Source organism: Bacillus sp. FJAT-22090 (assembly GCF_007676755.1).
GTDB lineage: Bacteria > Bacillota > Bacilli > Bacillales_A > Planococcaceae > Psychrobacillus.
The window spans coordinates 1-57,671 of the sequence record NZ_VEBK01000007.1 but is presented as its reverse complement, the minus strand read 5'-3'; the positions used below and the strand labels follow the sequence as shown (position 1 = coordinate 57,671).

Here is a 57,671-nt window from a genome sequence, read left to right as displayed (position 1 = left end):
ATATTTCAATGAAAAGTGGACATTTTCATTGAAATCATCGAAAAACCCATTCATCTTTTAGATGAATGGGTTTTGTTTTGTGACATCACACTTTCCTATTCTTGAATCTCTATCTCTTCTCCATTTAAGATTAAACGATAGGATATGTCAGCTTTCAAAGAGGCAGAGACAGCACAATACTTTTCTTCTCCAAGTTTAATGGCACGGATAACTTTTTTCGCATCTATATTTCCTTTTACGTCAAACAATAAATCTGCTGCCGTAAACGCGGTTGGTAATTCTTCGCGACGTGATCCAACTACTGTTATTTCTATCGATTCTATATTATCTAGATGCGGTTTTAAAATCATTGTAACATCGATACCGATACATCCAGCAAGCGAACTTAATAACATTTCAGTCGGTGTTGGTGCTTGTCCCTCTCCCCCGTAATTTGGTGTTGCGTCCATAGACATTGGATAACCCGAAGGACCTTTCGCTTCAAAAGCTCGTCCACCTTGCCATATTGCTTTTACTTCCATTTTTCTCTTCCTTTCATTTAAAATTCATTTACTTTTGCTAAAAACCTTTGTGCACGTTCTGTCGAAGGGTGTGTGAAAAAAGTTTTAGGTTGCGCATCTTCCACTATTTTGCCATCTGCCATAAATAAAATACGGTCTGCAACATCTTGGGCAAACCTCATCTCATGAGTCACAATGACCATTGTCATGCCCTCATCTGCTAATTCCTTCATAACCTTTAAGACTTCTCCTACGAGTTCTGGATCTAAAGCGGATGTAGGTTCATCAAATAGCATAATTTTCGGTTCCATTGCAAGTGCTCTTGCAATTGCAACTCGTTGTTGCTGCCCTCCGGATAATCTAGAAGGATATTCATTTTCTTTTTCTTGTAAACCAACACGCTTCAATAATTGACTAGCAATCGATTTAGCTTTTTCCTTCGAAAGCTTTTTAACAATAATTATCGCTTCCATTACGTTTTCGACAACCGTTTTATGCGGGTAAAGGTTAAACTGTTGGAAAACCATTCCCGTATCCTGACGTATTGCATGAATTGTTTTTTGACGTACTTTCTTTGAGTCTGTCGCTTTTAATAAATGATTATTAACAGAGATTTCTCCACCTGTAATCGTCTCTAATCCATTTAAACAACGTAAGAAAGTACTTTTTCCAGAACCACTTGGGCCAATAACTGCTACTACTTGATGAGCTGGAATCGTCAATGAAATTTGTTTTAATACTTCATGCTGATCAAAGCTTTTAGATAATTCATTTGCCTGAATCATTGGGCTCCCCCTTAATAGATAGATAATCGTTTCTCTAATTTATTCAAAACAAATGTAAATACAGTGCTCATAATCCAATACATGACCGCTATGGACAAGTAAAACGGCATATATACATAATATTGGGCTACTAATAACTGGGCAGAACGCATTAATTCGGTAACTGCAATAACAGAAACCAAGGAAGTTTCTTTAAGCATTCCAACAAACGTATTTCCTAGCGGTGGTATAGCAATACGAATCGCCTGGGGAATAACGATTCGTTTTATAGCCTGAGATTCTGTCATACCAGTTGCAAGAGCAGCTTCTGTTTGCCCAACCGGCACAGCTTGAATGGCCCCGCGGAAAGCTTCCGAAACATATGCCCCAATGTTAATACTTAGCGCAATATAGGCAGCTGTTAATGCTCCTAGTTCAATACCATAATCTACAAGACCAAAGTATACGATGACAATTTGAACAAGTGGCGGTGTTCCTCGAATGATAGATACATACACTCTCGCTATAGCACGAAAGAAACGATTGCCCTTTAACCGAGCAATCGCTGTAATTAATCCAATAATCAAGCCGAAAAACATAGATACCACTGTAATTAATAAAGTATAGTATGCCCCTTTTAATAAAAAAGGCAGATTATCAATTACTATATCCATGTATTCTCCCTACTTTCTTTACTCAGCATCTGGCTCTTCATCAAACCATTTTACGAAGATTTCATTATACCTACCATCTTGTTTCATTTCTTCCAAGGCTTTGTTCAACGCATCGAGTAGTTCTGTATTGCCTTTTTTCACAGCTACAGCAGCTTTATCCGATTTTATAGGGCCACCAACAGCTTTCACTTTAAATCCGTTTTCTTCTATAATTGGTTTCAATGCATATACATTATTAATTGTTGCGTCTACACGTCCTGCGTCTAAATCTTTTAATGTGGTAATCACATCATCGTACGTATTTATTTGAAAGTCTCCAACTTTTGGCATTAAATCATTTCGTAAGAAAGCTTCATCATTTGTTCCTAATCCTACACCGATTTTTTTCCCTTTAAAATCATCTACTGTTTGAATCGTTGTATTATCATCTTTTACAATAACTTTTACCTCATTTGTGATATAAGGTTCTGTAAAATCAATTTGTTTTTGACGTTCCTCTGTAATGGTTACTTGGCTAACTAAAATATCAAATTTTCCTTTTTGCAGACTAGGGATTAAACCAGAAAATTCTTGTGCGACAAAGCTTGCTTTTACATCCAGACGTTTTGCTAATTCTTTCGCTATATCTACGTCAAAGCCATCATATTCTTTGTCTTTATTCATAAAATTATAAGGTGCATATGTCCCCATGATCCCAACTACTATTTCCCCTTTATCTTGGATTGCTTTTAAAGGATCCTCATTGCTCTCTTTTTTCGTTTTATTTCCACACGCTGCCAAAACTAAAGCTGCAGCAATAATCAGAGCAAATAACAACTTACCTTTTTTCATTACTTTTCCTCCTTCTTTTTAACACTAAACAATAAATAACCATTTAATATTTTTGTGTCTCTAACATCCTTTTCCTCTACATTAAAACGTTAACCAATTAAATCCTATTAGTTTACTATCCATTAGTCAACTATCCTTACTTATTCAGATTTTTTCATCAAATATGATCTTTTAGTGAGTATAGTTACTATTCCACAAATTAAGCAAAATCAAACGCTCCAATGTTTTTAAAATGAATCTTCTATACAAGATTTCCCACAGAAATTTATATGTTATTATTTTCATTTAATAGTTTGAACCAAAATTAAAAAGACTTATCGAGTTAAGATAAGTCTTTACCATTTATTATTTTTGATTCTGTTCTAGTTGCGTAATGCGCTTTTCAAGTTCTTCCATTTTCTGTGCAAGTGGCAAGGCAACTGCCCATGAGTAAAATTGATTTACACTTTTAAATGGATCATTTCCATCCGTGATTTTTAACCGCATTGCTTCTTGTCGAATTATTTCCTGTCCTGGAGTTAATTTCTGTTCGGCCACACTAGATTCCTCCTTTTTTAATAACACAGCATGATTCAGTGCTGCTAAAGTATTTTCTCCAACTATTCCGTCTGCCGTTAAACTATGAGCCTGTTGAAATGCTTTAATCACTGTTTCCGTTTCAGTTCCTGCAATACCATCTACCACGATATGATAACCAAGAGTTCCTAAAAGCTGCTGAATGATGACAACTTCAGGATCGTATATATAATGCAAAGGATCCACCGCATATGGTTGACCTGGTGCATATTCTGGTATATGCATTTCAAAATGTAAATGGATGCCAGTACTATTTCCGGTTGTTCCTTTTATACCAATTTGTTGGCCTTGTTTAACGACTTGTCCGGATTTTATAGTGATTGTATGAAGATGGGCGTACAATGTCTCATATCTTTTACCATTCAGTACATGTGCAATAGTTACTGCATTTCCATATCCTCCTATTACAGTTGCTCTTGTAACTATCCCATTTTCTGATGCTTTTACTATAGAACTTCCATCGTTTCCAAAGTCAACTCCAGTATGGGCTTTCCACTCTCCTGTTACGGGATTCTTACGCATAGGACTGAATCTTGATGTTATTCTCCCTTCACACGGTCTAACAAACATTTTGTTTCCCCCTCTCTTTCTTTTTTAAGATTAGCAAGTACCTCTATTAATGCTTCTCTCTTTATTAATAAATGCAGATCTGAAATAATTACATAGTCGGTTGTCATAAAGTTTAAGAATGTTTTGATAACAAGTCTATTAAAAAACGCCAAAAAAGCCCCACTCGATTATGAGTGGGGCTTACATCTGACGCTATCAGTCAGACATATAGGAGAAAAACGAAGGGAGACCTCTCCAGACTATAAATCTGTTTCTCTCTATATATTTACCCCACATTATCGGTTGAAAACTAGAAAGTTTAACCACCTATTTTTATTAGAAATATTTGTTCGATTATACACTTTCTAATTTGTTATCTATCCTTTACTCATAAATAGAACATTAGCGAATAATAGGATACATTTCTGAACAACTTTATAGAGTTTATTAATTATGCATCATTACAAAAAGTATTTAGTTTTAAAAAAATAAATGAGGGAATCTCATTTATATATAAAAACGGAAGGTTCATTTGCAATATCGGAGGAGGTAAAATCAGTGCAATGCTTAAGTTGGATTGTAAAGAAGGTAAAATGCGTGCATCAGCCAATCAATTATAATCCCATTATCTAAAGAAACTCATTACTCCCCTCCATCTTTGGACAATCCCAATTGATTATACCTTTAAAATTTTTTATTAATTTTCAACAAACTATTTCTTTTAAACTACAAAGATTCTATATTATAATTAATTAAAAAGAACTACTAGAAGGGATAATAGGCCTATGAAACTTATTATGGTAGAGCTAAATAAATTATGTGATGATTATTATAAATGCCATAATTCCTTGCTACAAGAACAAATTCTTTTAGATATCAATCTGTTAAAAGAAGCGTTAAATTTGTTGTCTCAAGAAAATAATACATCATTGAATCAATAAACCGCACCTTATACTCATTCTAATGGAGTATTTTTATTTGGAAGAAGAATAATAATGAGCCAATAGGGTATAGAACAGTTAATCAGCTCATTTCATTTAGTATCTAACATTAAGGTTTCTTTGTTTTAGAAAAATAAAGAAACCTTGATGGGAGGTGATTAAATGAGAAAGGTCTATGGTATAAAAAGTTTACTAGCTTACCTTGACTCTGTAGACTACCCTATATCAGAAGAGAGAATTCACGAGCTGATATCAAATAAAGAAATACCTCACCTTAGGCCTATCAGCAATATGTTTGCATTTAATTTAGAGCATATTGATTGGTGGGTAAGTGAACAACGCTTAAAATCATAGAGTAAAAGCCCTATTCAACGTAGGGCTTTTACTACGTTTTGTCACGGAATCAGGATAATAATAATGAAATATAAAGACCCAATAAAAAGTTCCACGGTGCCCCTTTCATAACTGTTTTTGTGTCCACTGCCTCACTTCTTAGTACCATGAGTATAAAGAAAATCTCTATAACTCCTGCGACAATAAAAAATGGAGTATGAATGAATTCACTTGTAAAGTAACCAATATGCAATAAAACCAGGACATACCTTGAAAGATGGAATATTTTTAAATCTTTTATTGTTTCTTTTGATTCTATCAGCTTAGACAAATCATAAGTTCCTCGTATGCTTTTTCTAAAATAATCGTGCGTTGCTAGCCTATTTAGTCTTGTTTTATTAACTAACAACTTCATTATCACAGCTTTTTCTATTCGGTGGTTGATCCTTCCATGTAATAGCACTTCCTACACTCTTTCGTATAATTTGAATAATATTTGAGTCATCCTTCCAGTTTAAAAACCAGCGGAAATGCGTAAACTTTATACCCGCGAGCTAATTCTGCCAGGAAAGTTTGATTTAGTTCTAGTTTTTGTTAATTATTTCTTTCCAAATTGAGGTGGAGAACATGAGAATATTCCTTTTAGTAGCCACAGTTATTCTTTTAAACAGCGCCTTAATTTATTTTATTTTTATAAAAGAATACCGTAAGAAAGCTTGAATTCCAATTACACACCATAATGAGCAATTGTTAACCAAAATGATCAAATAAATAACTTAATCTATGCAGTAAAATAAATTAGCTGTCTCAAAACGAATTCTTACTTTTTTAGAATTCGTTTTTTACTTTTGTTTATTAAAAAAACACCGAACAAGTCAACTCACGACTGAACGATGTTTTCAAATAATTTTTTTATTTTTTTGGGGGCGATTTGGGGGCGCATATGATTTTCTATAATTAAATTAAAGATCTGCCCCCACCATAAAACCTCATTACCTCAATGTTTACAAGCTTAGTACATCTTCAAGTATTGTTCACGTTCCCAAGGGTGTACAGTCGTACGGAACATATCCCATTCAATCTCTTTCGCTTCGACAAAGTTTGCGTAGATATGCTCACCAAGTGCTCCGCGGATAATGGTGTTTTTGCCTAATTCCTTCACCGCAGCATCCAAAGTTGGAGGAAGATTATGAATACCGTTTTCGATACGTTCTTCTTCTGTCATTACATAAATGTTACGATCTACTGCTGGTGGTGGTGTTAATTTTTCTTTAATTCCATCAAGACCTGCTTGTAGGATTACAGCCATCGCTAAATATGGGTTGGCTGCTGGATCTACAGAACGCACTTCAATTCGTGTGCTTAAACCTCTTGAGGAAGGAATACGAACTAATGGGCTTCTGTTTTGACCTGACCATGCAACGTAGCAAGGAGCTTCATAACCAGGAACTAAACGTTTATATGAATTTACAGTTGGATTCGTAATAGCCGTAAAACTTTGAACATGTTTTAATACGCCTGCCATAAATTGCATAGATGTTTCGCTCATCTTAGTTTCTGTTGACTCGTCAAAAAATGCATTTTCTTTCCCTTTGAATAACGAAACGTTAAAGTGCATTCCAGATCCATTTACACCGAAAAGTGGCTTTGGCATGAATGTTGCATGAAGCCCATGCTTACGTGCAATTGTTTTAACAACTAATTTAAACGTTTGAATGTTATCACATGCTGTGACAGCATCTGCATATTTAAAGTCAATTTCGTGTTGCCCTGGAGCTACTTCATGGTGAGATGCCTCTACCTCGAAGCCCATTTCTTCTAGCTCAAGTACGATATCTCGACGGCAGTTCTCCCCAAGATCTACAGGTGCCAAATCAAAATAGCCACCATGGTCATTCAATTCTAATGTTGGTTCACCTTGTGCATCTAGTTTAAATAAGAAAAATTCTGGCTCTGGCCCTAAGTTAAAGCTTGTGAAGCCTAGCTCTTCCATTTCCTTTAAAATACGTTTTAAATTGTTACGTGGATCTCCTTCAAATGGAGTTCCGTCTGCTTTATTCACGTCGCAGATTAAACGAGCAACTTTCCCTTTACCAGTAATCCATGGGAATACAACCCAAGTGTTCAAATCTGGAACTAAATACATATCTGATTCTTCAATTCGTACAAAACCTTCGATGGAAGATCCGTCGAACATCATTTTATTGTCGAGAGCTTTATCGAGCTGACTCACTGGAATTTCTACGTTTTTAATTGTACCCAGTATGTCTGTAAACTGAAGACGAATAAAATTCACCTCGTGTTCTTGAACGAACTTTCTAATATCTTCTTTTGTGTACTTGCTCATTTTTTCACTCTCCTAAATACTTTTTATAATTAAATCCCGTTCTATTGAAAGAAACGGGATAAATCTCCTTGCCTTAAAGATGCCCTTTGATGCCTTTGGGCTAATTGCATTTCTTCTTTTACAATAGCACGTAACTGTGCATCTGAAATAACTTGTTTTTTATCGTTATTTACAGCTGGATTGTTTTTCATTTCAAATATTTGTTTAATACCGGCAATATTGACCCCAGTTGATAGCATATCCTTTATCTCCAATAATATGTCAATATCATCTAGAGAGAACATGCGTTGTTTTCCTTCCGTACGTGCAGGCTGAACCAATTCATGCTCTTCATAATAACGAATTTGTCTCGCTGTCAAACCGGTTAACTGCATGACAATATTCATCGATAATAGTGGCATGGAACGTCTCCATTCCTTTTCCATCACTGCACCTCCTAGTTGGATATAAAAATAGTATATGTCACGTTAGCTAACATGTCAACTTCATGTAAGAAAAAGTGACATGAATTTTTGAAATAAATTTATTACGCCATTATATAGGGATAGTGCGTCTTAACAGGTAACCACTATGATTTTCTCTGCTTACGGATGCTTTCCGCCGGGGGAGCGTTGAGCCCATTCCCATCCGCTTGCGCATTCGTTGGAATGGCTCATTTGCCCTCTCATCCGGCAGGAGTCGCCGCCAGCAGAGAAAATCAATGGGAAACGGCTTGCTTCCTCAACACTTATTATCAAAAAAATGCAGTTAAGTAATGTCGGTTATCAGAAAATCGCTAATGGTAACCAAATCGCAGTGGAAAGCAAATAATTCTTAACATAGCAAGTTTTTTTGGGAGAAAACCGCTTATTATCTTCCGTCACGATAGGGACTATGTGTCGCAAATTTGTTGCTATCCAAGCGTAAAAGTTTCATCCCATCAAAATATGGCGAATCTGGTCTAGAAAGTTACGAGTAACGTCTGATATGGTACGCAAATTTTAATGGACGATCTAATCCATGTAAATTAAGCAGATTCTTCATGGAAAGTGCATGGGAATCAGTGTCCGCTAGCATGTCTGCGGAGAAATGGTTGCGCTCGTTGCCAATTTGGTTGCTTTCAAGCTCAAACTGGTTGCGTTGCCTATTAAATTGGTTGCTTTCACGTGACAATTGGTCTCGCTTAGCCATTTCCTAACTTTTAATGGCTAATAAATACAGATAAAAGCGTCAATTTGGATGGATTGGAGCGAAAAGGGCGGCGACTCCAGTGGGATTAAGTGAGTAAGAGGAGACTTCACATCGACCGCCAAAGCGGACGGTGAAGGCTCATCACTCACCCCACGGAAAGCGTCCGTCCTGTAGCGGAAATCCAAGCGGTTACCTGTTACGATGTATTATCCCTATAAAGTGACACCGCACACTTTGATTAGAAATAAAAATAGCGTAGAAAGTGACAGGTCACTTCCCACGCGCTTTCAAATTTTTATATTAACGTAACGTTTGCAATGCTCCCAAAATGGCATATTTAACATGCTCATATGTTAAACCACCTTGTATAAACGCTGTATAGGGAGGACGAATAGGACCATCTGCTGTCAATTCCATACTGGATCCTTGGATGAATGTTCCTGCCGCCATAATAACATCATCTTCATACCCCGGCATATACGCAGGTTCAGGGGCAAATTGTGCGTTTACTGGGGAATGCATTTGGATCGCTTTGCAGAACTGAATCATCTGCTCAGCAGTTGGAAAGGATACCGATTGAATGAGATCTGTTCTCTTTTCCGTATAATGTGGCTCCGTGACCATTCCAGCTTCCTCTAAAACAGCAGAAGTAAATATAGCACCTTTCACAGCTTGTGAGACAATATGTGGCGCTAAGAAGAAACCTTGGTACATATCCATTAAAGTGTTTAAGGAAGCACCTGCCTCTGCTCCAATTCCAGGTGAGGTCATTCGATATGCACACTTAGTAACAAACTCACTTTTGCCTGCAATATATCCTCCTGTTTTCGCTAGGCCACCTCCTGGATTTTTAATAAGCGAACCCGCCATTAGATCTACCCCTACATTCGTCGGCTCTAACTTTTCTACAAATTCACCGTAACAGTTATCAACAAATATAATAGCATCTTCTTTGATTTCTCTAATTTTTTTAACCATTTCTTTTATTTGTTCCACAGTAAAGGAAGGTCGAACAGCATATCCCTTAGACCTTTGGATAGCAATTACTTTAGTATTGCTTTGTACTTTTTCTTCCACGGTTGTCCAGTCTATAGCGCCGTTCTCTAACAAATCAACATGTTGATAGGAGATACCAAAATCAGCAAGTGAGCCAGTGTCTTCCTCTCCACCGCTCACAATCGATTGAAGTGTATCATACGGTTTTCCAGTTATGTATAAGAGCTCATCGTTCGGTCGTAATACACCAAACAAACTAATGGAAATCGCATGTGTTCCCGAAATAATTTGAGGGCGTACGAGTGCTGCTTCTGCACCAAATGTTGTTGCATATACTTTTTCAAGTGTATCTCGGCCTTCGTCGTCATATCCATAACCTGTTGATGGGTTGAAATGGTGGTCGCTTACCTGATGTGTTTTAAATGCATGTATTACTTTTTGTTGGTTTAAAAATGCAATTTGCTCTACTTCCTTATGAAATTCAGCTATCTTCACCTCAGCTTGTGCTGAAAGGGCTAACATTTGTTCTGTCAATGTTGTTTCAAAATTCATGGTATTTTACTCCTCTTTCAAAATAGAAAAGACTAATTTCAACAAATGAAATTAGCCTTTAATGCTGCTTCAAGTTAAAACTGTAATTCGCCTTCCCAATCCATCATACCACCTACTACATTTGTTACATTATAGCCGTGTTCCTCAAGAATTTCACAAGCCATTGCACTACGGCCGCCTGCTTTACAAATAATATAATGTGGAACTGATTTATCAATTTGGGCGATACTTGTTTCTACTTGACCAAGTGCAATATGTTGTGCACCTGGAATAATACCGGTAGCCACTTCGTCACTTTCACGCACATCTATGACACTTACTGATTCACCAGCATCTATTTTTTGTAAAAGTTCTTCTGTTGTAATTACATTCATTTTTTACTCTCCACTTCCATATATATTCCTTCAAATCATAATAGGAACATGTTTGCATGTCAATTTACCTGACTTATTCTTCATTAATATTTACTGGTTTAGATGGAGCAAATGTTGAAATCGCATGCTTGTATATTAACTGTTGCTTCCCATCAGATTCAAATAGAACTGTAAAATTATCGTATGATTTAACTAAACCTTTCAATTGAAAGCCGTTCAATAAAAACACAGTTACAAAAATATTATTTTTTCTTAACTGATTCAAATAATTGTCTTGAATATTCATAGGTTTCATCCTAATACCTCCATTATGCAATTTACATAAAAAAACTCTCCATACGTAATATTCGCCTTAATTATTTATTTTCCTGCAAGAATTCAGTAATTTCTTTTATGATCTTTTCGCTATCTATAAATGGATTATACCAATGGATGTCCATCTTATTGCGGAAGTATGTCAGTTGACGTTTCGCATATCTTCTTGAATTTTGTTTCAAATGTTCAAGTGCCTCCTCTAGCGACATTAGACCATCCAAATAAGCATAGATTTCCTTATAGCCAATTGCTTGTATCGATTGAACACCGCGAATACCTTTTTCATGCAGTTGTTTAACTTCATTCAATAATCCTTTTTCAATCATCGTATCTACTCGTTTATTAATGCGCTCATAAAGTAGTTCACGGTCAATGGATAATCCAATAATATAATGCGGGTATACATTTTCTCGTCCATGGTTCTGTTCAATTTCGTTTTTCTGTTTGCCACTAAGCTCCACTCGTTCTATGGCGCGAATAATTCGCTGTATATTGTTTGGATGGATCTCTTCTGCTGCTTGAGGATCCTCTTTTTGTAAACGTTTATACAATTCGTCTGAAGAAAGTTTTTCTAATTGTCGTTGTATAGAATTATCTATTTTTGGTTGTTCTGTAAAGCGGAAATCATATAACACGGATTGAATATAAAGACCGGTTCCCCCAACAATAATTGGAAGCTTACCTCTAGAAGCTATTTCATCTATTTTGTCTCTAACTATCTTTTGGTATTCTGCAACAGAAAAACTATCAGTAGGATCTTTAATATCCAACAAATGATGAGGAATTCCTTCCATTTCATCATCTGTGATTTTAGCAGTTCCAATTGAGAGCTCCCGATATATCTGCATGGAATCCCCATTAATAATTTCTCCATTAAATGCTTTTGCAAGTTCTATACTTAAAGCGGTTTTTCCAACTGCTGTTGGCCCTACAACAGCTAATACAATAGGCTTATCAGTCATTTTTTATCATCCAATTTACGATATATTGATACGTCTGCATCTTATTTACTTCGTTTAAAATTTCATGTCGTGCATTTTCTATTAATTGTACTGTCACATTATTCATCCCTGCATCGCTAAAACTTTTCGCTACTTTAAATATATCCTTGCCATCTTTTCCAACGGGATCTTGTAGTCCACTTATGATTAGTACCGGCAAATCTTTTCTGACTTTATTTATTTCCTCTTCTTTATGAATGAGTTTTAATCCACTAAAAAGGTCGATATAAAACTGATTGGAAGGAATGAATCCACAGAGTGGATCTTCTATATACTTTTTGACTTCGTCCTCATCTGAACTTAGCCAATCAAAGTCTGTTTGTGCATCTTTAATTTTCTTATTGAACCCACCAAACGAAAGCTTATTTAAGAGATTGCTTTCTGTTTTAGGTGTTTGCAAATTGGATGCAATCTTTCCAATAATTGTGCCAATATTCCCCATTACACCAGGACTGAATGTTGTTCCACAAATAACAACTTTGCTTAGTGATTCACTATATTTTTGCATATATCTTCGAGCTATAAACGAGCCCATACTATGGCCGAATAAGATTAGTGGTATTTCTTCCATATCTTCTCTGACTTGCACTAACACTTCCCGGACATCCTCAGTAACACGTTCAAAGCCATCATTTTCACTCCAAAACCCTAAAAGTCCATTTTTCTCAGCTGTTTTACCATGACCACGATGATCATGTCCACTGACGATAAATCCATGATCCACTAGAAATTGTGCAAATTCCTCATAACGATCTATATGTTCAGCCATCCCGTGCAATAGGTGGACATGTGCAATCGGGGTTTGTTCTGGAATATACTTCACAATATGAACAAGGTGATTATCAGACATTTGACCTTCTAAAATAGTTTTCAGAGTGCAACCCTGCTTTCGTTTAAAGTAGATTCCATTAATAGTTTATCTAATTGATTTCGGAAAGACGTTACTTCTTGTTCGGTATAATGTAATAATTGCCCCATTATCTTCAATATATCCCCTTTATATTTTTTAAATTGATCAACTTGGAAATATAGCATTCCTGTTCTTCTAACTAAAAAATCTACTGGAGAATAGGCCATTTCTTCGTGAACAGCATAATACACTTGTGCTAGTAGGCTTAGTGGGATATCTAGAGCAGTCGTCGATAAAATATGTGCATATTGAAATATTTTATCAACATTAGTCCCGTAAATCTTTGCCAATCTCATCCCTTCTTTTTCAGTGAGTCCATAAGATGGGGCTATCTGTGCTTTTTTTGCTATAAAAGCTTCAAATTGGTCCGACCCACCTACATCACCGCCCGATAAAACTAAATGTTTTGTGACACATGGACCGTACTTCTCATCACCTAGTTGCTTGGAAATTGCATTCACAATGGTTTCCGCCATTTTACGATAACCTGTCAATTTACCACCAGCTATGGTGAACAACCCGGCTTCTGACTGCCAAACTTCATCTTTCCGAGATATCTCGGATGGGTCTTTTCCATCTTCATATATAAGTGGTCGTACGCCTGCCCAAGAGGATTCTACTTGATTTTTCGAAACGTTTACTAACGGAAACATATGGTGAATTGCGTTTAGCAAATAATCTACATCTTCTTCTGTAGCAACAGGATGTTCGATATTTCCTTCAAAAAAGGTGTCGGTCGTCCCAACATATGTTTTTCCATCGCGTGGGATGGCAAATATCATCCGTTTATCTGGAGAGTCGAAGTAAATAGCTTGCCTTAAAGGAAAAATAGACTGATCCATCACAATATGAACACCTTTTGTTAACTTTAGCTTTTTCTTATTATCGATAGAATCCAATGCTCGCACGGCATCTACCCACGGCCCAGTTGCATTTACAATTTTTTTCGCGTGAATATTTATTCTTTTATTTTTTACAACATCTACGATTTCTGCGCCTATCACCTTATTTTGCTCATTATAGATAAATGATTTAGCTTTTGCGTAGTTTAAACAAACTGCACCTTTTTCAATTGCTTTCTTAATTACTTCTATAGTAAGTCTCGCATCATCTGTTCGATATTCTACATAATACCCCCCACCAAGAAGGTCTTTACTTTTTACAAGTGGTTCCTTTTCGATTGTTTCTTCAGGAGTTAACATATAACGACGTTCCTCTTTTTTTACACCCGCTAGAAAGTCATATACTTTTAGACCTGCTGATGTACTCAGTGGACCAAATGTTCCTTTTTTATGAAAAGGAAGTAACATCCATTCAGGTTCCGTTACATGCACAGCATTTTCATATACAATTTCTCTTTCTTTTCCGACTTCTGCTACCATCTTTACTTCGAATTGCTTTAAATAGCGCAGACCTCCATGTACAAGTTTTGTTGACCTGCTAGAAGTTCCAGCAGCAAAATCTTGCATTTCCACTAATGCCACAGACATGCCACGAGTTACTGCATCCAATGCTATACCTGCTCCAGTAATACCTCCGCCAATCACTAATACATCAAACTCATAAAAGTCCAGCGTTTGCAAAATTTGTTCACGTTCCACTGAAGATTTCAATTATTCCACCTCGTTGTCTGAAAGTTTGAACACTCTTGTTGCTTCCACAGCTTTTTTCCACCCTTTATACAACTGCTTCCGATACTTTTCATCCATTTTCGGTTTGTATAGTCTTTGACTTACACGCATATTGGCAAGTTCCTGTTCATCTTTCCAATAACCAGTTGCAAGGCCCGCTAAAAAAGCAGCTCCAAGTGCAGTTGTTTCATTTAACTTAGCCAGTTCGATTGGTAAATCTAACAAGTCGCTTTGAAATTGCATAAGAAACTCATTACTCACAGCACCGCCGTCCACACGAAGAATTTCTACATCTACATTTGAGTCGTGTTCCATTGTAAGGAGTACATCTTTTGTTTGATAAGCCAATGATTCAAGTGTGGCTCGTATGAAATGTTCTTTAGTCGTGCCTCGCGACAAACCGAAAATTGCACCTCTTGCATCCGAATCCCAATATGGAGTGCCAAGCCCAACAAATGCTGGAACAATATAAACTCCATCCGTTGAATCTACTCGATTTGCATAGTTTTCTGACTCTGAAGCTTTTTTTACCATACGTAATCCATCTCGCAGCCATTGAATAGCAGATCCCGCGACAAATACGCTTCCTTCTAACGCATATGTTACTTTACCGTTTAACCCCCATGCTATCGTAGTTAATAAACCAGAGGACGATGTTACTGCTTCTTCCCCCGTATTAAGTAACATAAAACAACCTGTGCCATACGTGTTTTTGGCCATCCCTTTTTCAAAGCAACATTGACCAAATAGAGCAGCTTGCTGATCACCCGCTGCTCCGGCAATATCAATTGCTTTCCCAAAAAATACGGAAGGATCCGTTTTTGCATATACTTCAGATGAAGATGCAACTTTTGGTAGCATAGTGAGCGGGATATTTAGCTTTTCACAAATTTCCGCATCCCATTGTTGTTCATAAATGTTATAGAGCATAGTTCTAGAAGCATTGGAGTAATCTGTTACATGGACACTGCCATTAGATAATTTCCATATTAACCAAGTATCTATTGTTCCAAAAAGTAATTCCCCGGCCTCGGCTTGTTCTTTAGCACCCTCTATATTATCTAATATCCACTTTACTTTTGTTGCAGAGAAGTAAGGGTCAAGCATGAGACCAGTTTTTTCTTTAAAGAATGTATCAAGCTGTTCTTTTTTGAGTTCGTCAATAATATCTTGTGTCTGTCTTGATTGCCAAACGATGGCATGATAGATAGGCTTTCCCGTTTTTTTATTCCACACGACGGTTGTTTCGCGCTGGTTTGTTATTCCAATTGCGTGAACATCTTCAGGTTGGTTGCCACTTTCTGTTAGAACAGTTGCAATGACAGATAAAACAGAACCCCAAATTTCTTGTGCATCATGCTCTACCCATCCGGCTTTTGGAAAAAATTGCGTAAATTCCTTTTGAGCGACATGAACAATATTGCCTTGTTTATCGAATAAAATAGCTCGTGAGCTTGTAGTACCTTGATCAATTGATAAAATATACTTTCCCATTTAGACCCTCCTACATTACTCGTTTAAACATTTTTTCTATTTCATACGTAGAAAAGTGAACAATAACTGGTCGACCATGTGGACATGTAAGTGGATGCTGTGCGTTCTTCAAACTTTCAAGAAGTTGTTGCATATCATTTACCGTTAAATAATGATTGGCTTTAATAGATAATTTACAACTCATCATAATCGCTGCTTCTTCCCGCAGCTTTTTAATATCTACTTTTCGGTTCGTTAATACTTGTTCAATTAAGCTTTCTATAATTTTGGTTTCATGGCCTTTCGGAAACCAGGCTGGATGTTCCCTTACTACAAAGCTAGTAGAACCGAACTCCTCTAAAAATATTCCAACCTCTTTTAACTCTTCTAAAGACTCTTTGATCCTATATGCTTCATCTAATGAATAGTGAAAGGTTAGGGGAAGAAGCAACGCTTGTCTTTCGCTTGCATTTACTTCTCCAACCTTTTCTTTGTAAAATTCGTATTTAATCCGTTCTTGTGCTGCGTGCTGATCAATAAGGTAAAAACCATCATCGCTTTGCGCAACAATATACGTTCCATGAATTTGTCCTACAACATGTAAGTCTGGAAAAGGCTTTTTTTCTTCCACATATTCACACTCTTCTACAATTGTTTCCTCTTGTAAAGGTTCTATTTCCTCGTAAATTACGGAAGGCTGCTCTACTTCTTTCATAGGGGGAGCCATAGTCTTATCTGGTTCAGAGTATGATGGTTTGAACAAATCAAACTGCACGCTTGGCTGTTTTTTTACTTCTTGTTTTTCTACTATTTTCGGTGGCTGTTGCACGCGGTGAATGACAGAACGTATAGTTTGTCTTACTAGTTCCATTAATTCTTTTTCTTTGCTGAGTCTGATTTGATGCTTGGCAGGATGTACATTTACATCTGTAAGCATTGGATCCGTGTCAATATTTAACACTACGATTGGATATCTGCCAATTGGTAGAAGTGTATGATAAGCATCGACTATTGCATTATTTAATCCATAATGCTTAACCCAACGGCCATTTACTAAAATTGTAATATAATTTTTTGATGCACGTGTAATTTCTGGCAACGTTGCAAATCCAGAAATTTGAAAATCAGAGGACTCTTGTTGAAAAGAAACCATTTTTTTTACGTTCGAAACACCGTATATAGAAGCGAGAACCTGTCTCAAATCCCCTCTACCACTTGTTTGAATAATCGTTTGTCCATTATTGGATAGTTTAAATGCAATCGAAGGATAACTAAGTGCCAAACGATTGATCAAATCGATGGAATGTCCAAGCTCTGTTTGGATTGTTTTTAAATATTTTAATCTGGCTGGTGTATTAAAAAACAATTGCTTCACTTCAATATCTGTGCCTCTCCGGATTGGTGCAGGTGTACAAGAAATTACTCGACCACCTTCCAGCTCTACTTTTGTTCCAATATTATTTCCATCGGAAGTCCATAGACTAATTTTTGAAACTGAGGCTATACTCGCAAGTGCTTCCCCCCGAAAACCTAAAGAACGGATTCTAAACAAATCATGTTCTGTTGTGATTTTCGAGGTCGCATGCCTTGAAAAAGATTGTACTGCGTCCTCCTCGTCCATCCCTTTTCCATTATCGGTCACTTGTATTTTCGCTAATCCTGCTTCTTCTAACACTATTTCAATCGATGTACTTTCTGCATCAATTGCATTTTCGACTAATTCTTTTACGACTGAGGCGGGACGTTCCACTACTTCACCTGCAGCTATTTTATTGGAAAGCAGCTCTTCCATTACGATAATCTGTCCCACTTAGTTCACCTTCTTTTTATTCTATTTCATTTTGAAGCTCATATAATATTTGCAATGCTTCTAACGGTGTTGTTCCTGATATATTGATTTTTTTCAGTTTTTTAATTATTTTTTCTGCATATTTGTTTCCATTCACATCGCGAAGGACTGGTTTAGTCAATTGTTCGTCAAAAAAGGATAATTGTTGTTCTTCTCTGACGGTTTCCGTTGTTGGCTTTTTCTCTTGATGCTCAAAAGTTTGCAGTATTTCCTGTGCTCTTTCAATAATCTCTTCAGGTAATTGGGCTAGCTCTGCTACATGGATCCCATAGCTCTTATCGGCCGGTCCATCTTTTAGTTTGTGTAAGAATACAACTTTCCCATCTTTTTCTGTTGCTGCAACATGAACATTACGTAGTTTTGTTAATGTTTTTTCTAAATCCGTTAACTCATGATAATGTGTGGAGAAAAGTGTATTTGCCCCTATATTATTATGAATATATTCCATCATCGCTTGTGCTAAGCTCATACCGTCATAAGTGGAAGTTCCACGTCCGATCTCATCGAAAAGAAGGAGGCTTTTACTCGTTGCATTCATAATGGCATGTTGGGATTCCATCATTTCAATCATAAATGTACTTTGGCCGCCCGCTAAGTCATCCGCTGCTCCAATTCGTGTAAATATTTTATCGACAATTGGAAGTTCAGCCATTTCTGCTGGAACATAACAGCCAATTTGAGCCATGATAATCGTAATGGCAATTTGTCGCATAAATGTACTTTTACCAGACATATTTGGTCCAGTTATTAAAAGCATGTTTTCATCCTCTGTCAACAAACAATCGTTAGGTACGTATAACTGATTATTCATCATTTTTTCAACTACTGGATGTCTTCCTTCTTTAATAATCATTGCATTTGTGTCATGAAATGCTGGCTTTGTTAGTCGATGTTTTTCGGATACTTGAGCAAATGAAATAAAAACGTCTAACTCACTAATTTGCTTAGCTAGCTGTTGAACCCTAGGAATATACGCTTTAATTTCCTCTCTCAATTGAGTAAATAATTCATATTCAAGTAGTAGGCTTTCGTCTTCCGCGGAGAGTATGAGTGATTCCTTTTCTTTTAATTCATCAGTAATATAGCGTTCTGCATTAGCAAGTGTTTGCTTACGAACATATCGGTCCTCATCTGCGAAATGTATATTCGACTTCGTCAATTCTATATAATAGCCAAAAATTCGGTTGTATCCTATTTTCAAGCTTTTAGCTCCCGTAAGTTCCCGCTCCCTTTGCTCTAGCTCGGCAATCCATTTTTTCCCGTTAATTGAAGCATCACGTAGCCGGTCTAATCGTTCATTGAAACCATCTTTAATCACACCGCCATCTTTCACCGATATGGGTGGATTTTCATTTAACGCTACATCTAACTTTCTCCAAATATCTTGGCAATCCTCTATTTTTTGTCCCAAAATTATTAATGCTTCATTATTGGAGTCCAATAATTGTTGCTTAATAAAGGGGATTTTAGATAATGACTGCCTTAGCTGAGCAAGATCCCTTCCCCCTGCACTTCCAAATCCAATCCTACCTACAAGTCGTTCTAAATCATATACTTCTTTAAATGCTTCTTTTATTTCTTCCTTTAGCATAAAATCTTCTAAGAAACTTGTAACAATTTCTAAACGGGCCTCTATTGCATTTTTGTCTGCAAGTGGCTGATGAATCCATTGTTTGAGTTTTCTTCCTCCCATGGCAGTAACAGTTTCATCCAGTAACCATAGTAAAGTACCTTTTTGCTCTGTATTACGAATGGAGGAGATGAGCTCTAAGTTTCTTTTTGAATGATAATCAATGGCTAAAAAAGAATCTCGCAGTTGAAACGTAAAAGGTTGTATATGTAAAAGCGAACGCATTTGTGTTTTTTCAATGTATTGCAATAAGCGTTTTACTGTTCGATGTGTTTCGACCGGATGATTTTGCACATATTTTTCTATCTCTTGTTCTATCGATTCATCGGGTTCAATTGACAACGTAAAATCATGTACAGCCGATAGGTCATTGATCAATACATACATTTGTTCACTTACGATTAATTCTTTAGCCTGGATGGCTAGTAATTCTTGCACGACCTCTTTCTCATCACCACGTATAATGGTCGTAAAGCCATCACCTGTCGAAACGTCTAAATAAGCGAAAGCAACTTCGTTTGTAGGCAGTAAATCAGCCGATGCAATAAAATAATTGGTTTTATTTTGCATTCCTTTACCTTCTATAATCGTCCCTGGTGTGATTAAACGAACGACTTCTCTTTTTACTACCCCTTTTGCCTGTTTAGGATCTTCTACTTGTTCGCAAATTGCGACCTTATATCCTTTACTAATAAGTGTTTCAATATAACTTTGTGCAGAATGATGCGGCACACCACACATTGGTATGCCATCTTTTCTACTCGTTAATGTAATTTCTAATAGCGCAGAAGCTTTAATCGCATCATCATTAAATAATTCGTAAAAATCGCCTAATCTAAAAAATAAAAATGCATCTATATAATTTTCCTTAATCTTTATATACTGTTGCATCATAGGAGTTTGTGTAGTCATGTACTGTCCTTCTCTCTTCTTTAACTTCAATTATTATATTATAACAAAAAAAAGCCGGAAAGACTGACCGGCTTGTTAAAGTGAGGAAGATGGATTTTGTTCGCTAGAGGAGCTGGATGAACTTGAAGAGCTGGATGAGCTTTCTTCGCTAAATGCCCATTCTTCCTCAAATTCCTGATCTTGCACTTGTATGCAAATAGTGGTTTCCCCTACCACTTCCGCAAGAAGTTCACGTTCTACTGTCACTTGGAATTTCGTTCCTTTTTCGATGATGATTGCTTCTGTACAATTTGGTTGTTGAAGCACACGCACATGTACTTCCTCACCTGTTGAATCTTTGTCTCGATAATGCAGTTTAATTCTGTCTTTATAATGAATCGTTTCTGTAAAAACAGAGGTTTTAGAATGATCGTGATGTGCATACCAAACGTTTATATCAAATTTCCCTGTAATTTCTACATATTTCCCTTGTTTTTTGGATTGGCAAGTATGATTGATAACCCAGCAACCTAAAATGCTAGATGGTGTATTTGGCGGACAAAGAACTTCGCAAGATTCCGTTCTCTTTTTCCCTTTAGCAACTACAGCTTTCGTAACGATTTGTCGCAAGTGTTTCATGTTTTTCCTCCTTGTATTCAAGTCATAACATCATATGCGCTATATGCCCAATGGGTTCGTATGTCGGGATAATTCGTTGACCTTTTCGTTGATAGCACATACAATTAAAGGATATATTATGAAGAGTGAGGTTTTGAAATGGCGTTTTTTGAAGTAATCCAAGTAGCCAATCAACAAGAGGCTGCTGCTGTCGTGCAAGAAAAGCTGGACAATGAATTAAAAGCAAATTCTTTAAACGTATTAGGTTTAGCAACTGGGAGCACAATGATCCCTATTTATAACAATCTTATAGAATCATCATTGGACTTCTCAGAGGTTATTGCTTTTAACTTGGATGAATATATTGGTTTAGAAGCAACAAATATAAATAGCTATGCTTATTTTATGCATCAGCAATTATTTTCTAGTAAACAATTTAAAGAAACACATATTCCAAATGGAATGGCAAATAATTTAGAAGAAGAATGTGAAAGATATGAAAATCTTTTAAATGAGCATCCTCTAGATATTCAATTTTTAGGGGTTGGGGAAAATGGACATATTGCATTTAATGAGCCAGGTACTTCATTTGACTCAGTAACGCATGTAGCACAATTGACGGATTCTACACTCGGTGTTAATAGTCAGTATTTTAATGACAACGAGAAAATTCCTCAGACTGCTTTCACAATGGGAATTGCTTCTATCATGAAGGCGAAAAAAATCATATTATTAGCCTTTGGAGAAAAGAAACGTCCTGCAATCGAAGCATTGCGTGGGGATGACATAACGGAACAATGGCCAATTACAATATTAAAAAAACATCCACATGTGACCGTTATTACGGATATTAACTAAATGAAAGGACTTCCTATTAAGCAGGAAGTCCTTTTAGTTATTACTAATTACTGAAATTTACTTTTCAAAATATATACGACATCATATGCCTTAATCTCGTCTAAGTGACTCTCCACATCGTTATAAAAGTCTGTAGAAAGGGAGCTCATTCCATTCCCATTTGCATAAGCAATACTCGCTAAAGCCATATTTTCCGAAAGGGGTATACTTTTTTGTGAATTGCTGCCCCATGTACTTTGATCCATTTTTGGCATTACCTGATCTGTACTCACACCACTTGTAGAACTATCTGTTCCTACACTTATATTAAAAGTTGAATTTATTTGACTACCAATTAATTTGGATGCCGTGAAAACAATCGTTCCACTTTCTTCAATTTCAGTTGTTAAATGATTTATTTTCTCCTCAGTTAGCTTTCCAAACTCATATTTGTCTACCCATAAAGCTATTTGTTTATACTTTTTATTGTCATTTTGAAAATCAAAAACAAATGAATAATCACTAGTTGATGATAATAAAAACTTCTCTCTATCTGTTAGCTTAACTTCAGAAACATACTCTAATTCCGTTTCTTTACTACAAGCAAACAATGTAAATATTAGTACAACAAATACAATTGTCAGCCTCATACTCCTCATTTATTCACCCCTTCCCTCTCTTTTCACTTCTATTGATAATAAATCTTAAGCTTATTCCAAATAGATGCCCAATCTTTTTTTCGGACCCTTTCCATATACACATCTTTTAACTCCTTAGTTGTCAAAAAAAGAGGGGTAGGTCTAACTTTTAATTGAAGAACATCTTTTACGCCATATGGTGCTGTTAAGATCACCTTGTCTTTATCGTCTAATTTCACACCCAAAGCTGTTACTGTCTCCGGAAACTTTGCTATCCCATCCACCGCTGATGAATATGCGGGCAAGTTATTTACATGATGCATTCTTGCTTGGTTTTTCACAGACCATGGTATATTTGGTGCAATATCTTTTAGCCGTTCTTCTAGTTTTTTTTCTTGGCACTCCTCCACATTAGAAGAATCAAAATAAATCACATCAATGTCTGCGACTGAAGTTCTTTCTTCAAGGGAATGGAGGGCATCCCAAATCTTCGAACGGACAAAACCAGCACAAATCCACCAATCCGGAAGATTTAACCCTTTTGCAACTCTTAATATGTCCATCATCCAATGGTCTGCTTCGATAAGTCTAGTAATATCTTTTGTATTTTCGAGTTTCACTTGATAGCCTCTCTTGTCAATTTTCTTGGAAAAGTTCGTTTCCATCCAATCAATATACCGATTATTAAAATGAGCATATACACATACAGCCCATACGAAATTTTAGAAAAAAATAAATGAACAATTACGAAGAAACCTATGACTAGCATACTTCCGAAAACTTTAATACTACTAGCATCTTGTGTATGCTCAGGAGAATTCGAGAAAGGATATACTTCACCATTCAATATTCGATAGGATACAAGCGTCATTGTAATCGCAACTAGTAGTACAACTAATAAATCTGGTAATATACGAAACGAAAAAATCCATAGAAACACTGTACTTAGAATTAGAAAAATAGGTAAAAGATAATTAATAATACACGCTTTTAATGTTCCACTATACATAGAAGTTTCGTGCTGAATCGGTGCCGCTCTATAGATCCATTGTCCTTTGTAAGTACCTGAAAATTTAAGCATATAAACAACTGATGGGATCATGATTAAACTAAAATAAATCATCATAAACTTATTTCCTAGGCCTATTTCCGCGAACGAGCTGTTTCTTAAATCAGTAAATAGGAAAATGAACGGAAAAATAAATGCCACACCTAGCTGTGGATAAATCTTTAACTTCAGATCTCGTTCTTGCGTCATCATTAGCGAGGAAAACATGTAAAATGTACGTTCTTCTTTCGTTTTGCATAATATTTTCGCCCAGAATTTTGCTAACGTCCGAGATTTCTTTTTCTTCCTATTTGAATCGCTTGCAAGTTTTGCTAGGTTTCGCTCAAATGCAGGCATTAGACGAATATATAAAATAATAGATAAGATAGGTACAAATAAAGCAAATGTCGTCAACATAATCATATGTGGCGATAAATCATTATGTAAAAATACCTCAAATGGAGCACCAAACCAAATCGGCGGTAACAACAAATGCCACCAAGCAAAAGAATAGGTAATATCTAAATTTATAATTTCAAACGACCTTGCTACTAGCTGATAGCTGATCATAATAGCTACCGATAATATAATTTGAACATAATTGATAATATCTTTAAGCTTTTCCCCACTAAAAAAACGCAATACAAATAAGTAAACAAAAGCAGTTAGCACAACTACTAAACAACTTATCAGTATTATTTCTATCGCAAAAATAAGCGTGAACCCTGGCCCATGTTTTATTATACTGAGAACTAATGGAATAATGACGAACGAGCCTGTTAATAAGAACATATAAATAAGTATATGTACAATTTTTGCTGCGTTAAGCGTCCGCTTGCTTATCGGTTTCGTATGGAGAATATTTTTGCCTCGGATATCTAATAGAACAGCTGAAAAGTCAGAGACCATCGACGTCATTAATATGAACATTAACATGCTAAACATAATACTAGTGAAGAAGATATATTGATTTCCAAAAAAGAGGAATGGAGTCAATAATAGAAGACCATATAGTCCATACAACCATAGTGATTTTGTAAACTGATTTCCTTCTTTTTTCACCTTTGTACCATTAAAGACTGGCGGCATCCTTCTACTATCCATCGTTAACTTCAGTTGCAAAATTTTACGCATTACTTCATATTCTATATCTAGCTTAAGGAATATACCCTTGAAACGATCTAACACTCGGAGAGATGTAAAGTCATCCATCAGCTCTTCCCTCACTAACTATTCCTACAAATTTCTCTGCAATCTCCTGATGTTCAGAAAATCCAGTTATTTGATTAAAAATTTCTTCTAACGTTCCTTCTTCGCTTTGTGCTTGTAGTTCTTTAAAAGTCCCATCTGCGACAACACGACCTTCTACGAGTAGAATAATGCGGTTACTTATTTTCTCAACAACATCCATAATATGTGAGGAGTAAAAGATTGTTTTTCCTCGTTTCGCTAGCTGATCGAGTATTTCTTTGATAATCATGACACTATTTGCATCTAAACCACTTAACGGTTCGTCAAAAAACAATAAATCTGGATCATGCAATAGACTAGAAATGATAAGTACCTTTTGCCTCATTCCTTTTGAATAGGAGGATAGCCGCTGATAAAACACAGATTCAAGATTAAATTCTTTCATTAATTTCAACGCTTTACTTTCCGCTTCTTCCGCACTTAACCCATATAACTCCCCTGTGAAAGTTAAATACTCACACGCAGTAAGATTATCATATAGCTCTGCTGTTTCTGGTACATAGCCAATCTTTCGTTTATACGAAAAATCGCCATTTGCAATATCTTCGCCGAAAATTTCAATTTTGCCTTTATATCCCTCTATCAATCCAAGCATCAACTTAACAGTTGTACTTTTACCAGCCCCATTCGGTCCGATATAACCAATAATTTGCCCTTGATACACATCTAAATTCACACCATTTAACACTTGCTTGTTGCCGAAACTCATCCTAACATCTGTTAAAGACAAAATCTTTTCTGTATGCATCAAAAAACTCCCTTCTTTTAAAAATACTTTATGCACATTCCATTTTTCCTATATACTATTAAATTTGTTGAAGTGAGCTATAAATATTCAAACTATTATTATTTATTCTATTGAATTTAGCTTTAGAAAAGTGTTAGTCTTGCTATAGTAAAAATTATGAAGGAGACAAAACTTTTGCAGAATACGGAAGAAAAAAATAACCGAAATAGGATCTTGTTGATTATTGGTATTATTTTTATTGCTGCTACGCTTAGGTCCCCTCTTACATCAGTAGGACCTATTATTTCTCATATTAGAGATTCTCTTACTATTTCCAACATCTTGGCAGGGTTTATAACTACTATTCCCCTTATTGCATTTGCAGTTATCTCACCGTTCGTACCTAAAATTGCGAGACGTTTCGGAATAGAATTGACATTATTCTTCTCTATTATTTTATTGGCAGCCGGAATAATTAGCCGATCATTAGGAAGCACTACCTTATTACTTATCGGAACTTCCTTGATTGGTATTGCAATTTCATTTGGCAATGTTTTATTGCCCAGTTTGATAAAACTAAAATTTCCATTACAAGTAGGTCTATTAACTGCCATTTTCACCTTATCCATGAATTTCTCTGCAAGCATAGGTGCTGGGATCAGTTATCCCATTGCAGAAAATACTTCACTTGGATGGCAAGGAGCACTTGGATGTTGGTCCATTTTAACAATTATCGCTATCATCGTCTGGTTGCCGCAAATCACGAAAAGGAAAGTAATAACAAAGGTGGAACAATCGACCTCTAGAGTTAAAACGAAATCGCTTTTGTCGTCCCCCATAACTTGGACTGTCACGTTATGTATGGGGCTACAGTCACTCATTTTTTACACGACTGCGGCTTGGCTACCTGAAATCTTGCAATCACAAGGAATGAGTGCCGACAAATCAGGATGGATGTTATCCTTACTGCAATTTGCCCAACTTCCGGTAACATTTTTAACTCCGATTCTAGCTGGACGTATGAAAGATCAACGAATATTAGTTGGTATATTTTCATTATTTTATTTAATAGGTTTTGCTGGACTATTGTCAGGACCAACTTCTTTGACTGTTCTTTGGATGATTTTTCTCGGTTTAGCAGGAGGGGCTTCTTTTAGTTTAGTTATGATGTTTTTTAATCTACGCACTCGAACACCAATAGAAGCAGCAGAATTGTCAGGTACGGCTCAGTCATTTGGTTATCTTCTTGCAGCGCTTGGTCCAGTATTTTTTGGATTCCTTCATGACGCGACTGCAAGCTGGTCGGTACCCCTTGTATTATTTATGGTGTCGGCGATATTATTATTCTTTTTTGGCATGCATGCTGGTAGGAATACAGTCGTTTCTTCTGTAGAACAATGAAAAGGAATTTGCATTAAGAAAAAGCTCAGTCGACTTTATTTCGAACTGAGCTTTTTTATACTTCGTGCATCCTACACAAATAATTGTTTATTTTTAAACGCAATTAAACTAACCATAGCTAATAAAAATCCTGAAATTAAAAATACAACTCTTATTCCAAACAAATCTGCTAATATTCCTATGAGTAAAGAAGAAATACCAAAAACTCCAGTCGCTACTGTACCTAGTGAGGTATAGACTGTTGCTAGCTTATCGGTTGAAACACTTCTTTGAATTGCCGTTTGCTGTGGTATATTCTTAAGTTGTGAAAATAAACCGATTCCAGCAGACAAAATGAGCGCTATTACCGGTTGGCTTGTTATGCCGAACAATACAGTTAAGACACCACCGAGCAAAGACCCGCCAAATATAAAATAATATTTACAATGTTCAACGACCCGTTGAAATTTTACGCAAAAAATACTTCCTATTAGTAAACCTATAAAAAAGCTTCCATTGATAAGGCCCCACCATTGTTCTCCTGCATGTAATGCTTGCTCGACAAATATATAAACAATCGCTGCAATCCATACTGCTCCTGCTATTGTTTCCAAAATGTCCATTTGAATTACTTTTCTCAGCAATGGAGTGGCAACGATGCTTTTCCATCCTTTTGTCAGCAGATCCCAAAGTTTTTCCTCTTTTTCCTCTGCATGGTGAACATGTGAAATGAAGCATAAAAATAAGCAAGACAGCAGAAATAATCCACTTACTAACCACACCAATTGGATAGCACTTATTACAAGTAGCAATAGAGCCCCAAAAAGCCAAGCCCCTATTTGAATGATTTGCCCGATTGACTCTACGATACTATTCGCCCGTACTAGCTGGTCATCCACCACATAATAAGGGAGGAAAGTTCTTAAAATCGGATTCGCACAACCATCTAAAAATGCGATCCCCGCAAGAATGAAGAAGATGAAAAAATAATTCGTTTTCTGCAAAAAGAAAAGAACAAAAATACCTAGCCCTATTAACAAAATTGTTTTCCCAATTTGAGTTCCTACCAACAATGTTTTTAAACGCCACTTTCCGATTGCTAAAGGAGTTAAAATACTTGATACAAACATAGCGGTTGTAATCGTAAATGGTACAAAAGCCGTTACAGTTGCGGATTGTGTCATCTGATACAAAATACTAATGACACTAACGACATAAAATATATCACCAAGATTAGCCAGTGATTGGCCGATTGTTAAAAACCAAAAATTTTTATTTACTTTCATTTAGAATCCCCCACTTCACTTTACTTGCTTGTGTGATTTAGGGGGTTCAGATTGGACTATTCATATAAAAACTCCTTTACTATGAAGCAAGCGGAAGAAACCTTGGGGGTAAATGTTTCTTCCTGACCTGACTTCGTTTATTATTACTTTTTATGTTCCATCAACCTATCATTCTATTTAACATCAATCCACCATACGTTTTTTATACACGACTACTGTTAGCACAAAGACAACAACTACCCACGCGCCGATAATGCCCAAGTTTGAAAGCACATTTACAAATCGGGCTCCCTTTTCCACTTTTTCAGCCAAATCAATCAGTTGTACATTTGGCATATATTCTAAGGCCTTTAATACAGGATACTTTTGAGCCCATACTGTGGCAAACGAACCAACTGTGAAAACCCCAATGACTGGAAGTACGATAACAGAAGACTCCATCACCGATTTTGCGATTAACCCTAACAATGTGCCCATTCCAATATAAAATAGGCTAGACAAAATAATAGCGACTGCCACCATTGTTATACTTGCAGGTTTATATTCTGATAAAAATGCGCTAAAAAATATAATAGTAATCGTTAATACAAACGATAACAAACTTTTTCCACCTAGAATTTCAAAAGTATTAGCTGGAGATAACATAAGTCCGCGCAATGTATTTTTCTCTTTTTCCTCTGCTATTAAACAGCATTGAACATATGTTCCCACCATAGCGAAAGTCATATTAATAGTCATAAAATGGACTTGAATCGAATCTACTCCCATGCGACCGTATACGGCAGCCATAATAAGCGGTAAAAAAATTACGATTGAAACAGCTATATTCCTTGAAAAATCTTTGAAATCCTTTTGAAAAATTGCATTTACCCGTTTCCATGAAAAAGTCATACTAATTTACCTCCTGTCGCCATTACGAATATATCTCCTAACGTCGGTTCGTTTGAATGCACTGTCACTACCCGATTTTCTTTCATCAATTGGTACATCTCTTCCGCACCTGCTGAATCTTTTGGAAGAACTTTTTTTTCTTCATTTGTTAGTTCTACTGTAATAGTCGTATCTGCAAACTTCTTTTTTAACTCACTTGGTTTATCTAACAATTGAATTTTCCCTTTATTTAGAAATGCAACTCGATTACACAATATGTCTGCCTCTTGCATATCATGCGTCGTTAAAAAGATCGTTGTTCCTTTGTTGTTTAATGCACGTAAACCATTATATATATGGAGTGTATTTACAGGATCTAGAGCTGATGTGGGCTCATCTAAAAATAATAGCTCCGGCTCATGAATGATTGCTCTTGCTAAAATTACACGCTGTGTCATCCCTTTTGATAATGTAGAGACTCGCTTTTTACTTTCTTCTTTTAAATTAACAAATTCAAGTGCTTCCTCTATTTTAGATAAAGGTAACTCATATAAGTCACAATATAGCTTTAGATTCTCATAGATGGACAATCTTCCATACAAGCCACTGTTATCCGTTAAGACTCCAAATAATTTTCTTGCTTTTGAACTTTTTAAATTGCTTACGTCCATTCCAAAAACTTGAGCTTTTCCTTCCGTCGGGTTTAATTGACCTGTCAGAATTTTTATCGTTGTTGTTTTTCCGGATCCACTCGGACCGAGAAATCCAAAAATCTCTCCTTTTTTTACTTGAAAATCGATGCCTTCAATCGCTTTAAAATTCGTAAAATATTTTGTTAACCCTTTTACTTCGATTGCATTTTCCATAATCATCCTCCTAATTTTTTAGTTGAACATTTGTTATGTACACCATCAGATTAAGAGATTTTCATAAAAGAAACATCATATTTCAGGTGAATGGAGTGATTTTGGGGGTGAACGGAGCTTATTTTAGGCCTAACATTCCTTTTAAATCCGCCATTTTTGTTTTGGACAAGGGTACAGACGACTTTTTTGTATCCTCTAATACTAGACTATAGCTATTTCTAGTCCATGTGATGACTTCTCGAACTTTTTGCAAATTTACAATATACGAACGGTGACACCTAAAAAATCCAAACGGCAACAATCGCTCTTCTAAATCATTCAATGTAAAAACACAAGGAAATGATTCACCCTTAATATTTAAAAAAGTCTGTCCATCCATGCTTTCTATATAATCGATTTCTGTCGGTTCAAATAAGACGATTTTTTCATTTACTTTCGTAGGAATTTTTTCAAATCGAATCGGTTGAATGACTTTTTCTACTTTCTCGTTATCTATTTCTAAACTATTTTCCTCTTCTTTATTCTCTATTTCCGTTTGGATTTGGTGAAGTCCTTTATTATCTAATCGATATATTTTATCGGCAATCGTTATGGCACTTTCCAAATGACTGGTTAGTATAAGTACCGATTTGTTGGTTATACGCAGATGCTGTAGCACTATATTAAATATTCTTTTGGATTCTACATCCAAGTTTTGATCAGGTTCCTCCATTATGTAAACATCAGGATTTTGTAAAAGTATGGATGCAAGTTGTACACGTTTTTTTTCAGAGTATGTAAGTTCTTTCAATTTCTTATGTTTCTTTGAGTCAAGTTGCACAGTACGAGTAATGTTATCTAAAGATTCTTGTGATTGATACAATTGATGATAAAACTTTAATGATTCTTTCACAGTAAGGCGTTCATGAAACCCCTCATTTAAGAAAAAGTAGGCCAACTTCTCCTTGGAAGCATATTGTATTTCCCCACTCGATAAAAATTCCTTGCCTAATAAGATCTGAATAAGCTGTTCTCTTATATTCACGCTTGAACATATTGCAACAACCTCTGTAGGCTCAATTACTAGATTAAATACTGGAAAAACAATCGTATCATTTATCTGCTTTTCAGCTTGTAAAAATTTTAGAGACATATCAAATCCTCATTTCTACTATTCTTAACCTTCTAATAATACCATGAAAATAGAAAGAAAAATAAAAATCACGAACCAATTTGGGTCCGTGATTTTTATTTTTAAGCAACTGCCGCTTTCTTAGTTGCATCTCCTTTTTCACGTGTGAAAAGTTGAATTGCAAACAGAATCGCAAAGATGATCAATCCTGCGATATCAGAAAAGCTTTCTGGATAGATTAACAACAGACCCGCACCTATAGCGAAAATCCTTTCAATCCATGTAACTTTTCGATACCAGTAACCTATCATACCTGCACCAATAGCAATCATACCAATGACAGCTGTAAAGACTACCCAAACAATCTCTAAGAATGTCGTGTCCATCATTAATAATGCTGGTGAAAAGATCACCATATATGGAATGATAAACGCGGCAATCGCTAATTTTGCAGCTACTACACCCGTTTTAATAGGATCCCCACCAGACACTCCAGATGCTGCAAATGCTGCAAGTGCAACGGGAGGTGTTATATCGGCAATAATTCCAAAATAGAAAACAAATAAATGTGCCGATAATGCAATAACTAAAGGAACTGTTGAACCAGCAGGCATATCAATCATTAGTAAAGTAATAATCGCTGGAGCAGCAATAGTACTTGTGATTACATAGTTAGCTGTAGTTGGTGATCCCATCCCTAGTACGATAGAAGCCAACATTGTAAAGACAAGCGTTAAAAATATATTCCCACCTGAAGCAGAAATTAGACCGTTAGCTAAACTCAAGCCTAAGCCTGTTTTGACAACAACACCTACTATGATACCTGCTGCTGCAGTAGCGGCAGCAACTGCTAGAGCCGTCCTTGCCCCATCGACTAATGCCTCTATAATATCTTTGAAGCCCATTCTTGTTTGCTTATCAAAAGCACTAAACACAACTGCGGCTACAATACCCCAAAGAGCTGCTTGCATCGTTGGTACTCCGATAAACATTAGAACAATGATAGCTATAATTGGAATAAGGAGATAAAGTTTTTTAAATACTTCCATACGGTTTGGCATTTCCTCTTTGGATAAGCCCTTTAAACCAACACGTTTTGCTTCGAAATGCGTCATAATCCAAATACCTGTAAAGTAGAGGATGGCAGGAATTGCTGCAGCTTTGGCGATTTCCCAGTACGTAATGCCCCCGATAAATTCAACCATTAAAAATGCTGCGGCACCCATAATTGGAGGCATTAGCTGACCTCCTGTTGATGCCGCTGCTTCTACCCCTCCGGCAAACTCTTTACGATAACCAAGTTTTTTCATCATCGGTATCGTATAGGAACCTGAAGTTACTACATTTGCAACGGAACTTCCTGAAATTGTCCCTTGCAAAGCACTGGAGAAAATTGCAACTTTTGCTGGTCCACCTACTAAGCGTCCCGCTATTGTTACAGCTAAATCGTTAAAATATTGCCCTACTCCTGTCTTTACGAGGAAAGCTCCAAAAAGTAAGAAGACAAAAATAAATGTTGCAGATACACTAATCGGTGTTCCCAATATCCCATCAGTCGTAAAGAACATTAAATGGATAAGACTACTTAAATCTTGCCCTCTGTGTGCAAGGAAACCGGGGAAATATGGTCCGAAAATCCCATATACTAAAAAGGCACTTGCTATTATTGTAATAGGCATTCCTACAGCCCTACGAGCAGCTTCAAGTGTCAACAGTACAGCTAACAAACCGACGATAAAGTCTAATTGAGTTAGCTTTCCTACTCTAAAAACTAATTCTTGATACTGTATCGGCCAATACAATCCAACTCCAACAGCTAATAAAGATAAAATATAATCATAGAACGGGATAGTTCTTTTTTTAAGTAACTTCCTCCGAGCAGGGAACAATAAAAAAATAAGGGATAATGCAAACCCTAAATGGACGGAGCGTTGTAAGTATGCCGTATATTGACCCCAAATAGCCGTATACAATTGGAAAAGAGAAAATGCAAGTAGCCCTACGAATATGACTGTCTTCATAATTCCTTCAACGGATCTTGTATTCGACTCGGGATCATATTTTTTTAGTATTTCCAACTGTTCTTCTTCCGATAATTGCTTAAATTCTTCTTCATTGGTATTAGCTAATTTTTTATCCATTCATATTTTCTCCTTTCATTTGTTGATAAAGGGATATTTTTTTTATTTCCACTAAATAAGATTTGCCACGTTGCAAGGCCTTTTTCAAGTCTATTTCTCTGCCTTCATACTGTAATACCAAATCCAAATTTATATTCCCTATTAATATCGTAAATGAGTCGATTACTTCGTTATTATATGTAAGGATATACTTACCATCTTTTTCTTCGAATGTTTGGCCTTCCTCTGCAAATCCTGGTAACCCAATTGCTAAATCGGTATAAACCATTTTAAGTAACTGTATTTTCGACTTATTAATAACTTTGTAAAATTCCACTACATCTGTTTTGTGAATGGAATGCGTATAACGGATTTGAAATGTTTGATTGTCGTCTTCAATAGGAATGTAGTGAACGGATGGATGATCCGTTCTAGTTTCCATGAATACAAACGCTTGTTGGTAAGGGTAAAATATAAGAAGAGCTATACCGCAAGCAATAACAGGAATTAGAAGCTTTTTAAGAAATTGCATTCGCTAGCTCCTCCATTCAAAAAGGGGCATGAAGCATGCGCAACATGGCCCCCAGTCTTACTATTATTTGTTTACTTCATCAAAGTATTTTTGAGCTCCAGGATGCACCGGTATACCGATACCGTCAAGACCTGTTTCTGCTTTTATAAACTGACCTTTAGGATGAGTAATACTTGAAGCGTTATCATAAATAGCTTTTGTCATTTCATATACTAAGTCTTCTGGAAGTTCATTGCTCACCGCTAGCATTGCACCTACTGAAACTGTTGGCACATCTGCAGTTAAACCATAAGTCCCTGAAGGAACAACGTCTTTTGCATAGTAAGGATATTTTTTAATTAATTCGTCTGCTTTAGCATCTTCGACTGGGATAATTAAAACATTTGCAACAGCATTTAATGCTTCAACAGCTCCTGTTGGCGTACCAGCTGTGATGAATGCAGCGTCAATTTGACCTGCTTGTAAACTATCTTGAGATTCACCAAAGTCTAGATTTTGAGGTTCAATATCATCCATCGTAATGCCATGGATTTCAAGTAATTGTTCTGCATTCGCATATGTTCCTGAACCTGGAGCGCCTACAGATATTTTCTTCCCTTTTAAATCTGCAAATGATTTAATACCTGTTTTGTCCGTCGTTACTAACTGAACAGTTTCTGGATATAGGGATCCAAGTGCAGAGATGGTATCGATTTTGTTCCCCTCAAACATGAACTTACCTTCTGTAGCATAATAGGCAATATCCGTTTGTACAAATGCAATCTCTTGTGTACCTTCTTGTAAAGCAGTCATATTAGCAGCAGACGCTTGTGATACTTCCGCTGTAGTTTTAATACCTGTTTCTTTACTAATTAAGTCTGCAAATGTTCCACCAAGCGGATAATAAGTTCCTTGTACTCCACCCGTTAGTATACTCAAATATTTGTAGTCTTCTTTCTTTTTACTAGAATCTCCACCTGCTTTATCATCTGAACTACATGCTGATAAAATTAAGAAAGCAATAATACTTAATAGTGAAAGCAATTTAAATTGTTTCTTTTTCATTCCAATTCCTCCCTTTATATATATATTCCCCATGTTCATAACAATTTTAACATAAAAACGTTTGCAGTTGTCAATGTATTTTGTTTTTTCAGTCCTTTGCAACAAAAAAAGACATACATGGATCTTTTCAGATCGATGTATGTCTTTCTTCTTTTTATTTAAGAACAACTATCATACGTTGTATTTTTTACTTTAGAGCCTGTTTCGCCTCTTAATAGATCGCCTTCGGTTGCTTCTATAATTTGATTGGTCACATTATTAGAAATCGAATTAGCGACTAATTGTAACAGGCTATTTACGTCCCCTTGTGATTGTTTGAATTCCTGCACAATTGGTAGATCGTCAATTTCTGCTTCAATTGCAGTAATTTTACCTTCAATCAACTTAAGTGCTTTTTCTTTTCCTAAGTGTTGGAAATTTACTGCTTGTTTTTGTAAGCTTTTTAAGCTTGCAATTTTTTCGCGAACTGTTTGATTTTCATTTATTTGCGCTTCTGCACGTTTAAAGAAATCAACTTCTTCTGTATTGGCAATCATCGTTGCAATTTCTTTTGCTTTTTCAATAATATCGTCTCTTGTATATTTAGTAGTCATCATATTCCCACCTTTTGCTCATTTGGTACTTCTACTAGTTCTCCCGATAATGACCATGTTTTGGCATCTGTAATTCTTACTTGCACCAGTTGACCGATGATTTCTTTAGGTCCAACAAAGTTTACTAGCTTGCTTTTCGATGTATATCCTGCAAGTACATCCGGGTTATTTTTACTTTCGCCTTCCACAAGCACTTCCACAATTTGACCTTCATAATTCTTCATTGCTTCAGCTGACATTTCATTTACAAGGGCATTTAAACGTTGAAGACGTTCTTTTTTCACTTCCATCGGTACATTATCTACCATTTTCGCTGCAGGCGTACCTTCACGTGGTGAGTAAATATACGTATACGCAATTTCAAAGCCAACTTCTTTATACAACGACATTGTTTCCTCAAACTGCTCATCCGTTTCATTCGGGAACCCTACAATAATGTCAGTTGTCAAAGATGCATTCGGAATAGCAGCTTTAATCTTACGAACTAGCTCTAAATAATGTTCTCTAGAATATTTACGAGCCATTATTTTAAGTATATCAGAAGAACCAGATTGAACAGGTAAATGAATATGATCGACTAAATTTCCGCCTTTTGCAAGCACCTCAATTAAATGATCATCGAAATCTCTTGGATGACTTGTCATGAACCGAATACGAGCTACATCAATTTTACGAAGATCATTCATTAAATCACCAAAGCGATAATCTAAGTCTTCGAAATCTTTTCCGTAGGCATTTACGTTTTGACCAAGCAACGTCACTTCTTTATAGCCTTGTGCAGCCAGATGTCTAATTTCTTGAATAATGTCTTCTGGACGGCGGCTACGTTCTTTTCCACGTGTGTATGGAACGATGCAATATGTGCAGAATTTATCGCAGCCGTACATAATATTAACCCAAGCTTTGATGGATCCTTTTCGAACGCGAGGAAGATTTTCTATTACATCCCCTTCTTTGGACCAAACTTCTACTACCATTTCTTTCGAAAGATATGCTTCGTTTAAGATGTTAGGGAGACGGTGGATATTATGCGTTCCGAAAATCATATCTACTTGATCATACGTTTTAAGGATTTTATTTACGACCGATTCTTCTTGAGACATACATCCGCAAACACCGATTAATACATCTGGATTAGCTCTTTTTAAATGTTTTAAATGACCTAGCTCACCAAATACTTTATTTTCAGCGTTTTCACGAATAGCACATGTGTTTAATAATATGACATTCGCATCGTCCACCGTATCGGTTGGTTCATATCCAAGTTGCATAAAGATACCCGCCATTACTTCAGTATCATGCTCATTCATTTGGCAGCCATAAGTACGAATATAAAATTTACGGTTTTGTCCCATTCCTTTGAACTCGTCTGCAATCGAAAAGTCATTATGATAAGTAACTTCTTCTTTTCCACGCTTTTTTGCTTCTTTTAAGGATGGTGGAGTGTAAACTGCTTGAAAATATTTACTATAATCCTTCTCGGATTTTTTGTCCGGAGAATTAGGTTCCTTCACTTGAGTACTTTGTAAACGCGATTCTTCGTTCATATAAGACTCTCCTTTCTTCATTCGCAACTAATGCGAATATCCATCATACTATTATACAAATAGCAGACAAACGTCACAAGGTATAATACTTAAAAGTGCTTAATTGGTCATAATATGTATTCTCTAATTGAAGGGTTCATTTATATTTTGGACTCATGGTGCCGGATCTTGCGATTTACAGGTTCTATGTTGCGATTTGGACATGCTATGTAGCGATTCGCTATCTTAAATAGGAGAGAGATCGCTAACTTTCTATGCATCAAAAAAGCTATCCATGTATTCATTGAATACGTGGATAGCTTTTTTATCATCACATGAAATCCTGTAACAACGTACTAAATTCTTTTTCACTCATCTTCAAGTTTTGATCTACGAGTGGTGTTGGTGCATAGCCTGGAACTTGTTCTTGGTAAGATGGTGCATGTTCATTTTGATAAATGATTCCAGTAACTAAGCCTTCGTTCTCCATAACCACCCGCATTGCTTCTTCACGGTTTGTATGGTCATAACCTTCCACATTGGAAAGCTTTGTTAAATTTTCCTTGAACCAATCATACGTATTTACTTTATTGTACGTTACACATGGGCTAAAAACGTTGATAAACGAGAAGCCTTTATGATTGATACCTGCTTCAATAATTGCTGTTAGCTCTTTAATATCAGAAGAAAAACCTTGTGCGACAAAAGTTGCTCCCGATGTTAACGCTAATTCAAGCGGTTTAAGAGAAGGTTCAATTGCCCCGCCAGGTGTCGATTTTGTTTTAAAGCCTTCTGCTGATCGTGGAGAAGTTTGTCCTTTTGTTAAACCATAAATTTGGTTATCCATCACGACATAAGTCAAATCGATATTACGACGGATTGAATGAATTGTATGTCCAATTCCAATCGCAAATCCATCTCCGTCTCCACCTGAAGCGATTACGTGTAGATCTTTGTTTACCATTTTTAAGCCTTGTGCTATTGGAAGGGCTCTCCCGTGAATCCCGTGGAAACCATATGAGTGAATATATCCTGAAATACGTCCAGAACAACCGATACCGGAGATTACTGCTAAATCGTGAGGCTGTATGCCAACATTTGCCGCCGCACGTTGTATAGCTGCTTGAACGGAAAAGTCACCACATCCTGGGCACCAGTTTGGTTTGACATTATTGCGAAAATCTTTAAACGTTACCATCAGTTAAGCAACTCCTTTACTTGTTTTTCAAGCTGTAATGGTAAAAACGGTGTTCCATCATATTTCAATACATTTATCACTTTATCATGACCGCCAACATTCATTTTTAATATATTTGCTAATTGACCCGTTGCATTGTTTTCAACAACGACTACTTTTTTAGCGTTTGTGACAAGCGGTTGTACTTCAGCAGACGGGAATGGGTGAATCAATCGAATATGTGCATGATTTACTTTCATTCCTTGTTCTATAAATGTTTGTTGCAATTCTTCTAATACGCCTCTTGTAGAATTGAACCCAACAAATAAAATATCTGCTTCTTCGTATGGTGCATTTACATAAACTGGTTCATTAAAGTTTACATGATTCAATTTTTTCATACGTTTATCCATTTGTGCTTGTCTGTTAGAAGCAGCTTCGGATGGCTTCCCTGTTTCATCGTGCTCTACACCTGTTACATGGTGAATTGCATGCTTCGTCCCTGGTAGTACTCGAGGAGAAACACCATCTTCTGTTACTTCATAACGTTTAAAATAAGATTTGTCTTCCGCTTCTGGAATCTCTTCCAAGTTTACTAAGTTACCGCGACGAATTTCAATTTTAGAGTAATCAAATGGTTCTACTGTTTGTTTACCAAGTGACAATTGCAAATCGGATAAGATGATTACAGGAAGTTGTAATTCCTCTGCAATATTAAACGCTTGGATTGTATCGAAAAACGCTTCTTCACCAGTACTTGGTGCGATTACTACTTTAGGAATCTCCCCATGGGTTCCGTAAATCATTTGCATTAAATCGGATTGCTCTTGTTTTGTTGGAAGTCCAGTAGATGGGCCACCACGCTGAGTATCGACAATTACAAGCGGTTGCTCTGTCATTCCTGATAAACCGATTGCTTCCATCATAAGAGAAAGTCCTGGTCCAGCTGAGGCAGTGAATGCTCGTACCCCACCATAGTTAGAACCAATTGCCATTGTAGCGGCTGCAATTTCATCCTCTGTTTGAATAACTGCCCCACCAAATAACGGTAACTTCTTAATCATATATTCCATAATCTCAGAAGCTGGAGTGATTGGATATGCCGCCATAAATCGCACTCCAGCTGCTAATGCTCCAAGTGCGATTGCGTCGTTTCCAATCATGAACATACGATGTTTACCATCTGCTGGGACTAGTTCCCACTCACCTAGACGATCACCTAATTGTTCAGCCATCGTATCGAAGCCCTGTTGAATCGCTTGCATATTTTTTGCTACGACCTCTTGTCCCTTTTTACCGAATATTTCATCCACTACTCCTTGGAATACTGCTTTGTCCAAGTTTAGTAGTGCTGAAGTAGCTCCTATTGCGACCATGTTTTTCATGAGTGATGTACCAAGTTCTGCAGCAACTTCTGTAAAAGGCACAACGTACATAGGTGCAGCACAACCTTCTGGTGCTATCGGTGAAAATTTGGAATCAGCTAAAATAACACTTTTTGTTGTTAACTCTTTGTAATTGACATCTATTGTTTCTTGATCGAAAGCTACTAAAATATCTAAATCATCTGGGATTGTACGTACTTGTGTAGGACGCACACAGATTTTATTATTTGTATGTCCACCTTTAATTCGAGAAGAGAAATGACGGTATCCGTACAAGTAATATCCAAGACGGTTCATCGCCATCGAGAAAATTTCCCCCGTACTTTCAATACCCTCTCCTTGCTGCCCTCCTACTTTCCAAGAAAGCTGTTGCAACATATAAACATCTCCTAACTATCTTTATCGAAAATTCCTCGGCGAATAAATATTGCTCGCTTGTGGTTTTAATTTCATTTTGCAGCTATTATACCGCCAAATGAAGCTGAATGCTTTTTACCTTCATTAGTTTATCATGAAGTAGCATTATTCACTATGTATTCCATGTAATTTTCAACAAAAATCAGACCTTTGACGGAATCAAATCGTCATAATTTAGTCGAAAAAACAAAATGAAGCCGCTACTTTTTACAGTAGCGACTTCACGGTTATTTTACCTTTTTCTCTACTAATAACTTCAAAGCAGTTCGGTCTTCACCTGAAATAATAATATCTGTGAAAGCGGGTGAACATGTTAGGTCCGTACCACTGGGTGCTACAAATCCTCTTGCAATGGCAATTGCTTTGATTGCCTGATTTAATGCGCCTGCTCCTACTGCTTGCATCTCTGCATACCCTTGTTCTCTAATTACTGCGACTAATGCACCAGCAACGGAATTTGGGTTAGAACGAGAAGATACTTTTAAAGAATCCACTATCATTTCTCCTTTTATAGCTAGATTATGAACTTGCTTTCGTCCATAACCTACCTTATGCTACAAAGAGATTTTTTAGACTCTTTTACCCGTGAAATGGATAATCCTCATTAATATAAACACGTTCTTGATGGACTGCTTTGCCAGTAGAATTATCTACTTCGACAAAGAAGCCACTTAATACGGAACGACCGCTTTTAGGAACTTCAAATCGGGTAGGCATATTCGTTTGGAAACGATATAATACATCCTCTTTTTTCATCCCCAAAACCTCGTCATAAGGACCAGTCATCCCAACATCTGTAATATAAGCAGTTCCTTGCGGTAGTATACGAGAATCTGCAGTTTGTACATGTGTATGTGTCCCAACAACCACAGATGCTTTTCCATCTAAATGCCAGCCAAACGCAATTTTTTCGCTAGTAGCCTCCGCATGAAAATCAACAAAAACAATGGGTGATACCTTTTTCGCTTCGTCTACTAACTCTGTAGCTTTTTTAAATGGGTCATCATGCGGTGGTAAAAATGTTCTACCATGCATATTAATGACTGATATAGTATGACCATTTTTAGTAACAGAAGTCATTCCTTTCCCCGGTGCTTCTTCTGAAAAATTAGCAGGTCGGATTAAATAATCCGTGTCATCAATGAAATCCATAATCTCTTTTTGATCCCATGTATGATTACCCATTGTAACTACATCCACACCCATATGTAACAGAGCTTGAAAAATATTTTTAGTAATACCCCGCCCAGCTGCGGCATTTTCACCGTTTGCAATTACAACGTCTGGATTGTATTTTCTCTTTAATCTAGGCAGATAACTTTCTAACGTATCTCTACCAATCGAACCAACAATGTCACCTATAAATAATATCTTCATGTTTCATCCACTTCCTTAACGAAAAAAAGGCTTCTTATTAGAAGCCTTTTCTTCTATTTTGCGTATTCTACAGCTCTAGTCTCTCTAATTACAGTCACTTTAATATGACCAGGATAATCGAGTTCTTCTTCGATTCGTTTACGAATATCTCTTGCAAGTCGATGAGCGGAAATGTCATCAATCTGATCCGGACGAACCATAATGCGAATTTCTCTTCCTGCTTGAATCGCAAATGATTTTTCAACACCGTCGTAGGACTCTGAAATTTCTTCTAGTTTCTCCAGACGACGAATATAGTTTTCTAATGTTTCACTTCTTGCACCAGGTCGTGCCGCAGATAGAGCATCTGCCGCTGCTACTAGTACCGCAATAACGGAAGTAGCTTCTGTATCTCCATGGTGGGAAGCAATACTATTAATAACTACTGGATGTTCTTTATACTTCGTAGCAAGCTCGACACCAATCTCCACGTGACTTCCTTCCACTTCATGGTCAATTGCTTTCCCAATATCGTGAAGTAATCCTGCACGTCTTGCAAGTGTCACGTCTTCTCCAAGCTCCGCTGCAAGTAAACCAGCTAAAACAGCAACTTCCGTTGAATGTTTTAATACATTTTGACCATAGCTTGTACGATAGCGTAATCTACCAAGAATTTTAATCAAATCAGGATGTAGATTGTGAACTCCTACATCAAATGTAGTTTGTTCTCCGATTTCACGGATCTGTTCATCTACTTCTCTTCTCGATTTTTCTACCATTTCCTCAATACGTGCTGGATGAATCCGTCCATCTTGTACTAATTTCTCTAGTGCTAAACGGGCAGTTTCTCTACGTATCGGATCAAATCCTGATAGAATAACAGCTTCTGGTGTATCATCAATAATTAAATCAATTCCAGTTAAAGTTTCAAGCGTACGAATGTTTCGACCTTCACGACCAATAATTCGGCCTTTCATTTCGTCGTTCGGTAAATTAACAACGGAAACGGTTGTTTCTGCTACATGATCAGCTGCGAATCGTTGTAAGGCAAGCGAAAGAATTTCGCGAGACTTTTTATCAGACTCTTCTTTTGCTCTTGTCTCTGATTCTTTTGTCATTACTGCTATATCCGTAGCAAGCTCATTTTCTACCTCTTGAAGAATAACTGTTCTTGCTTCTTCACGAGTTAGTGTAGAAATTCTTTCAAGTTCGCTTTGTTGTTTAGCAACCAGCTCGTCCACTTTACTTTCTTTCTGTTCGATATGCTGTTGTCTTTCGGTTAGAGCATCTTCTTTACGCTCAAGACCTACTTCTCTCTTGTTTAGAGCATCATCCTTACGATCAAGATTCTCTTCTCTTTGTAATAACCGATTTTCCTGTTTTTGCAGTTCCATTCGGCGTTCACGGATGTCAGATTCTGCTTCATTTCGTAATTGGTGAGTTTCATCTTTGGCTTCTAATAGTGCTTCTTTCTTTAATGCTTCTGCTTCTCGCTTTGCTTCATCTAAGATGAGTGCAGAAGATTGTTTTGCACCAGTCACTTTTGAATCGTTCACGTTTTTCAGATAAATATAACCAACAACGGCACCGACGATCAGACCAAGCAAAGCGGAGATGATAATTTCCAATAATGGCATTCGAACACCCCCCTATTGCTATACTTTTTAAGTTTCAGTCGGCACATATATGCAAATGCATAATTGTACTGCCTTTTTCATCATTTAATAAAGAAATTATACAATTTTAATTGTATAGATGTAGAAATACTCTGTCAAGGAAACGGCAGGAATATTATTAGAAAAAGAATGGTTTCATATGCCCATTTTAGCGTAATAAAAGTGCAAGCACCCTTTAAGATCAAAACCTGTATCTATCGTTTTCAAAGTCCTTTGGGAAGACCTATGCTATATAATGGCCGATTTTTTAAGTGCTGTTGATCATGACTGACGTCTTAATCAGCAGCTCTTTTCTCAGTAATCCTATGGTATTTATCTATCCATCGCCCTTCTCAAACTTTAGGCACTGGTTTAGTACTGCTCTTTTGAAAAAGAGAAGCAACATTTCCCTACCTTTTGAAGAAGCGACCGAAGATACAATTTCGGTCGCCCCCACTTTCTCTATTAAGAAACAATTACTATTCGTATAATTCCACCTAATATAACAGTGATTACCAGACACCACACATAGGATTGATTGTAATGAAAGGCGGCGACTCCTGCCACCTGCGGGATGAGTGGGATAGATGAACCAACTCAGGCGACCCGCAGGGGCGGTGATGGTTCATCGCCCACCCCACGGAAAGCGAGCGCCTGGAATGGAAATAAACCGTATGATAGAATCGTTTTTTCACAGCAAAAAATTATATACTTTCTTCTCTTTTAAAAAAAGCCTCTCAATTAATTGAGAGACTCTTCCTATATTATTCCTCGTCTAATAAAAGATCGAATTCTCCATCTTCTTCTTCCGGCTCATGGCCAGCAATTGTATAGGATGTCGCAGCTAGTCCAAGAGATTCACGGATTTTCAAAGCAATTTCAGTTTTTACAGCAGGATTTTCCTTTAAGAACTGTTTAGCATTTTCTCTACCTTGCCCTAAACGTTCTTCGTTGTATGCATACCAAGAACCGCTTTTTTGTACGATGTCCATTTCTGATCCAAGGTCGATAATTTCTCCTTCTTGAGAAATTCCTTCACCATACATAATGTCGACTTCTGCTGTTCTAAAAGGTGGTGCTACTTTATTTTTTACAACTTTAATTTTCGTTTTGTTCCCCATAATATCTGTACCTTGTTTAATAGCCTCGGCACGTCTTACTTCCAAACGAACGGAACTATAAAATTTAAGAGCACGTCCACCTGGTGTAACTTCAGGATTTCCGAACATAACCCCTACTTTTTCACGAATTTGGTTAATAAAAATAGCGATAGTGTTAGATTTGTTAATAACACCAGAAAGTTTACGTAAAGCTTGTGACATTAAACGAGCTTGAAGACCGACATGTGAGTCACCCATCTCTCCTTCAATTTCCGCTTTTGGTACCAATGCAGCAACTGAGTCAATTACTAAAATTTCTACTGCACCGCTACGTACTAGTGCCTCAGCAATTTCAAGTGCTTGCTCCCCAGTATCCGGTTGGGATAAAAGTAACTCATCAATATTTACACCGAGTTTTTGAGCATAAACTGGATCTAGAGCATGCTCAGCATCTATAAATGCCGCTTGACCGCCATTTTTTTGCACTTCTGCAATCGCATGAAGGGCAACAGTCGTTTTACCAGAGCTTTCTGGACCATATATTTCAATAATACGTCCTCTAGGGTATCCGCCTATTCCAAGTGCTGCATCAAGGGCTAATGAACCACTGGAAGAAGTGGATATTTCTCTGTCCGTTTTTTCTCCTAGTTTCATAATTGACCCTTTACCGAATTGTTTCTCTATTTGTTTTAAAGCCATTTCTAGCGCTGCTTTACGATCGTTACTCAATTATATTTCCTCCTCAAAAGAAAATCTGATTTTTTATTTCTATTACTACTATACTAGGTATTTGAGAAATATACAAGAAATAAGCGAACGTCCATTCGTTTATTTTTTGCGACTATTTCATTTTAGTAGTTAAAAACGGCTCAAAATTTAATTTTGAGCCGCTTTCCTATTCGAAATTTAATTTTTCTTTATATATTCGAAATTCCTTGTTCACGAAGCAACCGTATTAAATAATGAATGGTAAATTTGACTGCTCTTAATCGGTTTGTATTTCTCATACCTGTTAAACTTAACTTGTATGAAACTGGTGCCGACTCCCCATACGCAATACCAATCCAAACAGTTCCTGGCGGTTGCCCTCCATGACCATCGGGCCCTGCTGCACCAGTGATACCTATTCCAATACTAGTATTGAATTTATCTTTTATTCTCACTGCCATTTCTTCTGCACATTGACTCGAAACTACACTAAATTCTTTAATTGTATTTTCATTAACGCCTAATTGTTTCACCTTTATATCTTCTGTGTACGTAATCATTCCACCGACTAATGCTTCTCCCATTCCTGGAATTTCAGCTAGCTCTGATTGAAATAATCCTGCAGTCATACTTTCTGCAGCAGAAAGCGTTAAATTGTTCTCTACTAGTATCTCACGCAATTTAGATGCAAGTGAATCATTGTTATAGCCATACACAAACTTTCCTACCCGATTTAAAATCTCCGCTTGCAATGCTTCGATCAGTTTCCACGCTTCTTCTTCTGTGTCACTTTTAGCAGTCAAACGTAATGTAACTTCTCCATCAGATGCAAGTGGAGCAAGTGTTGGATTTGTTTGATTGTCTAACAAATCTTGAACTTCCGTTTCCAACTCTGCTTCTCCAATTCCGTAAAATCGAATAACATGTGATTTTATAATCGTTTCACTATGTAGTAGCTTAGGTAGAAGCGGTTTAGCTTCAAATTGGAACATGGGCTCCATTTCTTTCGGTGGTCCAGGAAGTAGCATATAAGCGTGTGTCTCAGTTGTTAGGAGCATACCAGGTGCCATACCATGCTTGTTTTCTAAGACCGTACATCCTTCCAGTACAAGCGCTTGTTTTTTATTGTTTTCTGTCATTTTCCGGTTCATGCGTTTAAAGAAATCTTCGATATAAATTAAAGCATGATCGTCTAGTACAAGACTTTTGTTTAAATGCTTTGAAATCGTCTCTTTTGTTAAATCATCTTTTGTAGGACCTAAACCGCCCGTAAATATTAGGAAGTCCGCTCGATTTTCGGCAATTTGTATAGAATCTACTAGTCGATTTGGATTATCACCCACTACTGTATGATAATAAACATCAATTCCTAACTCTGCTAGCTGAGAAGAAATAAAGCGGGCATTTGTATTAGAAATTTGACCTAATAATAATTCGGAACCGACGGCAATAATTTCAGCTTTCATGGAAAAACTTCCTTCCTACTTAGAATCGAGTAATACTTTGCGGTTCAAATAAAAGTAATCAAAACCAGACCATAATGTGAAAAGTAGACAAACATATAACATAATCATATCAAAAGGAATATTAAACATTTCAAAAAACACATTTCCTAATAGCAATGAAGAGATGGCTATTATTTGTGTCCACATTTTGATCTTGCCAAGTTGGTTTGCTGCAACAACTTCTCCCTCGTTTGCAAGAATTAAACGAAGACCAGTTACCGCAAACTCACGGCTTATAATTAAAATAACTACCCAGGCTGGTGCAATTTCAAACTGAACTAAAATAATTAAAGCAGCCGAAACAAGTAATTTATCTGCAAGTGGGTCTAAAAACTTTCCCATATTTGTTACGAGATTATATTTTCGTGCATAATAACCATCAATAAAGTCTGTGATCGATGCAATAATGAAAATAATGGCACCGATCAAGTGACCTACCGGAATAGTTGCACCAAGAAAACTAACATCTCCCCAACTAAAGTTTACAAGCATGAAAAACATAAATACAGGGATTAGAAAAATACGGAACATAGATATTTGATTTGGTATATTCATTTATATGTAACTCCTTTCGTTTTCAAACAAAATAGCCATCTAAAAGATGACTATTTGTTAAACTGTATTACTAAATTTTGCGTAGTTCTTTCACTTGGAAACTCAACTATTTGATCATTCATATATACTGTATTTCCAGGTGTATGACCCATACGAATACGAACTCTTGAAAGGCTAGTTGCATCAAATTCGTATGTTTCACCAGCATTAACTGATTGGTCAACCAAGATTTTGTTATCTTGGTCTCTTATGTTTAGCCACGTTTTGTTCGCTGCAACTACTTTTACCATGTAGGTTTCTGCTCCAGTTAAATCGTATGTAGACGTTTCGCCTTGTGTTTCCACAAATGTTAACTGTTGCTCAGGTGTAGGTTCTTCTTCTACAACCTCTTCTACCTCTTCTACTTCTTTTTCAGGCTCATTGCTATCTTCCACTTGAACATTCGGATTTTGCTCCGTTTGAGGCTGTTTTTCAATGACCAATTCATTAGTTGAATCTACAGACTCATCCGATTCCTTCGGTGTTTTTTGGTAAAGGGTCCAGACAATAACAATAATAGCTACGATAAATAATGCTACGACTAACATAGGAAAAATTTCCTTGAGCTTATTAGACGAGCGCCCCCCTAGAGCCCTTCTAGAAGGCGTTGTGGGCATATTTTTAGAGACATCTTCACTGGATGGTGTAGGAAGATCTGTTTTATAAGTCTCTAGTAGCTCGTCCCCATTTAAACCTACTGCTTCAGCATATTGCTTTATAAAAGCTCGCACGTAAAAAGTACCTGGCATAGTCGTATAATTTCCTTCTTCAATTCCCGCCAAATATCTTTTTTGTATTTTCGTTATTTCTTGTAAATCATCAATACTATATCCTTTTGCTATTCTCGCTTCTTTTAAGCGAGCGCCAAGTTCAGTCAACTAAAACACCTGCCCGTTAAAAATTAAATCCACCGAATCCACCAAAGCCACTCATTCCTTTGTCAGACATACTGTGGTTTTTTTCCATCATTTCATACGTAATTTCTTCTTCGGGACTGTGACGAAGCTCAATAATATAATCAAAATCATCAATCGAATATTCCGAATGCTGGATGAACATATCGGGATGCTCGACTACTTTAATGGTAGGCATCCTCATCATTTCTCTTACTAACATTTGATGTTTTTCATCATTTGAGTTTCTCGTCACAATACCATCAAGAATGAAAATATTACGATCACTAAACTCATCCCCTATTAGCTGGCTTCTAATTGTTTGTTTTATCATCGTGGAAGAAAGAAATATCCATTTCTTATTCGCACATACACTTGCAGCAACAACCGATTCCGTTTTACCAACACGAGGCATTCCCCTAATACCGATAAGCTTATGGCCCTCTTTCTTAAAAATCTCAGCCATAAAGTCTACAAGTATCCCTAACTCATCGCGGACAAATCGAAACGTTTTTTTATCATCCGCATCTCGTTGAATATAGCGACCATGTCTTACCGCTAAACGATCTCTAAGCTTAGGTTCTCTAAATTTAGTTAACTGGATAGTTTCCATTGTAGAAGCAATATGCTCAAAACGCTCCATGTTTTCTTTTTTCTCTGCTTTTATAAGCATACCACGTCGACCTTCATCTACGCCATTAATCGTCACGATATTCACTCTAAGCATTCCAAGTAAAGAAGAAATATCCCCTAAAAGTCCGGGACGATTTATTTGAATATCGTATTCAAAAAACCATTCAATTGCCATAGATATCTGTCCTCTCTGTTAGATGACGTTATTCGTCCATTATAAGTTCTATCATATATGAATTCTAAGGTTAATAAAAGAAAAAAAAGAAAAGAGCACAAATATCTCTCTTTTCTTTATTTCTCTCTCAAATATACCATCCGCCATTTACTCGGATAATTTGACCAGTTATATAATTCGCTTTTTCGCTTGTCAAAAAGTCAACCGCATCCGCCACGTCTTGTGTCGTACCAAAAACACCAGCAGGTATTTCCTCTAGGATTAGCCTACGAGCTTCCTCTTCTACATGTAGATTCATTTTAGTATCGATAAAGCCTGGTGCTACAGCGTTAACTGTAGTTCTCTGGGTAGCAACTTCTTTTGCGTATGCTTTAACAAATGCATGCTGAGCCCCTTTAACAGCAGAATATGCCGCTTCATAAGAAGCCCCTGTTTCACCCCAGATCGAGCCGACAAAAACAATAGAACTATATAGATTCTTTCTAAGCTTCGAAGTCAATTTACCTAAAAGAAACATCGGATGCTCTATATGAACTTGAAATAGATGGCGTATATCTTCTAACGAGGTATCTTCCAACCCTCCATACAAGCTATGTCCTTGTGCAAAGACAACAGACTGTAAAGAAAAAATAGAATTTGCCATTTTTTCCAACGAATCAGATTCTCGCATATCGGCTTGAATAAGCATAAATTCCTGTGCGGGATATAATTTTTCCAATTCGTTTATAAGGGTACTTACAGATGCTTTATTATTCGCATAGTGTAAATATAAAGACCATCCTGTATCTGCAAGACTCCGACAAATAGTGTTTCCTATTTCTCCAGAGGCTCCTACAACTAATGCAAATTTTTTATTCATTATTGTTTTTCATAAATGGATCTACTGTAAATATAGTATGGGTATGCTCATCTGTTAACGTTTCAAATGCATCTTTCACTTGTTTCATCGTTAAATTTTCTAATGCAGGAACAACATCGAATAAATTCATCTCATTAAATAAGTATCTTGTAAATTGGTTTGCAATATATTCTATTGAGTTTAAGGCACGTAAGAAAAACCCAATTTTTTTACGGGTAATTCGTTTTAAATCTTCTTCGTTAAACGGCCACTCATTTGCATATTCTATAATCGATTGTTTAATCTTTTTAGTCAATTCTTCCGGATTAATAGTATCCGAACCAATCATGGTGAATCCATATCCATGTTCCATCGAAAAATCTGCGGAGTAAGATTCATCAATTAATCCTTTTTCATACACTTCCTGGTAAAATGCAGACGATCTACCAAAGAGAAGTTCAACCGCAACTTGCATCGATAGCTCAAAGTTTAACATTTCCTTACCTGAAATATTTGTATTGCTTGCTTTTATACCATAAATGACTTTTGGCTTTTGTACATCCATTTGTAATGTACGCTCCGAGAAAGCAACGTCCTTTTGTTCGTTTGGAAAAAATCGCTTAATCTCTTGCGGTGCTTCAAATGTTTTCGAAGCTTGATCCTTTTTGATAAATTCCATCATTTCGGATGGATCCACAGCACCCACTACGAATACAACCATATTCGAAGGATGGTAAAAAGTGTTATAACACTCATATAAATGATCTGCTGTAATTTTGTCAATAGATTCTATTGTTCCAGCAATATCAATTTTTACTGGATGTTCTTTATACATATTCTCAATGGCACCAAAGTATAGACGCCAATCAGGTTGATCATCATACATCGTTATTTCTTGACCAATGATCCCTTTTTCTTTTTCTACCGTTTCTTCAGTGAAATACGGTTGTTGCACAAAATCGAGCAATGTTTTCGTATTTTCTAGCACATGATTAGTGGAGGAAAATAAATATGTTGTTTTTGTAAATGAAGTGAAAGCATTAGCAGAAGCCCCTTTTTCGCTAAACTGCTGAAAAACATCGCCTTCTTCTTTTTCGAACATTTTATGCTCTAAAAAGTGAGCAATCCCATCCGGAACAATTACAGGTTCAGTTTTACCGAGAGGGATAAACTCACGGTCGATAGATCCATAATTCGTTGAAAAAGTTACAAATGTTTTGGAAAAACCTTTTTTCGGTAATATATATACGTGTAAGCCATTAGGCAATTGTTCATGATACAAGGTTTCTTCTAATTGTTCAAAATACGTTTCATTCATTGTCTGCACCTTCCTTACCAGATAGGAAATAGACGAATTCCTTCTCTATATTTAATGCCATTTGTTGAATTTGATCCTTCGTTATATTAGACCATTTAGCAACCCAGTTTTCTACGGTAAATGATTCATTTATCTCTTTATATTGATCATATATTTCAATTTGAGCACGAGCGGAATCCAGTGCTTCTTTTAATTGGTTCGTTAACATAGATCTTGTTTGATTTATTTCTAACTCAGTGATGTCCCCTTGTTGCATTGCTTTTAATTGTTCATCTATTAATTTCACTGCCTTTTCTTGCAAATTTGAATCAATTCCTGCGTATACAAATATTAAGCCATATAAAGAAGAATAACTACTAGATGCGTAGTAGGCCATGCTTTCTTTTTCACGAACATTCATAAATATTTTAGAATGTGAAAAACCACCTAATATCCCATTGGTCATCTGCATAATAGGAAATTCTTTTGAAAAGAAATTAATCGGCGTACGGTAGGCTATATGAAGCTTCCCTTGTTTCATATCTTGTATTTCATGTAAAAATTCTTTTCTTTTATTCATTGCTGGTGTAACTTCAGCTTCATTAGTAAGCTTTTCAGCTCGATCAGCAAATTGAAAATGACTATCTATTTTTTCTTTTATCTCTTGTACATCAACATCTCCGACTATGTAGATGGACAAGTCATCTTCTGTGAGAATTGTATTATGCATAGCAATCAGTTGTTCATTCGTTACAGCTTTTACTGTCTTAACCGTTCCATTGGCCATAATGGAGGCTGCTTGATTCGGACGTATATTTTCAAGTAATCGTTGTTGGGCATACCTTGTTTTATCATCATACATCGATTGTATCCGCTCTATCACTTGATCTTTTTCTCTATTTACGATCGAATCAACAAATTTTCCTTCTACCAGTCTTGGTTTGAATATGACAGTATGTAACAAAGTAACAACTTCATCTACTACCTTTTCGTTTGATAAATAGGCATCATTAACAGTCTCTGCATTCAAAGAAAAGATATGTTGATTCCCTTTTTTTCCTGTATCAAAATATAGCACAGCACCATATAGCTCTTCTAAACGTTTTCGAAATGCTGCATTTGTTTGAAAGACGTCATTATTATACTGTAATACATTAGCTAATACAGAGCGAACCGCCGCATTTTCTTCGGTTAATTGTTGCTTCCACTTGAACGATATATTAATCGTCTTAAATTGCTCTGTCGGACGGACATAAAGCTTAACTCCCTGCGCAAGGTCAAATTGTTGGAACATATTGTGATCCCCCTTTTTCTTTCTAGTGTATCTCATATACCTTTTCACTATACATGTTCTAATTATATCAACACAAACAAAAGGGACCAAAATTAATTGGTCCCTAAAAAGTTTTATCGTTTTCCTTTGACATACGGTATACCACTTGCTTTTGGTGCTTGAGCTTTTCCGATGAATCCTGCAACTGCTAAAATAGTCAAAACATATGGCAAGATATGCAAGTAATAACTTGGAATTTGATTGATATATGGAATTTGTCCACCAACAATACTTAGAGCTTGTGCAAAACCGAAGAATAAAGCAGCTCCTAATGCACCAAGTGGATGCCATTTACCAAAAATCATTGCAGCTAACGCCATATATCCTTGTCCGTTAATAGTCGTATGACTAAACTCACCAGAAATAGATTGAGAATAGACCGCTCCACCAATACCAGCTAATGCTCCTGATAGGATAACGGCAATATAACGCATTTTTGTCACATTTACACCCATCGTATCCGCTGCCATTGGATGTTCTCCAACTGCACGAAGTCTCAACCCAAATGGTGTTTTATAAATAACAAACCATGCAAGTACTGCAACCGCTACTGCTAAAATAGACGTGGAATAAACATCTTTAAAAAGCATAGGTCCAATAACTGGAATATCACTTAAAAAAGGAACATCAAAACGGATGAAACGTTCTTGAATATAATCTGTCTGTCCTTTTCCATAAATCATCTTAACTGAGAATAATGCGATTGCCACACCTAGCATATTGATCGCTACCCCAGAAATAGTCTGATCGGCACGGAAAGAAATAGTCGCAACCGCATGCATGATAGCGAAGATTCCAGACACAACCATCGCAGCAATAATAGAAACCCAAGGAGTCATTGCACCAAATGTATCAACAAACATAAGGTTAAAAAGAATTCCGATAAAAGCACCCATTACCATTAAACCTTCTAGTCCAATGTTAATAACACCTGAGCGCTCAGAAAATACCCCACCAATGGCAGTAAAAATTAAAGGAGCTGCATAAAAAATAGCAGATGGGACGATGAAGTAAAGAACCTCTAAAAAACTCATATTACTTCGCCTCCTTTTTCTTTTTCATTTTTTCAAGGAAATAGCGAATAATGTAACCACATGCAACAAAGAATATAATAAGCGCTATTACGATCGATACGATTTCTACCGGAATACCAGCAGCATTCGGCATATTCAATGCTCCATATTTTAAAGCACCGAATAATGTTGCACCAAATACTACACCTAGTGGAGTATTTGCACCAAGCAAGGCAACCGCTATACCATCAAATCCAATACCGGTAAATCCACCTTTGACATTGGCATATTGGAATGTACCCAGTGCTTCCATTGCTCCACCTAGTCCTGCAAAAGCTCCTGAAATAACCATAGAAAGAATGATATTTTTGTTTACATTCATTCCTGCATATTCAGACGCATTTTTATTAAACCCAACTGCTTTTAACTCAAATCCAGTTGTTGTTTTTTCTAAAATAAACCACATAACTAAAACCATCGCAAGTGCAATGAAAATACCATAATGCAATCTAGAATAATCGGTCATACTTTCAAATAACGCAGATTTTAAGGAAGCAGTTTCCTTAATGGGACCTGTATTTTCTCCGCCGTCTGAAACTAATCGAATAAGCACATTAGTTGTATGAAGCGCGATATAGTTCATCATGATTGTGACGATAACTTCATGCACCTGTAATTTAGCTTTTAACAATCCAGGGATAAACGCCCAAAATGCTCCTGCTGCAGCTGCTGCAAGAATTGCAAATGGTAAATGGATATACATCGGAAGATCGAATGCAATCCCAACATATGCAGCGGCAAACCAACCGACAAGAAGTTGTCCTTCCACCCCAATATTAAATAAACCAGTACGGAAAGCAAAAGCTACCGCTAACCCTGATAATAGATAAGGCGTTATTTGACGAATTGTTTCTCCTATCGCATACGCGTCCCCAAAAATACCGTTCCATAATGCGGCATAACCTGCTACGGGATCGTAACCGCTCACTAGCATGACTACTGCTCCTACAAGTAAACCTAAAATAACGGAAATAACAGGGACAAGTATATTTACTACTCTATTCGACATGCTCTTTTTCCCCCTGTTTAACACCATTTTCTTTAATACTTTGTCCTGCCATTAATAATCCAAGCTCCTGCTCGTTCGTTTCCTTCGGCAATAAAGTATCTACTATTTGTCCATCATAAATTACTGCAATACGATCGGAGACATTCATTACCTCATCAAGTTCAAATGATAGTAGAAGAACAGCTTTCCCTTTATCACGTTGTTCGATTAGACGTTGGTGAATAAACTCAATTGCCCCAACATCTAGTCCCCTAGTCGGAAGTGCAGCGATTAATAATTCTGGATTACGAATAACTTCCCGTCCAATAATCGCTTTTTGTTGGTTACCACCAGATAATGCGCGTGCTGGAGTATGCTCACCTTGTGTTCGAACGTCATATTCACTAATAATCTTCTGTGCTAAATTTGAAACTTGTCCATAATTCATAATACCGTTTTTGGATATAGGATCTAAATAGTAAGTTTGTAGAGCTATATTATGACCAATTGGAAAATCTAATACTAAACCATGCTTATGACGGTCTTGTGGAATATGCCCAACACCTGCCTCCGTAACTTTACGAGGCTTTTTATTTGTTATATCTTGTCCATTAAGGAAAATGGAACCACTTTTAGATTTACGCAAACCAGTAATAGCTTCAATTAGCTCCGACTGACCATTTCCGTCAATACCGGCAATACCTAAAATTTCACCTTTTCGAACAGATAAGTTTAGTCCTTTTACTTTTTCTACCCCTCTATAATCCGCAACGACCAATTCTTTTACAACCAAAGCTTCATCAGTAGGTCGTGCTTCTTCTTTAATAGTAGTAAAGTCTACTTGTCTACCAACCATTAAAGAGGCAAGTTCATTTGGATTTGTCTCGGATGTGATAACCGTCCCGATACCTTCTCCTTTTCGGATTACTGTAACTCGGTCCGTAACATCCATAATTTCTTTTAATTTATGTGTGATCAAAATGATTGACTTACCTTCTTGTATAAGTCGTTTCATAATTTGAATGAGTTCTTGGATTTCTTGCGGTGTTAATGATGCTGTCGGTTCGTCAAAAATTAATATTTCTGCTCCTCGATAAAGCGTTTTTAAGATTTCAACACGTTGCTGCATACCTACAGATATATCTTCTATCTTTGCGGATGGATCAACATCCAGACCATACATTTCAGATAATGCTTGGATTTTTTTTGCCGCATCCTTAATATTGATAACACCACTTTTTGTAAGCTCATTACCTAAGATGATATTTTCTGTAACCGTAAAATTTTCGACAAGCATAAAATGCTGATGGACCATTCCAATACCAAGATCATTCGCCACATTAGGGTCTGTAATCTTAACGGACTTTCCATTAACTTTTATCTCCCCAGCTTCTGGTTGATACAGACCAAATAGAACATTCATAAGAGTGGACTTTCCAGCTCCATTTTCACCTAAAAGTGCATGTATCTCTCCCTTCTTTAATTGAAGGGTAATATTATCATTTGCTACAAACGATCCAAACTCTTTTCGAATGCCAAGCATTTCTATTACATAATCCAATGAATTCACTCCCTACTATACTAGTACAAAATTAATACAGGAAAGACCTTAAATCTTGTAAGTTCAAGTTAATTTTTTTATATGAAACTTAATAAAGACTTTAAATTTTTAAAATCTTTCTTCTATTAATTAAAATATCATAAAGACCGATAAATATCGGCCTTTATGATGTTAGAAAACAAATTATTCTACTGTTTCAGGAACAGTAATTTCGCCAGCAGCGATTTTTTTAGAGTATTCATCGATTTGGTCAAGAATATCTTGTGGAATAGCTCCGCGAGAATCAGCGAGCTGTACCCCTTCTTCTGCTAAACCATAAGTAACTGTTTTCCCTCCAGGGAAGTTTCCAGCCATTGCATCTTTAGCAATGTTTTGTACTGCTACGTCTACACGTTTTTGCATAGAAGTAAGCGTGATGTTAGTATCACCAACAGCTCCTTCTGCATATTGGTCAGAGTCAACTCCGATTACCCATACATTTGCATTAGCATCTTTTGTTTTACGTTCTTTTGCTTCAGCGAATACACCGTTACCAGTACCACCAGCAGCATGGAAAATAATATCAACGCCTGATGAATACATACGATTAGCAGTTGTTTTACCAAGTGCTGCATCATCAAATTTACCTGTGTACTGTACATCTACTTTAATACTTGGATCTACAGCTTTAACTCCTTCTAAGAATCCAGCTTCGAAACGCTCGATTACTGGAATTTCCATTCCACCAACAAAACCGATTTGTTTAGATTCTGACATTAAGGCTGCCGCAACACCTGCAAGGAATGACCCTTCTTGCTCTTTAAACATAACAGAAGCAACATTTGGTTTATCAACAATTGCATCAATGATTGCAAGTTGTGCATCTGGTTTTTGGTCAGCAATTGTACCAATTGGTTGTTCCATTAGGAAACCAATTCCGTAAACTACATCGAAATCACGACGTACTAAACTATTTAGATTAGTGATATAATCAGCGTCTGATGCAGATTGAAGGTAGTCATAACCACCATCGCCCTTTTTAAGACCGTTTTCTTTACCGAATGCTTCAATACCTTCCCAAGCTAATTGGTTGAAAGATTTGTCATCTACACCACCAACGTCAGTTACCATTGCAAGAGAGAAATCTTTTGTTTCTGTACCTTTGTCAGTACCTTCTGAACCTGTTGAAGTTTTTGCATCTTCGTCTTTTGTACCACAAGCTCCAAGGATAGTACCAGCAGCTAATACAAGTGACAGTCCTAATCCAAATTTACGTTTTGTCAAATTGAAAACCTCCATTTAATTTTCTTATTAGCAGGAATTTGAAACATTTTACACCCTTTTTCGAACAACATGAAAGCTAAATTTATCCGCACGAAAATAATTTTTCGAGTACAAAACCACTCGATCGTTCTCATCGTAGTGAAGTTGTTTTAATACAAGCAAGGAAGTTTCCGGTTCGCAATTCAAAGTCGGCGAAGCAACTTCATGGTATCCAACAGGATCGATAAATGCGACTGCATGAGATACACGAATATCCCCAGATTCCTCTAATGCCGTAAAAATAGAGCCTTCTTCTCTAATGAGGAAATCATTAGGCAAATAATTCTTCGGAACTTTATCGACACAATACACAACTGGTTCGCCATTTGCAGTACGGACCCGTTCCATCGAAATAATTGATTGCTCTTCTTTACATTGGAAGCGATTAATGTCCTCTTCAGTTGAAAGCGATTGCATAGAACTTAAATAAATAGTCCCAGGTTCCATACCAGCACTTCTAATCATAGAGGAAACACTTGAAAGTTGTTCAATTCCTGAAGTAAAAACAGGTTTTGAATTAACAAATGTTCCAACTCCATGTCGTCTGACGATGACATTTTCTTCTTCCAACAAACGAAGAGCTTCCCTTAAAGTTGCACGACTTACTCCGAGTGATTTTGCTAATTCAAATTCAGAAGGAAGCTTTTCCTTTTCTTTGAATATACCATTTTCAATGTCTTCTTTAAGACGATCAATCACTTGAAGATATAAATGACGATGATCTACTTTTATTGTCATTTAAAAACACCACCATTTTAAAGAGATCAGACCTCTGATGTAAAACATTCCTACTAATCAGTCATACTATAACATTTTTAATGATTGAAATAAATACTTTTATTTTTATTTAAATAAAAATAAAAGTATTTCAGATTGTAGACAAAAGGGTTTCGAAATGGTCGTATTTCGAAACCCTTTCTATTTTTT

54 protein-coding genes are annotated in these 57,671 nt (G+C 36.6%); 3 read left to right on the top strand and 51 right to left on the bottom strand.

The window, feature by feature from the left end:
- Positions 1 to 95 precede the first annotated feature (95 nt).
- The 6 genes from FS486_RS10390 to FS486_RS10365 all read right to left on the bottom strand — a co-directional run bounded on the left by FS486_RS10390 (position 96) and on the right by FS486_RS10365 (position 4,067).
- On the bottom strand, positions 96 to 521 hold the full coding sequence (locus FS486_RS10390) for an OsmC family protein (RefSeq protein ID WP_144511271.1): 426 nt from the start codon (positions 519 to 521) through the stop codon (positions 96 to 98).
- A gap of 17 nt (positions 522 to 538) precedes the next feature.
- Complete coding sequence (locus FS486_RS10385) at positions 539 to 1,285, bottom strand: amino acid ABC transporter ATP-binding protein (RefSeq protein ID WP_144511270.1); 747 nt, start codon at positions 1,283 to 1,285, stop codon at positions 539 to 541.
- 11 nt (positions 1,286 to 1,296) lie between these two features.
- The gene (locus tag FS486_RS10380) at positions 1,297 to 1,938 is read right to left on the bottom strand and encodes an amino acid ABC transporter permease (RefSeq protein WP_144511269.1); all 642 of its coding nucleotides are present in this window, start codon (positions 1,936 to 1,938) and stop codon (positions 1,297 to 1,299) included.
- 18 nt (positions 1,939 to 1,956) lie between these two features.
- Positions 1,957 to 2,769, bottom strand: coding sequence for a substrate-binding periplasmic protein (locus FS486_RS10375; protein ID WP_144511268.1), 813 nt, complete (start codon positions 2,767 to 2,769; stop codon positions 1,957 to 1,959).
- Positions 2,770 to 3,114: 345 nt separating this feature from the next.
- Positions 3,115 to 3,915: a peptidoglycan DD-metalloendopeptidase family protein gene (locus FS486_RS10370; protein ID WP_144511267.1), complete on the bottom strand. Its 801-nt coding sequence runs from the start codon at positions 3,913 to 3,915 to the stop codon at positions 3,115 to 3,117.
- Complete coding sequence (locus tag FS486_RS10365; protein WP_144511266.1) at positions 3,885 to 4,067, bottom strand: hypothetical protein; 183 nt, start codon at positions 4,065 to 4,067, stop codon at positions 3,885 to 3,887. The genes FS486_RS10370 and FS486_RS10365 overlap by 31 nt, the downstream gene beginning before the upstream one ends.
- A gap of 930 nt (positions 4,068 to 4,997) precedes the next feature.
- Here FS486_RS10365 and FS486_RS10360 point away from each other — a divergent pair.
- On the top strand, positions 4,998 to 5,189 hold the full coding sequence (locus FS486_RS10360; RefSeq protein WP_144511265.1) for a hypothetical protein: 192 nt from the start codon (positions 4,998 to 5,000) through the stop codon (positions 5,187 to 5,189).
- 49 nt (positions 5,190 to 5,238) lie between these two features.
- On the opposite strand, the gene FS486_RS10355 is transcribed toward FS486_RS10360, so the two are convergent.
- The 14 genes from FS486_RS10355 to cotE all read right to left on the bottom strand — a co-directional run bounded on the left by FS486_RS10355 (position 5,239) and on the right by cotE (position 20,946).
- Positions 5,239 to 5,583: an ArsB/NhaD family transporter gene (locus FS486_RS10355; RefSeq protein ID WP_144511264.1), complete on the bottom strand. Its 345-nt coding sequence runs from the start codon at positions 5,581 to 5,583 to the stop codon at positions 5,239 to 5,241.
- Between the two features lie 597 nt (positions 5,584 to 6,180).
- Entirely contained in the window at positions 6,181 to 7,515 is a 1,335-nt protein-coding gene (gene glnA / locus FS486_RS10350; RefSeq protein WP_144511263.1) for a type I glutamate--ammonia ligase, read from the bottom strand.
- 41 nt (positions 7,516 to 7,556) lie between these two features.
- On the bottom strand, positions 7,557 to 7,940 hold the full coding sequence (locus tag FS486_RS10345; protein ID WP_144511262.1) for a MerR family transcriptional regulator: 384 nt from the start codon (positions 7,938 to 7,940) through the stop codon (positions 7,557 to 7,559).
- A 523-nt stretch (positions 7,941 to 8,463) separates the two neighbouring features.
- The gene (locus FS486_RS10340) at positions 8,464 to 8,685 is read right to left on the bottom strand and encodes a hypothetical protein (protein ID WP_144511261.1); all 222 of its coding nucleotides are present in this window, start codon (positions 8,683 to 8,685) and stop codon (positions 8,464 to 8,466) included.
- Positions 8,686 to 8,985: 300 nt separating this feature from the next.
- A complete protein-coding gene (locus FS486_RS10335; protein ID WP_144511260.1) occupies positions 8,986 to 10,233 on the bottom strand; it encodes a methionine gamma-lyase family protein in 1,248 nt (415 codons plus the stop codon).
- Between the two features lie 74 nt (positions 10,234 to 10,307).
- The gene (locus tag FS486_RS10330) at positions 10,308 to 10,607 is read right to left on the bottom strand and encodes a rhodanese-like domain-containing protein (protein ID WP_144511259.1); all 300 of its coding nucleotides are present in this window, start codon (positions 10,605 to 10,607) and stop codon (positions 10,308 to 10,310) included.
- A 73-nt stretch (positions 10,608 to 10,680) separates the two neighbouring features.
- Positions 10,681 to 10,902 (bottom strand): RNA chaperone Hfq, encoded by a 222-nt coding sequence (hfq, locus tag FS486_RS10325; protein WP_144511258.1) that lies wholly within the window; start codon positions 10,900 to 10,902, stop codon positions 10,681 to 10,683.
- Between the two features lie 61 nt (positions 10,903 to 10,963).
- Positions 10,964 to 11,884 carry a tRNA (adenosine(37)-N6)-dimethylallyltransferase MiaA gene (miaA, locus tag FS486_RS10320; RefSeq protein ID WP_144511257.1) on the bottom strand — a complete coding sequence of 307 codons (921 nt, stop codon included), beginning with the start codon at positions 11,882 to 11,884 and terminating at the stop codon, positions 10,964 to 10,966.
- On the bottom strand, positions 11,877 to 12,773 hold the full coding sequence (locus FS486_RS10315) for an alpha/beta hydrolase (RefSeq protein ID WP_144511256.1): 897 nt from the start codon (positions 12,771 to 12,773) through the stop codon (positions 11,877 to 11,879). The genes miaA and FS486_RS10315 overlap by 8 nt, the downstream gene beginning before the upstream one ends.
- A gap of 20 nt (positions 12,774 to 12,793) precedes the next feature.
- Positions 12,794 to 14,446, bottom strand: a complete 1,653-nt coding sequence (locus FS486_RS10310) for a glycerol-3-phosphate dehydrogenase/oxidase (protein ID WP_144511255.1) — start codon at positions 14,444 to 14,446, stop codon at positions 12,794 to 12,796.
- Positions 14,447 to 15,958, bottom strand: a complete 1,512-nt coding sequence (gene glpK, locus FS486_RS10305) for a glycerol kinase GlpK (protein ID WP_144511254.1) — start codon at positions 15,956 to 15,958, stop codon at positions 14,447 to 14,449.
- Positions 15,959 to 15,968: 10 nt separating this feature from the next.
- Complete coding sequence (gene mutL / locus FS486_RS10300) at positions 15,969 to 17,747, bottom strand: DNA mismatch repair endonuclease MutL (protein ID WP_144511253.1); 1,779 nt, start codon at positions 17,745 to 17,747, stop codon at positions 15,969 to 15,971.
- A 16-nt stretch (positions 17,748 to 17,763) separates the two neighbouring features.
- Positions 17,764 to 20,328, bottom strand: a complete 2,565-nt coding sequence (gene mutS, locus FS486_RS10295; protein ID WP_144511252.1) for a DNA mismatch repair protein MutS — start codon at positions 20,326 to 20,328, stop codon at positions 17,764 to 17,766.
- 75 nt (positions 20,329 to 20,403) lie between these two features.
- On the bottom strand, positions 20,404 to 20,946 hold the full coding sequence (gene cotE, locus FS486_RS10290) for an outer spore coat protein CotE (RefSeq protein ID WP_144511251.1): 543 nt from the start codon (positions 20,944 to 20,946) through the stop codon (positions 20,404 to 20,406).
- A 138-nt stretch (positions 20,947 to 21,084) separates the two neighbouring features.
- Here cotE and FS486_RS10285 point away from each other — a divergent pair, with 138 nt between their 5' ends.
- On the top strand, positions 21,085 to 21,783 hold the full coding sequence (locus FS486_RS10285) for a glucosamine-6-phosphate deaminase (RefSeq protein WP_144511250.1): 699 nt from the start codon (positions 21,085 to 21,087) through the stop codon (positions 21,781 to 21,783).
- A gap of 47 nt (positions 21,784 to 21,830) precedes the next feature.
- Here FS486_RS10285 and FS486_RS10280 read toward each other — a convergent pair whose 3' ends face one another.
- The 4 genes from FS486_RS10280 to FS486_RS10265 are packed head-to-tail and all read right to left on the bottom strand — an operon-like array spanning position 21,831 to position 25,447.
- Positions 21,831 to 22,421 (bottom strand): hypothetical protein, encoded by a 591-nt coding sequence (locus FS486_RS10280; protein WP_144511249.1) that lies wholly within the window; start codon positions 22,419 to 22,421, stop codon positions 21,831 to 21,833.
- Positions 22,422 to 22,450: 29 nt separating this feature from the next.
- The gene (locus FS486_RS10275) at positions 22,451 to 23,020 is read right to left on the bottom strand and encodes a nucleotidyltransferase family protein (RefSeq protein ID WP_144511248.1); all 570 of its coding nucleotides are present in this window, start codon (positions 23,018 to 23,020) and stop codon (positions 22,451 to 22,453) included.
- On the bottom strand, positions 23,017 to 24,660 hold the full coding sequence (locus FS486_RS10270; RefSeq protein WP_144511247.1) for a hypothetical protein: 1,644 nt from the start codon (positions 24,658 to 24,660) through the stop codon (positions 23,017 to 23,019). Before FS486_RS10270 ends, FS486_RS10275 begins: the two co-directional genes overlap by 4 nt.
- Entirely contained in the window at positions 24,653 to 25,447 is a 795-nt protein-coding gene (locus FS486_RS10265; RefSeq protein WP_144511246.1) for an ABC transporter ATP-binding protein, read from the bottom strand. The genes FS486_RS10270 and FS486_RS10265 overlap by 8 nt, the downstream gene beginning before the upstream one ends.
- Positions 25,448 to 25,603: 156 nt before the next feature.
- On the opposite strand from FS486_RS10265, the gene FS486_RS10260 reads away from it, so the two are divergent.
- On the top strand, positions 25,604 to 26,827 hold the full coding sequence (locus FS486_RS10260) for a CynX/NimT family MFS transporter (RefSeq protein WP_144511245.1): 1,224 nt from the start codon (positions 25,604 to 25,606) through the stop codon (positions 26,825 to 26,827).
- 71 nt (positions 26,828 to 26,898) lie between these two features.
- Here the strand turns inward: FS486_RS10260 and FS486_RS10255 are convergent, their stop codons facing one another.
- The 27 genes from FS486_RS10255 to FS486_RS10125 form a co-directional block, all read right to left on the bottom strand.
- Positions 26,899 to 28,092 (bottom strand): MFS transporter, encoded by a 1,194-nt coding sequence (locus FS486_RS10255; RefSeq protein ID WP_144511244.1) that lies wholly within the window; start codon positions 28,090 to 28,092, stop codon positions 26,899 to 26,901.
- A gap of 183 nt (positions 28,093 to 28,275) precedes the next feature.
- A complete protein-coding gene (locus FS486_RS10250) occupies positions 28,276 to 28,983 on the bottom strand; it encodes an ABC transporter permease (RefSeq protein ID WP_144511243.1) in 708 nt (235 codons plus the stop codon).
- Complete coding sequence (locus FS486_RS10245) at positions 28,980 to 29,828, bottom strand: ABC transporter ATP-binding protein (protein WP_144511242.1); 849 nt, start codon at positions 29,826 to 29,828, stop codon at positions 28,980 to 28,982. The genes FS486_RS10250 and FS486_RS10245 overlap by 4 nt, the downstream gene beginning before the upstream one ends.
- 118 nt (positions 29,829 to 29,946) lie before the next feature.
- On the bottom strand, positions 29,947 to 30,960 hold the full coding sequence (locus tag FS486_RS10240) for a LytTR family transcriptional regulator DNA-binding domain-containing protein (protein ID WP_144511241.1): 1,014 nt from the start codon (positions 30,958 to 30,960) through the stop codon (positions 29,947 to 29,949).
- A 101-nt stretch (positions 30,961 to 31,061) separates the two neighbouring features.
- On the bottom strand, positions 31,062 to 33,080 hold the full coding sequence (locus FS486_RS10235) for a TRAP transporter permease (RefSeq protein WP_144511240.1): 2,019 nt from the start codon (positions 33,078 to 33,080) through the stop codon (positions 31,062 to 31,064).
- A complete protein-coding gene (locus tag FS486_RS10230; protein WP_144511239.1) occupies positions 33,073 to 33,591 on the bottom strand; it encodes a DUF1850 domain-containing protein in 519 nt (172 codons plus the stop codon). The genes FS486_RS10235 and FS486_RS10230 overlap by 8 nt, the downstream gene beginning before the upstream one ends.
- A gap of 63 nt (positions 33,592 to 33,654) precedes the next feature.
- The gene (locus FS486_RS10225; protein WP_144511238.1) at positions 33,655 to 34,635 is read right to left on the bottom strand and encodes a TAXI family TRAP transporter solute-binding subunit; all 981 of its coding nucleotides are present in this window, start codon (positions 34,633 to 34,635) and stop codon (positions 33,655 to 33,657) included.
- Positions 34,636 to 34,793: 158 nt separating this feature from the next.
- Positions 34,794 to 35,231 (bottom strand): YlbF/YmcA family competence regulator, encoded by a 438-nt coding sequence (locus FS486_RS10220; protein ID WP_395940847.1) that lies wholly within the window; start codon positions 35,229 to 35,231, stop codon positions 34,794 to 34,796.
- Positions 35,228 to 36,775 carry a tRNA (N6-isopentenyl adenosine(37)-C2)-methylthiotransferase MiaB gene (miaB, locus tag FS486_RS10215; RefSeq protein WP_144511236.1) on the bottom strand — a complete coding sequence of 516 codons (1,548 nt, stop codon included), beginning with the start codon at positions 36,773 to 36,775 and terminating at the stop codon, positions 35,228 to 35,230. The genes FS486_RS10220 and miaB overlap by 4 nt, the downstream gene beginning before the upstream one ends.
- A 310-nt stretch (positions 36,776 to 37,085) precedes the next feature.
- Positions 37,086 to 37,952, bottom strand: coding sequence for a 2-oxoacid:ferredoxin oxidoreductase subunit beta (locus FS486_RS10210; RefSeq protein WP_144511235.1), 867 nt, complete (start codon positions 37,950 to 37,952; stop codon positions 37,086 to 37,088).
- Complete coding sequence (locus FS486_RS10205; RefSeq protein ID WP_144511234.1) at positions 37,952 to 39,694, bottom strand: 2-oxoacid:acceptor oxidoreductase subunit alpha; 1,743 nt, start codon at positions 39,692 to 39,694, stop codon at positions 37,952 to 37,954. Before FS486_RS10205 ends, FS486_RS10210 begins: the two co-directional genes overlap by 1 nt.
- A 266-nt stretch (positions 39,695 to 39,960) precedes the next feature.
- Positions 39,961 to 40,227: a stage V sporulation protein S gene (locus FS486_RS10200; protein ID WP_093060206.1), complete on the bottom strand. Its 267-nt coding sequence runs from the start codon at positions 40,225 to 40,227 to the stop codon at positions 39,961 to 39,963.
- An 85-nt stretch (positions 40,228 to 40,312) separates the two neighbouring features.
- A complete protein-coding gene (locus FS486_RS10195) occupies positions 40,313 to 41,110 on the bottom strand; it encodes a TIGR00282 family metallophosphoesterase (protein ID WP_144511233.1) in 798 nt (265 codons plus the stop codon).
- Positions 41,111 to 41,163: 53 nt separating this feature from the next.
- Entirely contained in the window at positions 41,164 to 42,726 is a 1,563-nt protein-coding gene (rny, locus tag FS486_RS10190; RefSeq protein WP_144511232.1) for a ribonuclease Y, read from the bottom strand.
- A gap of 782 nt (positions 42,727 to 43,508) precedes the next feature.
- A complete protein-coding gene (recA, locus tag FS486_RS10185; RefSeq protein ID WP_144511231.1) occupies positions 43,509 to 44,573 on the bottom strand; it encodes a recombinase RecA in 1,065 nt (354 codons plus the stop codon).
- A 188-nt stretch (positions 44,574 to 44,761) separates the two neighbouring features.
- The gene (locus tag FS486_RS10180) at positions 44,762 to 46,018 is read right to left on the bottom strand and encodes a competence/damage-inducible protein A (protein ID WP_144511230.1); all 1,257 of its coding nucleotides are present in this window, start codon (positions 46,016 to 46,018) and stop codon (positions 44,762 to 44,764) included.
- Between the two features lie 15 nt (positions 46,019 to 46,033).
- Positions 46,034 to 46,612, bottom strand: coding sequence for a CDP-diacylglycerol--glycerol-3-phosphate 3-phosphatidyltransferase (gene pgsA / locus FS486_RS10175; protein WP_144511229.1), 579 nt, complete (start codon positions 46,610 to 46,612; stop codon positions 46,034 to 46,036).
- 50 nt (positions 46,613 to 46,662) lie between these two features.
- Positions 46,663 to 47,529 (bottom strand): helix-turn-helix domain-containing protein, encoded by an 867-nt coding sequence (locus FS486_RS10170; RefSeq protein ID WP_186321415.1) that lies wholly within the window; start codon positions 47,527 to 47,529, stop codon positions 46,663 to 46,665.
- Positions 47,530 to 47,545: 16 nt separating this feature from the next.
- On the bottom strand, positions 47,546 to 48,352 hold the full coding sequence (locus FS486_RS10165; RefSeq protein ID WP_144511228.1) for a DUF3388 domain-containing protein: 807 nt from the start codon (positions 48,350 to 48,352) through the stop codon (positions 47,546 to 47,548).
- Positions 48,353 to 48,479: 127 nt separating this feature from the next.
- A complete protein-coding gene (gene ymfI, locus FS486_RS10160; RefSeq protein WP_144511227.1) occupies positions 48,480 to 49,211 on the bottom strand; it encodes an elongation factor P 5-aminopentanone reductase in 732 nt (243 codons plus the stop codon).
- Positions 49,204 to 50,508, bottom strand: coding sequence for an EF-P 5-aminopentanol modification-associated protein YfmH (yfmH, locus tag FS486_RS10155; protein WP_144511226.1), 1,305 nt, complete (start codon positions 50,506 to 50,508; stop codon positions 49,204 to 49,206). Before yfmH ends, ymfI begins: the two co-directional genes overlap by 8 nt.
- Positions 50,501 to 51,781 carry an EF-P 5-aminopentanol modification-associated protein YfmF gene (gene yfmF, locus FS486_RS10150; protein ID WP_144511225.1) on the bottom strand — a complete coding sequence of 427 codons (1,281 nt, stop codon included), beginning with the start codon at positions 51,779 to 51,781 and terminating at the stop codon, positions 50,501 to 50,503. Before yfmF ends, yfmH begins: the two co-directional genes overlap by 8 nt.
- Positions 51,782 to 51,894: 113 nt before the next feature.
- Entirely contained in the window at positions 51,895 to 52,854 is a 960-nt protein-coding gene (locus tag FS486_RS10145; RefSeq protein ID WP_144511224.1) for an ABC transporter permease, read from the bottom strand.
- A 1-nt stretch (position 52,855) separates the two neighbouring features.
- Positions 52,856 to 53,902 carry an ABC transporter permease gene (locus tag FS486_RS10140; RefSeq protein ID WP_144511223.1) on the bottom strand — a complete coding sequence of 349 codons (1,047 nt, stop codon included), beginning with the start codon at positions 53,900 to 53,902 and terminating at the stop codon, positions 52,856 to 52,858.
- A complete protein-coding gene (locus tag FS486_RS10135; RefSeq protein ID WP_144511222.1) occupies positions 53,892 to 55,442 on the bottom strand; it encodes an ABC transporter ATP-binding protein in 1,551 nt (516 codons plus the stop codon). The genes FS486_RS10140 and FS486_RS10135 overlap by 11 nt, the downstream gene beginning before the upstream one ends.
- A 183-nt stretch (positions 55,443 to 55,625) precedes the next feature.
- The gene (locus FS486_RS10130) at positions 55,626 to 56,705 is read right to left on the bottom strand and encodes a BMP family lipoprotein (RefSeq protein WP_144511221.1); all 1,080 of its coding nucleotides are present in this window, start codon (positions 56,703 to 56,705) and stop codon (positions 55,626 to 55,628) included.
- A gap of 48 nt (positions 56,706 to 56,753) precedes the next feature.
- Entirely contained in the window at positions 56,754 to 57,482 is a 729-nt protein-coding gene (locus tag FS486_RS10125; RefSeq protein ID WP_144511220.1) for a GntR family transcriptional regulator, read from the bottom strand.
- Positions 57,483 to 57,671: the final 189 nt, after the last annotated feature.

Bases quoted from the DNA above. Each gene is read 5' to 3' on its own strand.
- FS486_RS10390 (WP_144511271.1), bottom strand. From the start codon at position 521: ATGGAAGTAAAAGCAATATGGCAAGGTGGACGAGCTTTTGAAGCGAAA.
- FS486_RS10385 (WP_144511270.1), bottom strand. From the start codon at position 1,285: ATGATTCAGGCAAATGAATTATCTAAAAGCTTTGATCAGCATGAAGTA.
- FS486_RS10380 (WP_144511269.1), bottom strand. From the start codon at position 1,938: ATGGATATAGTAATTGATAATCTGCCTTTTTTATTAAAAGGGGCATAC.
- FS486_RS10375 (WP_144511268.1), bottom strand. From the start codon at position 2,769: ATGAAAAAAGGTAAGTTGTTATTTGCTCTGATTATTGCTGCAGCTTTA.
- FS486_RS10370 (WP_144511267.1), bottom strand. From the start codon at position 3,915: ATGTTTGTTAGACCGTGTGAAGGGAGAATAACATCAAGATTCAGTCCT.
- FS486_RS10360 (WP_144511265.1), top strand. From the start codon at position 4,998: ATGAGAAAGGTCTATGGTATAAAAAGTTTACTAGCTTACCTTGACTCT.
- FS486_RS10355 (WP_144511264.1), bottom strand. From the start codon at position 5,583: ATGAAGTTGTTAGTTAATAAAACAAGACTAAATAGGCTAGCAACGCAC.
- glnA (WP_144511263.1), bottom strand. From the start codon at position 7,515: ATGAGCAAGTACACAAAAGAAGATATTAGAAAGTTCGTTCAAGAACAC.
- FS486_RS10345 (WP_144511262.1), bottom strand. From the start codon at position 7,940: ATGGAAAAGGAATGGAGACGTTCCATGCCACTATTATCGATGAATATT.
- FS486_RS10340 (WP_144511261.1), bottom strand. From the start codon at position 8,685: ATGGCTAAGCGAGACCAATTGTCACGTGAAAGCAACCAATTTAATAGG.
- FS486_RS10335 (WP_144511260.1), bottom strand. From the start codon at position 10,233: ATGAATTTTGAAACAACATTGACAGAACAAATGTTAGCCCTTTCAGCA.
- FS486_RS10330 (WP_144511259.1), bottom strand. From the start codon at position 10,607: ATGAATGTAATTACAACAGAAGAACTTTTACAAAAAATAGATGCTGGT.
- hfq (WP_144511258.1), bottom strand. From the start codon at position 10,902: ATGAAACCTATGAATATTCAAGACAATTATTTGAATCAGTTAAGAAAA.
- miaA (WP_144511257.1), bottom strand. From the start codon at position 11,884: ATGACTGATAAGCCTATTGTATTAGCTGTTGTAGGGCCAACAGCAGTT.
- FS486_RS10315 (WP_144511256.1), bottom strand. From the start codon at position 12,773: ATGTCTGATAATCACCTTGTTCATATTGTGAAGTATATTCCAGAACAA.
- glpK (WP_144511254.1), bottom strand. From the start codon at position 15,958: ATGGGAAAGTATATTTTATCAATTGATCAAGGTACTACAAGCTCACGA.
- mutS (WP_144511252.1), bottom strand. From the start codon at position 20,328: ATGACTACACAAACTCCTATGATGCAACAGTATATAAAGATTAAGGAA.
- cotE (WP_144511251.1), bottom strand. From the start codon at position 20,946: ATGAAACACTTGCGACAAATCGTTACGAAAGCTGTAGTTGCTAAAGGG.
- FS486_RS10285 (WP_144511250.1), top strand. From the start codon at position 21,085: ATGGCGTTTTTTGAAGTAATCCAAGTAGCCAATCAACAAGAGGCTGCT.
- FS486_RS10280 (WP_144511249.1), bottom strand. From the start codon at position 22,421: ATGAGGAGTATGAGGCTGACAATTGTATTTGTTGTACTAATATTTACA.
- FS486_RS10270 (WP_144511247.1), bottom strand. From the start codon at position 24,660: ATGGATGACTTTACATCTCTCCGAGTGTTAGATCGTTTCAAGGGTATA.
- FS486_RS10265 (WP_144511246.1), bottom strand. From the start codon at position 25,447: ATGCATACAGAAAAGATTTTGTCTTTAACAGATGTTAGGATGAGTTTC.
- FS486_RS10260 (WP_144511245.1), top strand. From the start codon at position 25,604: ATGAAGGAGACAAAACTTTTGCAGAATACGGAAGAAAAAAATAACCGA.
- FS486_RS10255 (WP_144511244.1), bottom strand. From the start codon at position 28,092: ATGAAAGTAAATAAAAATTTTTGGTTTTTAACAATCGGCCAATCACTG.
- FS486_RS10250 (WP_144511243.1), bottom strand. From the start codon at position 28,983: ATGACTTTTTCATGGAAACGGGTAAATGCAATTTTTCAAAAGGATTTC.
- FS486_RS10245 (WP_144511242.1), bottom strand. From the start codon at position 29,828: ATGGAAAATGCAATCGAAGTAAAAGGGTTAACAAAATATTTTACGAAT.
- FS486_RS10240 (WP_144511241.1), bottom strand. From the start codon at position 30,960: ATGTCTCTAAAATTTTTACAAGCTGAAAAGCAGATAAATGATACGATT.
- FS486_RS10235 (WP_144511240.1), bottom strand. From the start codon at position 33,080: ATGGATAAAAAATTAGCTAATACCAATGAAGAAGAATTTAAGCAATTA.
- FS486_RS10230 (WP_144511239.1), bottom strand. From the start codon at position 33,591: ATGCAATTTCTTAAAAAGCTTCTAATTCCTGTTATTGCTTGCGGTATA.
- FS486_RS10225 (WP_144511238.1), bottom strand. From the start codon at position 34,635: ATGAAAAAGAAACAATTTAAATTGCTTTCACTATTAAGTATTATTGCT.
- FS486_RS10220 (WP_395940847.1), bottom strand. From the start codon at position 35,231: ATGATGACTACTAAATATACAAGAGACGATATTATTGAAAAAGCAAAA.
- miaB (WP_144511236.1), bottom strand. From the start codon at position 36,775: ATGAACGAAGAATCGCGTTTACAAAGTACTCAAGTGAAGGAACCTAAT.
- FS486_RS10210 (WP_144511235.1), bottom strand. From the start codon at position 37,952: ATGGTAACGTTTAAAGATTTTCGCAATAATGTCAAACCAAACTGGTGC.
- FS486_RS10205 (WP_144511234.1), bottom strand. From the start codon at position 39,694: ATGTTGCAACAGCTTTCTTGGAAAGTAGGAGGGCAGCAAGGAGAGGGT.
- FS486_RS10195 (WP_144511233.1), bottom strand. From the start codon at position 41,110: ATGAAGATATTATTTATAGGTGACATTGTTGGTTCGATTGGTAGAGAT.
- rny (WP_144511232.1), bottom strand. From the start codon at position 42,726: ATGCCATTATTGGAAATTATCATCTCCGCTTTGCTTGGTCTGATCGTC.
- FS486_RS10180 (WP_144511230.1), bottom strand. From the start codon at position 46,018: ATGAAAGCTGAAATTATTGCCGTCGGTTCCGAATTATTATTAGGTCAA.
- pgsA (WP_144511229.1), bottom strand. From the start codon at position 46,612: ATGAATATACCAAATCAAATATCTATGTTCCGTATTTTTCTAATCCCT.
- FS486_RS10165 (WP_144511228.1), bottom strand. From the start codon at position 48,352: ATGGCAATTGAATGGTTTTTTGAATACGATATTCAAATAAATCGTCCC.
- ymfI (WP_144511227.1), bottom strand. From the start codon at position 49,211: ATGAATAAAAAATTTGCATTAGTTGTAGGAGCCTCTGGAGAAATAGGA.
- yfmH (WP_144511226.1), bottom strand. From the start codon at position 50,508: ATGAATGAAACGTATTTTGAACAATTAGAAGAAACCTTGTATCATGAA.
- yfmF (WP_144511225.1), bottom strand. From the start codon at position 51,781: ATGTTCCAACAATTTGACCTTGCGCAGGGAGTTAAGCTTTATGTCCGT.
- FS486_RS10145 (WP_144511224.1), bottom strand. From the start codon at position 52,854: ATGAGTTTTTTAGAGGTTCTTTACTTCATCGTCCCATCTGCTATTTTT.
- FS486_RS10140 (WP_144511223.1), bottom strand. From the start codon at position 53,902: ATGTCGAATAGAGTAGTAAATATACTTGTCCCTGTTATTTCCGTTATT.
- FS486_RS10125 (WP_144511220.1), bottom strand. From the start codon at position 57,482: ATGACAATAAAAGTAGATCATCGTCATTTATATCTTCAAGTGATTGAT.